The following is a 57671-nucleotide window of genomic DNA, read 5'->3' as shown; positions in this document are numbered from 1 at the left end:
AGGAAGTCGCTGCAGGCCGTGCCATTATTCCTGCCAATATTAATCACCCTGAGCTGGAACCGATGATCATTGGTCGTAATTTCCTAGTGAAAATTAATGCCAATATCGGGAACTCTGCGCTGGGTTCAAGTATTGAAGAAGAAGTGTCAAAAATGACCTGGGCAACCCGCTGGGGTGCCGATACGATTATGGATCTGTCGACTGGTCAGAATATTCATGAAACCCGTGAATGGATTATCCGTAACTCTCCAGTGCCAATCGGTACCGTACCAATTTATCAGGCACTAGAAAAAGTCAACGGTGTAGCTGAAGACCTGACCTGGGAAATCTTTAAAGATACCTTGATTGAACAGGCTGAACAGGGCGTGGATTACTTCACGATTCATGCCGGTGTGTTACTTCGTTATGTACCACTGACCGCGAATCGTTTGACTGGCATCGTATCGCGTGGTGGTTCGATCATGGCACAGTGGTGTCTGGCACATCATCAGGAAAACTTCCTCTATACTCATTTCGATGAAATTTGTGAAATCATGAAAGCCTATGATGTGTCTTTCAGCCTTGGGGATGGCTTACGTCCGGGCTGTATTCAGGATGCCAATGACGAAGCGCAATTTGCCGAGCTACGGACTTTAGGTGAACTAACGCATCGTGCCTGGGAACATGATGTACAGGTGATGATCGAAGGTCCTGGCCATGTACCGATGCATATGATTAAGGAAAATATGGATCTGCAGCTGGAAGTCTGTAAGGAAGCGCCTTTTTATACTCTTGGGCCGTTAACCACAGATATCGCACCGGGTTATGACCATATTACCTCGGCCATTGGTGCCGCGATGATTGGCTGGTACGGTACGGCAATGCTTTGCTACGTGACACCGAAAGAACATTTAGGCTTGCCGAACAAGAAAGATGTCAAAGATGGCATCATTACCTACAAGATTGCTGCACATGCTGCTGATCTGGCCAAAGGCCATCCGGGAGCACAAGCGCGTGACAATGCCCTGTCCAAAGCCCGCTTTGAATTCCGTTGGGAAGATCAGTTTAACTTGAGTCTAGATCCGGACACAGCACGCAGCATGCATGATGAAACCATGCCCAAAGCGGCACATAAATCGGCTCACTTCTGCTCAATGTGCGGACCAAAGTTCTGTTCAATGAAAATCACCCAGAATGTGCGGGATTATGCCAGCCAGTTATCTGCTGATGAAACCCCGGCTGTAACGCAGGCAGAGATTGAAGCCGGCCTCAACCAGATGAAAAACGATTTCCACAGCTCTGGTCAAAAATTGTACCACAAGGTGTAAAACCGTAAAAAAAACAGTTGTTTTCATAAAAATCTCAGATAGGATGAAAAAAATAAGTTATTTCATCCTTTTCTGAGTTATGAATATTATTAAACAAGCCTCTTATAATAAAAAAGATTTTAGGATAGAGGCCCGTGAGTTTTTATATCGGGGATTTATTCAGGTGGAAAAAGTCACGTTAAGTCATCGTGTCTTCCATCAGGAATCTTATACACCTGCATTGCAGCGTGAGCTCATCCATCGTCCTGAAGCCGCTGGGGTACTGCTGTATAACGATCAACAGCAAAAATTCGGCTTGATTGAACAGTTCCGTATTGGCGGGCTGGATGATCAGGATACGCCATGGCAACTAGAAGTCATTGCCGGTGTACTGGATGGCGATGAAACGCCTGAGACCTGTATTCGCCGCGAAGCTTTCGAAGAGTCAGGCTGCACTGTTGATTCCTTACAGCATCTTTTCAGTTTCTACCCTTCTGCCGGTGCCTGCTCGGAACTGTTTCATCTTTATGTCGCCCAGACTGAACTGCCTGAAAAAGGCGGTATTTTTGGTATGCCGGATGAAGGGGAAAATATCCAGCTGCACATTCTGGATTATGCCGATATTCCGACCTTGCTGAGTAATGGTCGCCTTAGAAATGCACCTGTGATTATGGCCTTACAATGGCTACAACAACATCAACAGGCTGTCCCGTCAGGTTTAAGGGGGCAGACATGACATCGGAAAAATTCAATCCTGCATCGACACAAGAATGGACCATTATCCAGATTTCTGACACCCATTTGATGGATCAGCCCAATCTGGAATTCGCGAATATGAATCCCGAGCAGAGCTTCCATGAAGTCATGCAGCATATTCAGCACAATTTTCCAGAAATGGATGCACTCGTACATACGGGTGATCTGGCACAGGTGCCGGTCGCAGAAACCTATACACGTTATTTAAAATATATCCAGTCTTGCCAGGTGCCCTATTACCAGATTCCGGGCAATCATGATGACATCAAGGTCTTTCCTTTTTATCAGGATCGAGATCAGGCTCATGCGATTCATTTTGGCAACTGGACCCTGATTTTACTAAATAGTGCAGTCCAGGATCGGATAGATGGTTGGGTAGAGCAGGCTCAACTGGAACAGCTAGACCAATTATTGCTTGAATATCGTAATCAGCATGTGGTTGTGGCTTGCCATCATCATCCTTTTGCGATGAAGTCGCACTGGATTGACCAGCACCGGCTAAAGAATGCCGAAGATCTAAAAGATGTACTGGCCCGGCACCAGAATGTGAAGCTGGTTCTGTTTGGTCATGTGCATCAGGATTCCTGCAATGAATGGCACGGTATCCAGTTTTTATCGACGCCATCGACCAGCGTACAGTTCAAACCCAAGAGTGATGAATTCGCGCTAGACCAGGCGGCACCTGGCTATCGTGTATTACATTTGAAACAAAATGGGGAGTTCGATACACATATCGAACGTGTGACCTTAAGCCAGCAAAATATTAATACCGAAATTTCAGGTTATTAACTTTGCATTTTATTTTTTTTGAATTACTTTATTGCAACCAAAGGAAATGTGATATCTATAATCCAGACATCAAAGACTATCAAAAAGCATAAAAAGTCTATATGATGACGACCCCCGTAGGAGGATAATCTTTCTACAGGGTGGATAAAAATTGCATATCACCATATTTTTTGCGTATTAACATACGCATATGATGAGGAATGCCCTAAATGGCGAATGACAACCAAAATCAAGTCTTAGACGAACAAACTGATGTTGTAGAAGAAAAACCTACAAAACGTGTGCGCAAATCTAAGCCGAAAACGACTGAGGGTGGTTCTACTGCTAGCTTATTTGGTATTGAACCTTATCAACCTAAAAAAAATGAAGAATACATGTCTGAAGGGCAGCTTGAACACTTCCGCCAAATCTTGATGGCATGGAAAGCTGAACTGATGTCAGAAGTTGATCGTACTTTAAATACGATGCAAGACGAAAACACTGCACTCCCTGATGTAAACGACCGTGCGACTCAGGAAGAAGAATTTGCCATCGAACTTCGTACTCGTGACCGTGAACGTAAACTGATCCGCAAAATCGAGCAATCTATCGAAGCGATTAAAAACGATGACTACGGTTTCTGTGAAACTTGTGGTATCGAAATTGGTCTGCGCCGTCTAGAAGCACGTCCAACTGCAACTTTATGTATCGACTGCAAAACTTTGGCAGAGATCAAAGAGAAGCAAAATAACGGTTAAGCATGTCTTTAAGTAATCCCTCCCTGACCCTCCCTTTATCAAAGGGAGGGAAAGCTGAAGAGAATTACGTGGGCCGGTTCGCGCCATCGCCAACCGGCCCTTTGCATTTTGGTTCACTCATTACCGCAGTCGCTAGCTACTGTGATGCCAAAGCCCATCAGGGGCGCTGGCTAGTCCGCATTGAAGATACCGACATCCCGCGAATTTATCCCGGCAGCGAAGAACATATTTTGCGTGCCATGGATGCTTTTGAATTCGAGCCAGATGGAGAAATCATTTACCAGAAAGACCGTCTGGATATTTACGAAAATGTGATCCAACAACTGCGTCAGCAGGGTCTGGTCTATGCCTGCCAATGTACCCGCAAAATGCTGGGTTCTAATCATATTTATCAGGACACCTGTCGTGACTTAGGTTTGTCTTTTGAACATCAGGCGATTCGGGTCAAGGTTGAAGATGTTGAAATCTGTTTTGAAGACCGTCTGCAAGGCCGACACTGCTCACAACTGAAAAAGGAGTTGGGTGACTTTGTACTGAAACGTCGTGATAGCATTATAAATTATCAGCTGGCAGTCGTAGTCGATGACTATCTGCAAGGCATGACCCATGTAGTCCGTGGCGCAGACCTTTTGGACAACACTGAACGTCAGATTTACCTAGGTCAATTGTTGGGTTATCCGCGTTTAAGCTATATGCATTTACCACTGGCAATGAATGATCAGGGCCAGAAACTGTCCAAGCAAAATCTGGCGCAAGCACTGGATCTTGATCAAGCTCCCCTGCTCTTGCAACAGGCACTTCAAGCCCTCTGTCAGGCGCCCGTAGAACTGGATCGCCCTGCTCGTATGCTCGAACAAGCCGTCGCACAATGGGATATCTCCCGAATCCCGCATACAACTGAGCTACAAGGTCACTATTTATAAAAACGGGTTTTCACTTAAGCTAAAAGCAATAACACAGGCGAGTGAGGGTCATAAAAATGTTTTTTATTTTTGGTGTAGGACCGAAAACCAAGGTCATTGAGAAAAGTCAGTTTCTTTGTCCAGTCTGCCGAACCCGTTCTGGGTATGAACTCAAACAGCAGCGTAATTATTTTTCTTTATTTTTTATTCCGCTAGTTCCACTTTCTAAGGCAAAAAGTACTTTTGTGCGTTGCCTGAACTGTGGAACTGTCATGCCGAGCACAGTGCTTAACCATGCTCAGCCCGATCCACAGCGTCCGTCTAATCTAGAAGCTTGATTCTTCCCGACTTGGATTAACTTGTTGAGTAGTTGAGTCAATTTTCAGAATCAAACTGATCATCACTGCACAGACAATGAGTGATGAACCACCATAACTAATAAATGGCAGGGTCAAACCTTTGGTTGGCAATAGACCCATATTCATCCCGGCGTTTACCAGAATCTGTAACAGGAAAATGATACTGATCCCATAAGCCAGATAACCTGCGCGCAAGTATTGATGCTGCAAGGCACGATGTCCAATCCGGATACAGCAAACCATCACGGTAAAGGACAGAATCAGAATGGTAGAAATACCCAAGAAACCAAATTCTTCCCCTAAGATCGCCAACATAAAGTCAGTATGCGCTTCCGGCAGATATGACATTTTCTGGATACTATGGCCTAGCCCTACTCCGGTCCATTCACCACGACCAAACGCCATCAAGGCATTAGAAAGCTGATAACCGGTACCGAGCGGATCTTCCCAAGGATTCGAGAAAGACAATAAACGTTGTAAACGATAAGGTTCCAGAGCAATCGCAGCAGCAAATGCACCCAATAAAGTAATAAAAGCGACACCGAACTGAATCCAGGGTGCACCAGCCAGGAAGAATACACCGAGCATGGTCAGGGTGATTACCACTGTTGCCCCTAAGTCAGGCTCAAGAATAATCAGGCCAACGGTTGCACCCATGATGGCACTTAATCGTACCAAGCCTTTGATATTATTACGAACCTCTTCAGCACGACGGACTACATAGTCAGCGGTAAAAATCGCCATCATGACCTTAGCGACTTCGGAAGCCTGCAAGGTAAAACCGGCTACCCGAATCCAGCGCTTGGAGCCGTTTACTTCAGTCCCGACAAAGAGTACGGCGACCAGCAAAACAATGGTAATAATCCATAAAAAGAAAGTGTTATTGAACCAGACTTTTAATGGAACTTTATAGGCTAAAAAGGCTGCACCCGCCGCAACCAGAATCGAGATCGCATGTCGGGTCACATAATGGAAAGCATTCTCATGCATCCGTTCCGCATAAGGCATCGAAGCCGATGCCACCATGATCGAACCGATGCACAGCAAAGCCAGCACACAAAAAATCAGCACATTACGCGGATTAACTTCAGCGGGTAACTTAGGTACCCACTGCTGATAAAATTGATTAATTTTATTGATCGCAGTCTGAGCAAACTCAGCCATATCACGAATCCTTGTTATTCTTAATTGAGTTCATTCACATAGGCCACAAACTTGCGACCACGTTCCGGATAACCGGAGAACATGTCAAAACTTGCACATGCAGGAGACAATAACACGACATCATGTGCCTGAGTGCGCTTCTGACAAATTTCTACTGCTTCCTGCAGGCTTTCTGCATGCACCAGCTCAGTTGTACCCGCAATGGCTTTTTCAATAATTGGACGGTCCACACCAATTAATACAGCTATTTTTGCATACTTAGATAATGAGTCACGTAAAGCAGTAAAGTCCTGACCTTTACCCTGACCGCCAAGAATAATGGCAACTTTACCACCTTGAGCTTCGATTGCCATGCCCAAGCCATCAAGTGCTGCCAGTGTTGCACCAATATTGGTTCCTTTGGAGTCATTATAATAACGTACCCCATTGACTTCTTTAACAAATTCGCAGCGATGTTCCAAACCTTTGAAGGTTTTTAACGTATCCAGCATAACGTCCATTGGCAGGCCAATTGCTTCACCTAGAGCCAGACAAGCCAAGGCATTCGCCACATTATGGGTACCTTGAATGTACATGTCAGAACTTTTGAGCAGACGTTCACGACCACGTGCCAGCCAGATCGTGCCATCCTTATCTTTGAGAATACCGTACTGGTTGATGTCCGGTGCATTCAAACCAAAGCTCTGCATCGGTGTTGCATCTGGAACCAGTGGACGGGTCAGTGAATCATCACGGTTAAACACCACTTTTTTCACGCCTTGGAAAATACGGTGTTTGGCGGTGTGATAACCCATCATGTCGCCATGACGATCCAGATGGTCTTCACTCATATTCAGAACAACAGCCACTTCAGCCTGCAAGTTTGATGTGGTTTCTAACTGGAAGCTCGACAACTCCAAAATATACAGTTCAGGATCATCTTTGGTCAGATCCAGTGCTGGACGACCAAGATTCCCCCCAACCGCCACTTTTTTACCCGCATTCGCTGCCATCAGACCGATTAAAGTAGTTACGGTACTTTTGGCATTGGAACCGGTAATCGCCACAATCGGCTTATCAGTCGCACGACGTAAAATCTGGATTTCACTTACCACAGGAATACCTTGATCTAGTGCTGCCTGGATTTCAGGCAGTTTTGGATCGAGTCCCGGGCTGATGATAATTTCTTCGGCAGAGAGCAACAGATTCTGGTCAAACTTGCCAAAACTGGTCTGTACTTCCGCAGGAATCTGGTCATGTCCCGGAGGGGTGGCTCTTGAGTCCGTTACTGCAACGCGGTAGCCCTGGTCATGTAAGAAGTTGACCGCTGCAACACCTGAAATCCCAAGTCCTGCAACGACTTTTAATCCACCACGTTGTATTAACATTTTCGCCCCATTTTCTGGTCTATTTTAAAACTGACGAAATGGTAGCACTTTGCTGTTTTGAATGCTTTTTCTGTTTTGACTTTCTCTGGCATTTTTTGTGTCAGGGCGTAAAAAAATATCGTTAAATCTTCATCTTTAATCGGTTTAATAATTAATAAATTTTTATTGGAGCCATCATGGGAATAAAAGTTAAGACTATGCTATCCATAACTTGAAAGGAAAATCAGATAACGCTTCCATTCATAATATAGAAAAATAGTGGATTCTTTTCACCTAGATAAATTAATAAGTTTTTAAAAAATAAAAAATTAGGGAGCTTATTTCTAAGCTCCCTACTCATTTGCATGCTCAGTTTTTATTCTCAAACAGAATGAAAGTTTACTTCCATTTCACTGCCTGAGCTTTAGGTTTTGTACTTGAGCTTTGTTCCGATGCCGGACAGGCACAGTTACCACCACAGCCACTGGCCATAGCCGGTTTTAACCATTTCGCCAGCGTATGCCAGTCCTTGGCTGCACAGGCATCAGACAACTTCTGGAAGACTGAGCGTGAAGTATTCGGAAATACCTTTTTAAATACCACGAGCGCACTCCAGACAACCAGTACCGCTACAATCAGAATTTCAATCATCTCAATCTCCCATTCACATGATCATTCAGATCTAGCCAAGGTTTCCCTTCAGCCAGTTTAACCCAAATAATGTGATGCAATTTGATAAGTCAGGAATGACATGAAATATGCCAAACCAAACAGGTAGAAGGTCATAAAGCTGACCGTTTTCCATGAACCGGTTTCACGCTTCACAGTGGCTAAGGTCGCCAGACAATGTGGTGCATAAATAAACCATACCAGTAGAGACAAGCCGGTCGCGATCGACCAGCCCAAATCACCGCCGCCACTAATCAGTGCCGCCAGACCCTCAGACATGGCATCTTCATCGACTGCAGACAAGGCATAAACCGTACCCAGTGCTGCCACGACAACTTCACGCGCTGCCATCGCCGGAATCAGTGCAATACAGATCTGCCAGTTAAAGCCCAATGGTGCAAAAATAGGTTGCATCACATGGCCCAGCATCCCGGCAAAGGAATAATCGATATCCGGTAAAGTTGCACCTTCTGGTGGTTGCGGGAACGTACACAGGAACCAAAGCAGGATGGATAGCGCAAAGATGATGCCGCCGACACGCTTCAAGAAAATTTTGCCGCGATCCAGTAGGCCAATCCAGACGTTTTTCACATCCGGGAAACGGTAACTTGGCAGCTCCATCAACAGCATATGCTGTGACTTGTCCTTATGGAAAAATTTCAGGATAAAGGAAACAATCAGTGCACTTAGAATACCGGCCATATACAGACCAAATAACACCAAACCTTGCAGATTCATGAAGCCCCACACGGTTTGCTCAGGAATGAAGGCTGCAATCAGCAAAGCATATACTGGCAGACGTGCCGAACAGGTCATCAGTGGCGCCACAAAAATCGTGGTCAGACGGTCACGTGGGTCACTAATCGTTCTTGAAGCCATAATTCCCGGTACGGCACAGGCAAAGCTGGACAATAATGGAATAAAGGCTCGGCCCGAAAGACCCGCTTTAAACATCAATTTATCCAGCAGGAAGGCGGCACGTGGTAAATAGCCGGACTCTTCTAGTACCAGAATAAAGAAGAACAGAATCAGAATCTGCGGCAGAAAGACCACGACCCCACCCGCGCCGGCAATAATCCCGTCAACCACCAAGCTGTTTAATAAAGGATGAGCGATCAGTCCACCCATGTACTCGCCCAACCAGCCGAAGAAAGTTTCAATCCCATCCATGAATGGCGCAGCCCAAGCAAAGACCGCCTGAAACACCACAAACATCATAATGGCTAAGCTAAGCAGGCCCAATACCGGATGCAGGAATATCTTGTCCAGAAAATCAGTACGTTTATCTTCCTGATCGGCATAATTCACCACATCTTTCAGAATGCTGGTAATCTGATGATGGTGATCGCCACTCAAACCGCTGAGTTCAGTTTGCGGGGCAGAAAATTTGTTTTTATCCAGTGCATTTTTCAGGTTTTCAATGCCTGAAGTACGCACGGCAACGGTCTCAACCACTGGCACACCCAGACGTTCAGACAGTTTCTGGGTATTAATCTGCATGCCACGACGGCGTGCTTCATCCATCATGTTCAGCACCACCAGCATTGGACGACCCAGCTGAATCATTTCCAGTACCAGTCCCAGATGCAGTTTTAGGTTGGTTGCATCTACAACGCACAGGAAAGTATCCTGCTGGCCTTCTTCTGCAATTTTACCCTGAACCACATTACGGGTAATTTCTTCGTCCGGGCTAGTCGCATCCAGACTATAAGTACCTGGCAGATCCAGTACACGTACCGGTTTGCCTGAAGGAAGCGTAAAATTCCCGACTTTACGTTCAACCGTAACCCCGGCATAGTTGCCGACTTTTTGACGAGATCCGGTTAAATGGTTAAATAAAGAAGTTTTACCGCAGTTTGGGTTACCGACAAGGGCAATACGTAAGGTATCACTCATGCCGCGGCTCCCTGTTCAATTTCAATCTTGGCCGCTTCCGATTTTCGTAAAGCAAAACGCGTAAACCCTACCTGAATAAGAATCGGATCCCCACCAAAAATACCTTTGGTAATGACTTGTACCTGAGTCCCTGGTACAAAACCTAAAGTTTCCAAGCGACTGGCCACAACATCGTGGGAAGCGCCTTTACCATCAGTAGTTCGATTAACTTTTCGAATGATGGCAGTTTGTTTTGCTTTCAAATCAGACAAACGCACCGTGAAAATTCCTAAGACTTTTGTACAGTATACAAACAAATGAGAATAATTAACAAATAAGTATTAATTACATTTCTTCTTAGCTGTATAGCACATCGACATGTTCGTAAAATTAAACTAGAGTGGAGATGAGCAATCAGGCTTCTCGCTTTTAAAATTATCTTCATTAAACATCATGCTGAATAAAAAACCTCGCATTCCTAGTCCAGTTCAGATTCCTGAAGCTTTCAGTTACTTACAGGGTTTTCGTGATTATCTGATTGCCCAGACAGTGAGCCCTCATACCCGAAATGCCTATTTGTCTGATCTGATCCAGTGTGCTGAATGTCTGGTTAAACCTTTACCAGAATGGAACCATGATGATATTTCCGATGTGCTGATTGAACTAACCAAACAGCAAAAAAGTCCACGTTCAATTGCACGATGTTTGTCCGCCTTACGTTCTTTTTATAAATTCCTGCGGGAACAAAAACTGCGGAGTGACAATCCGGTCGCTGCCCATAAAACACCAAAACTGGGCCGTGCCCTGCCCAAAGACCTGTCTGAAGCTGATGTCGAAGCGCTGATTCATGCACCTGATATTAATACTGCCCTTGGTTTACGTGATCGTGCCATGTTTGAAGTGCTTTATGCGTGCGGTTTACGGGTGACGGAACTGATTAATCTGCGTCTGGATCTGATTAATTTAAAACAGGGCTATTTGCGTATTGTCGGTAAAGGCAATAAAGAACGTCTAGTGCCGATGGGACAGATGGCCTGTGAATGGGTAGAAAAATATTTACAGGAAGCACGTCCGCAATTGTATAAGACAGCGACTGATTATCTGTTTCTCACCCAGCATGGTGGGATCATGAGCCGGCAGAATTTCTGGTATGCCATTAAACGCTACGCACTACAAGCCGGAATTCAGGCTGAACTGTCTCCACATACTTTGCGCCATGCCTTCGCCACGCATTTACTTAATCATGGCGCTGACTTACGGGTAGTACAAATGTTGCTAGGTCATAGTGATTTATCCACCACACAGATCTATACCCATGTGGCACAAGTTAGAATGCAGCAACTGCATGCAACCCATCATCCACGGGCTTAAGAGCTGATTTGAATAGAATAAACTGAGAAGTTTGACGTAGCTCTATCTTTTTTTGCTATGCTAATGCTCTGTTTTTAGTCCAAGAAAAAAAAGGGTTATTATGACATTTGCCCGCACCAAAATTTTTATCGCTTGTCTGCTTGCTACCGGTCTGGGACTGAGCGCATGTTCCAATTCCAATAATTCAGATAAAAAGCAAGATACGCTTACAGCAAGTGCACCGGCGACGGGTGAAGCCTCTAACCTTAGCGAACGTAATGCACAGCAACGCCTGATTTCAACGCTCGAAGGTCATTTCAAAAAAGCGGGGATTAACGCAAAAATCACCGGCATTAAAACCACTGAAGTACCCAACATGTCTTGGGTCAGCCTGGAAGGTATGGCACCCGTCTATGTGACAAATGACGGTAAATATCTGATTCAGGGCGATGTCATTCGTCTTGGTGATAAAGAGCTGCACAATGTCAGTGAAACCCTGCAATCTGACGTGAACAAGAAACTCTTTGCAAATCTTAAAGCTGAAGACCTGTTGATCTATCCAGCCAAAGGTAAAACCAAGCACGTGATCTATGTCTTTACCGATGTCAGCTGTCCATATTGTCACAAATTCCATGAACAAATGGATGAAATGAACAGCAAAGGTATCGAAGTGCTTTATATTGCTTGGCCACGTGGCGAGCAGCATATGCCTGCTATGGAAGCCATTTGGTGTAATTCCGATCGTCGCGCAGCCTTCGATCAGGCCATTGCCGGTGGATCTATCACCCCTACCACTTGTAAAAATCCTGTGAAAGATCAATATCAAATGGGTCTTAATATTGGTGTCAATGGCACCCCGGGTATATACAGTTCTGAAGGACTTTATCTCGGTGGCTATATGAGCACATCAGAATTATTGGATCGACTTAAATAACTCATTTTAATTAGTTATTTAACTTTATTTTATAGATGAAGATATTCTGAAATGACCCTAGAGTCAGGCCGCTTTTTTAGCTATGATCTAGGCTCTCGTAAAAACTGTTTATATTTGGAGTGTGACGTGAAACCAGTTCGTCTGGCAATCCTCGGTCTTGGTACTGTGGGTGGTGGTGCCCTTAAACTATTAAAAGAAAATGCTGCTGAGATTAAACGTCGCACCGGTCGTGAAATTCAAATTACCCATGTTGGTACGCGTCGCCCGCGTCCTGATCTGGATCTACCTGAATCAGTCAAACAAAGTGCAGATCTGCTCGACATCGTACGTCAACCTGATGTAGATGTGGTGGTTGAAGTCATGGGCGGTATTCACCCTGCTTATGAAGTGATTAAAGAAGCCATTCTGCATGGTAAACAGGTCGTAACTGCGAACAAAGCTTTGCTCGCTGAACACGGGAATGAACTGTTCAAACTTGCCGATGACAACGCTGTGCAAATTGCTTACGAGGCAGCGGTGGCTGGCGGCATTCCAATTATTAAAGTGATGCGTGAAGGTCTGGCAGCCAACAAGATTGACTGGCTGGCTGGCATCATCAACGGTACAGGCAATTTTATCCTGACTGAAATGCGAGATAAAGGCCGTGCCTTTGCTGATGTACTGAAAGAAGCACAAGAACTGGGTTATGCAGAAGCTGATCCAACCTTTGACGTTGAAGGCATCGATGCAGCACACAAACTGACATTACTGGCCTCTATTGCTTTTGGTATTCCGTTGCAGTTTGATAAAGTCTTTACTGAAGGCATTAGCAAAATTACTGCACAAGACGTGAAATATGCTGAAGACTTGGGCTTCCGTATCAAACACCTCGGTATTGCCCGTCGTGCTGAAACTGGTATCGAACTCCGTGTACACCCTACCCTGATTCCTGAAGAGCAATTGATCGCTAATGTGAATGGTGTAAAAAATGCAGTTCTGGTTCAAGCCAATGCGGTTGGTCCTACACTGTATTACGGTGCAGGTGCGGGTGCTGGTCCTACAGCTTCTGCAGTAGTCGCAGATGTCGTGGATATCGTACGTGATATTTCTTATACTGAAGATGGTGCTGGTACAATTCCACAACTGGCTTTTGAAAGCTTAAGTGACCTGCCAATCCTGCCACGTGAAGAAATGACGACTGGATACTACATCCGGATCAATGCTGAAGATCAAACCGGAGTACTGGCTGAAGTAACCTCTATTCTAAGCCGCGAAGGCATCAGTATTGATGCAATTCTGCAGCAGTCACGTCTGAAAGATCTTATTCCTATCGTGATCCTGACTGATCCAGTCAAGGAAGCGAAAATGGATGAAGCGTTAAAACAAATTCAAGCTCTTCCTGTCATTCATGGCGAAATTGTACGAATTCGTTTAGAATCGCTTGATAATTAATCGGGTCGAGGGGACACTCTCCCCTTGCCAAGCTCTACACACAATTGGAACATCATCATGTCGAATGCCAATCGTTATACTGGTTTAGTTGACCGCTATCGCGACCGTTTACCAGTGTCTGCAACTACTAAAGCCGTTTCTCTGGGTGAAGGTAACACGCCACTGATTAAGCTTGCGAATATTCCGCGCATTATTGGCAAAAATGTTGAAATTTATGTGAAGTACGAGGGCTTAAACCCGACTGGTTCATTTAAAGACCGTGGTATGACCATGGCGGTAACAAAAGCGGTTGAAGAAGGCTCTAAAGCGATTATCTGTGCTTCTACAGGTAATACTTCAGCAGCTGCAGCAGCTTATGCAGCGCGTGCAGGTATCAAGGCGTTTGTTTTAATCCCAGAAGGCAAAATTGCGATGGGTAAAATGGCGCAAGCGATGATGTATGGTGCGATCACCATGCAAATCCGCGGTAACTTCGATGACGGTATGCGTCTGGTAAAAGAAATCGCTGACAAAGCACCTGTCACTATCGTGAACTCAATCAACCCATACCGTCTGCAAGGTCAAAAAACCATTGCTTACGAAATCGTGGATGAATTGGGCCGTGCACCAGATTACCACTGCCTGCCTGTAGGTAATGCGGGTAACATTACTGCGCACTGGATGGGTTATACCGAAGCGGTTGCAAATCAGCCTGCTGGCGAGTTTGAGCAAGTGGTTTACGACGCTGCTACTGATGCCTTCACTGGTCCTAAACCTGAAGGTCTGCCAACAATGGTAGGTTACCAGGCTTCTGGTGCTGCACCTTTCCTTCGTGGTGCACCTGTTGAAAATCCTGAGACTGTTGCAACTGCAATCCGTATCGGTAATCCACAAAGCTGGAACCATGCGAAAGCGGTTGTTCGTGATTCTAAAGGCTGGTTCGATGAACTGACTGATGCCGAGATTCTGGAAGCGCAACGTCTTCTTTCTATGTATGAAGGCGTATTCGTAGAACCTGCATCTGCAGCTTCAATCGGTGGCGCAATCCGTGACATTAAAGCAGGTAAAATTGCTGAAGGTTCTGTGATCGTGTGTACTGTAACTGGTAACGGTCTGAAAGATCCGGATACTGCGATCAAACAATGTTCTGATGCCGTAATGCTTTCAATTGACGCAACTTTAGAACAGGTTCGTGAATCAATTCTTTCTAATATGTAATTTAGATTGAAATAAAAGGCCCTGCAATTGCAGGGCTTTTTATATGCGCTTAAAAAAGATTAAACACGTTGTTTAGGCAGGCTAGATACCCAAGTCATCAGACGAGTCGCATCATTGGTACGTGCAGCAGTTGAATCCGCACCTAATACCACGACCACCACAGGACGGTTATTCAAGGTGGTGTGCATGACGACACAACGTCCTGCTTCATTAATATAACCGGTTTTAGACAGATTGATATTCCAACCACCATTACGCACCAGTGAATTGGTGTTGTTGGATTTCAATACACGGTAACCCAGGTTGAAATCATAGCTGGCAGTGGTAGAGAATTGACGGATCAGGCCATACTGTGAAGCGGTATTGACCAGAATCCCCAAATCACGTGCAGAAGACACATTGCCAGGATGCAGGCCAGTAGATTCCATATAATGGGTTGAATTCATGCCCAGCTCTTTAGCTTTGGCATTCATCTTCGCAATGAAGGCTGCACGACCGCCTGGATAAGTACGCGCCAATGCAGCTGCAGCCGGGTTCTCAGACTTCATCAAAGCAAATAATAAGGCTTCAGCACGATTCATGCTGTCCCCGGCTCTTAAGGTAGAACTTGAGCTCTTACAGCCTGCACAGGAAAAATCAGCCTGTTGCAGGGTAATTTTTTCAGACATATTCAAACGCGCATCTGAAATCACTACTGCAGTCATCAATTTGGTAATCGACGCAATCGGGTAAGCATTATTGGTATTTTTACTGAATAACACTTCACCTGTCTGTGAATCCATCACCAGAGCTGCACGCGCACTTACAGCAGGTTGATTAATAAAATGACTATTATCAATAATCTGCAAAGGTTTTGTCGGTACTGGCGCTGGTGCACTGCCCTGACGAATCGTCGTCGTAACAGTTGCTGAACCTGGTGGTGAAGGTTCTGCAGCAGATACGCTCAAATTATCATTCATGAGCTGATTGACTTCATCAGAAGACCAGCTGATGCTGGATCCGCCCTCTGTTGTGCCAGAATTCATAATGATTTCAGCAAAACTTGTCGTGCTCATGCTGATTAACACGGACAGGCCGAGTAGATGCCTTAAAGACTTGTTTATTTTCTTCACTATTCCTTCACTCAACTAACAGAGGTAAGATTGATTTGCGTATTACCTCTAATATGCCTTACATTTAAACACAATGCCGAACATTTTTTGTTCTTGACACTATGTGATAAGTTTCAGATTTAATCTGCGAATAGGATTGCTAATTTTGTAGTTTCATTGCAAGCTTATTTTGCTTTATGTAACAAAAAAATGATTTTTTAATGAGGGAGAGTCTAGGTGATCACAGTTTTAGTTGTCGACGACCATGAATTAGTTCGTACTGGAATTTGCAGAATGCTGGAAGACCATGCGGATGTTCAGGTGATTGGACAGGCTGAATCTGGTGAAGAAGCAATTACCCTCGTCCGTCAGCATCATCCCAATGTGGTTCTGTTAGATGTCAACATGCCAGGTATCGGTGGTGTAGAAACCACACGCCGTTTGCTACAGACTGCTCCTGAAACCAAAGTTCTTGCGGTCAGTGGCCTGGCTGAAGAACCTTATCCTTCACTATTATTGAAAGCAGGTGCCAAAGGTTATATCACCAAAGGTGCACCTGTATCAGAGATGGTCCGTGCCATCAATAAAGTCATGCAGGGCGGTAAATATTTCAGTGCCGACATTGCTGAACAGCTGGCGAGTTCTTACCTGTCCGATACCCAGCAATCTCCTTTTGACGCACTGTCTGAACGTGAAATGCAGGTAGCCATGATGGTAGTGAACTGTATCAGCGCGCAGGAAATTGCCGACAAGCTGTTTGTAAGTGTTAAAACAGTTAATACTTACCGTTACCGGATCTTCGAAAAACTGAATATCGATAGTGATGTTAAACTAACCCATCTTGCAATGCGCTATGGCCTGATTAAACCTTAATTTAACCCTCTGCTTAATGCGGTTCCTATGGCGCAAACATCCAGTTATTCTGAACTGAATCAATATCATCTGGGCCTATGGTATAGCGCCTACCGCCTGATTATCAGCACGGGTCTGTTGCTGATTTTTCTGCTGACTTATCCTGATATGACTACAGATTATCAGTATCCTAAACTCTATCACTATGCCTTAATGATTAGCGTCGCCGTCAATACTGTGCAGCTGTTTACGCTGAGATGGGTAAAGCGCCTGATTCAGCCGCAGTTCATTCTGATTTTTGCCAGCGATGTCTTTTTTCTCAGTTTATTGACCTTGGCCAGTCAGGGTCCAAACGTGCATCTCGGACTGATTTTTGTTATTACCATTTTTTCAGCCTCATTATTGCTCGATGCCAAGAAGGCCCTGATCATCACCCTGATTGCGGTGATTAGTATCATCTACCAGCATTTTATCGGCAGTATTTTTGCCTTTTCCTCGCTTACCAATATCGGGAATAGTGCCCTGCTGGCCTTTTTGTTTTTTGTCGTCTATGGCTCAGGACAAATTGCGGTACGGCGCTTTCAGATTCTGGAAAACCTGAATTTTTCTCAATCGCTGGAACTATATCGCTTACAGAATATTAACCGCTATATTCTGGAACAGATTGAAACCGGCTATCTGGTTTTAGATGAGAATTACCATGTGGTGCTCAGTAATCCGGCTGCCTGTCATCTGCTCGGCATTGAGCCAATGTATGCCCATGAAAGATTTTCGTTATACCAATCTCAAAATGACCTGTTTGAACTGATCCGTTTTGAAAATCTGGAAAATGGCGAGCGGTTTCAATTTGAATCCCAGCAGAGTCGTTATAATATTCACGTGCAGGTACAAAAGCTGATTGTGCCGCACCAGACTCTGACTCTCCTCGTGCTGCAAGATGCCCGTAAACTTAATCAGCAGGTGCAACAGTTAAAGCTTGCTGCTCTAGGCCAGCTTTCCGCCAGTATTGCCCATGAAATTCGCAATCCTCTGGCTGCCATTGTACAGGCCAATGATCTTTATCTCGATTCTGAACCTGAACAGCAACAAGTTCTGCATCAGATGATTAGCCGACAGGCCACCCGGATTGACCGGATTATTCAGGACACCCTGAATATGGTGAAGAATAAAGAAACCCATCCAGTCGTAATTCAGCTGAATGAATTTATACCACTGTTTATTCAGGAAGATTTAGCAGATGTGGCGGACCAGATTCAATTTAATATTGATGTACCACTGGCAATTCAGTTCGATGAAGCCCAGTTACGTCAGATTCTAATTAACCTGATTCGTAATGCCATCCGGCATAATTCACCGGATTCGTCCCATATTCAATTGAATATTCACCCATATGAACATAAGGTATGGATAGATGTCCGGGATTTTGGCTCTGGTGTTGCCACCCATGATCAGGAATTATTATTTAAACCTTTTTTCAGCACGTCTATCCATGGAACGGGACTCGGACTATATTTATCACACAGTTTTTGTGAAGCCAATCAGGCACAACTCAACTACATTTCACAAGAACAGGGCGCATGCTTTCGGATTAGCTGTCAACGTGTGACAGCATAAAAGGAATAAGGGGAAATATTGTGGAACAACAACCACTGGTTTTATTGGTGGATGATGAGGAAGATCTATGTACCCTCATGCAAATGTCATTGATGCGCATGGGAATCCGTACGCATATTGCTCATCGTCTGGAAGATGCAAAAAAATGTCTTAGGGATCATCAATATGATGCCTGTCTGACAGATCTAAATCTTCCTGATGGCAATGGTCTGCAATTACTGGACTGGATTAACCAGCATTCCCCTCACCTTCCGGTAGCTGTTCTAACGGCCTATGGTAATATGGAAATTGCCATTGCTGCACTCAAGGCAGGTGCATTTGACTTTGTCAGCAAACCGATTAATCAAAAGCATCTGGAACAACTGCTGCAAAAAGCGCTAAATAAACCAGTAGACTATTATCAGAATAATTCCAATGACTCATTAGAGCATAAGCTGCTAATTGGACAATCCCTGCCTATTCAGCAATTACGTGTCACCTTGAAAAAAATTGCCCGCTCTCAGGCCCCGGTATTTATTACTGGCGAATCAGGTACCGGGAAGGAAGTGGTGGCCAATCTGGTTCATCGTCTTAGTAACCGCAATGAAGGGCCTTTTATCGCGATTAACTGCGGTGCAATCCCGACTGAATTAATGGAAAGTGAACTGTTTGGCCACAAGAAAGGCAGCTTTACTGGCGCGACTCAGGACAAGCAGGGACTGATTCAGTCTGCCCATGGAGGCAGTTTGTTCTTAGATGAAATCGCCGAATTACCGCTATCTATGCAGGTTAAACTGTTACGTGCCGTCCAGGAAAAACGCATTCGTCCAGTCGGTTCTGATACTGAAATTGATGTCGATTTCCGTGTTATTAGCGCCAGCCACCAGGATCTCGATGCGCTGGTACAACAAGGCAAATTCCGTCAGGATTTGTTCTTCCGTATTCACGTGATGGATCTGGTCTTACCACCACTGCGTGAGCGCGGCCAAGATATTCTGCTCCTCGCTGAGCATTTTGTTCAAAAGATCTGTCAGGAATGGGAGATTCCTGCGAAAAAACTGACAGAACGGAGCAAGGAATTTTTACTGGAGCAATACTATCCGGGCAATGTACGCGAACTGCGTAACATTATTGAACGAGCTATTACTTTGAGTGATGAAGACAAGATTGATCTTCAGCATCTGCAAACTGCTCCACTGCGTCATACGGTATCCGTCCAATCAGAAACGGCAAATCTGGCAGAGCCGACCTCATCTACGGATCAGATCATTATTCCCAAGAAACTCCCCGAGGAAGGTCTGGAACTGTATTTAGAAAAGATTGAAAAAGAAATTCTGCTGAATGCTTTGAATCTGACGCATTGGAATCGTACATTGGCCGCCAAAAAACTCGGTATGTCGTTTCGCTCTTTACGTTATCGTCTGAAAAAATTCGGACTGGATACCGAAGAAGAGGAATAATTATTTCTGCAGGAGCAGCAAGTCTGTGACGTGATCCAGATAGCTCTCCTCACGCGCATCCTGACCGAGAGGATAGGTGAAATGTGGCTGAATCCCCTGTCCTTCAATCATATTGCCGCTCGGGCTAAAGTATTGCGACACCGTCATCTGCAAAGCAGAGCCATTGCTCAAAGGAAACAGTTTCTGCACCACCCCTTTGCCATAGCTCTTTTCCCCTACCACCCAGGCACGATTATGTTCTTTCAGAGCAGCAGTAAATACTTCTGCAGCGGAAGCCGAACGGTTATTGATTAGAATCCCGACTTTCAGATTTTGAAATTCAATTCCTGGAAGTGCCTGAAATTGCTGATTACCTTCAGAACGGCTCTTGGTCGAGACAATAATGCCCTGATTCAGGAACAAATCTGCTGATTCAACAGCCGCAGACAATAAACCACCCGGATTATTACGTAAGTCAAACAGCACTGCTTTCAGGCGATTGGTTGAATAACTTTCAATAATTCGCTTGATTTCATTAGCAGTATCTTGCTGGAAAACTTTGACCTGCAGCACCAGAACCTGATTACTGTGCAGCGTCGATTTAATCTCGGTATCCACTTTGGTATTGCGGACCAGTGTAATCGGTACACTTTGCGCAGAAAGCTGAAGCGTTAAAGTAGAGCCAATGGCACCAGTCAATAAATCTCGCACCTGCTCACGTTTCAGCGCACTCAAGACCTGATCATCAATCTTATAAACTGTGACACCATTGCGAAGGCCTTGTTTGGCAGAGTCAGCATCCGGACTTAGGCCTTGTACCATCCATTGTTTTAGCTGTGGATTAAAATGCAGATCAAAATCAATACTGGCCAGATCACCTTCAGTATATTCACGCAGCTGTTTATAGTCTTCAGGAGATAAATAGCGGGAATAACGGTCCAGGCCGCTCACCAAACCTTGAATGGCTTGCTGGAAAAGCACATCGTCATTTTTGTCTTGAATATAATTATCTTTGACGATGCCATAAATCTGAACAAATTCCTGGATGGATGTAACAGGAATTTCATTATAGACCTGTTCATCCATTTCCAGTTCATCGAGTGCCATCTCGGTCGAAACAGCACTCCAGGCGGAATGACTCAAACACATCAGTAAGCAGGATAAGACTACAGACTTGCCATGTGTTTTTATCATTCTTAGACCTGTTTTATAAAAGATTAAGCATGCAGCTCAATAAGATTGCGACCCTGCATTTCAGCTGGTACCGGAATTTGCATCAAGTTCAGCAGGGTTGGTGCAACATCAGCCAGTACGCCACCTTCTGCGATTGTTGCAGAGCTTGGACCCACATAGATAAATGGAACCAGTTCAGTGGTATGCTGGGTATGCACTTGACCGCTCTGATAATCCTGCATCTGCTCCACATTACCATGGTCTGCAGTAATAATCATATGACCTTTTTTCGCCATCACAGCTTCATAAACTCGGCCTAAGCAAGTATCCACGGCTTCAACGGCTTTCACTGCTGCATCAAATACACCAGTATGGCCGACCATATCACCATTGGCATAGTTCACAACCAGTAGGTCAAACTCGCCTGAATTGATCGCTGCCACCAGTTCATCTGTTACTTCATAGGCACTCATTTCCGGTTTCAGGTCATAAGTCGCAACATTTGGAGATGGGATCAGGATACGTTTTTCACCTGGATATTCATCTTCACGGCCACCGCTAAAGAAGAAGGTTACATGCGCATATTTCTCAGTTTCTGCAATACGTAGCTGAGTTTTGCCCAGGTTCGACAGATACTCACCTAAAGAATTTACCAGCGCTTCTGGCATATAGGCTACTGGCGCATCAATGGTCGCCTGATAACGGGTCAACATCACGAATTTCGCCAGATTCGGTACAACCTTACGTTCAAAACCGGCAAAATCTTTTTCAACAAAGGCACGAGTCAATTCACGGGCACGGTCAGCACGGAAGTTCATGAATACAACGCTGTCGCCATCCTGAATCTTCACAGTGTCGCCAATGCGAGTCGCTTTTACGAATTCGTCTGATTCCTCTGCAGCATAAGCCTGTTCCAGACCTTCAACTGCAGTAGCTGCAGTACGCACTGCTTCACCTTCAGTCAGCAGACGATACGCTTGCTCTACACGATCCCAACGGTTGTCACGGTCCATGGCAAAATAACGACCGATCATGCTGACAATACGACCCTGGCCCGGATATTGAGCAAATAATGCATCCAGTTTTTCTAAAGAGGGTTGCGCACTTTTTGGTGGTGTATCACGGCCATCGAGAAACGCATGCAGATAAACCTGAGCACCGCGTTTTAAAGCCAGTTCAGCCATCGCCACGATATGATCTTCGTGTGAGTGCACACCGCCTTCAGACAACAGACCCATAATGTGGACTGCGCCATTTGCTGCTTTGGCTTTCTCAACCGCATCTACCAGCACTTCATGTTCGAAGAAAGCACCAGTACGGATATCTTTGGTAATACGGGTAAAGTCCTGATACAGCACACGGCCAGCACCGAGATTCATATGACCAACTTCAGAGTTCCCCATTTGACCATCAGGCAGGCCGACATCTTCACCTGAACCTGAGATCAAACCATGCGGATGCTTTTCCTGCATAGCAGTTAAATTTGGTCGTTTAGCCGCTAAAAACGCATTGTCTTCGACCGCTTCGCGATGACCCACACCATCCATAATCACCAAAACGTGAGGGATTTTGCCAGCAGTTGCATCCGTCATAATGAAATACTCTTTTCGTCTACGAATTAATCGCTCTAGTTTACCGAATTTTGCAAAAAGAGGCCATGACCAGACGATGGTTTAAGCCTCTTGTTGCGATTGATTTCTTCTATTTTCCTGTAGTTTAGCGGGCCCGATGGAGCAAGTAGCCGCCAATAGCAAACATCAGCAAAATAGGAATAAATACAAACCATGCCGGTGACGGCGCATAGACCAGACTGGCATAACCGAGAAAATCCTGCAGATAGAAGAAGCCTAACCCTGCGAATAACGCAATCACCAAACGGAAGCCCATCGATTGCTGACGCAATGGCCCAAAGATAAATGAACAGGCAATCACTACCAGCGCAATCAGGGCAAATGGCGAACCGACTTTCTGCCAGAAAGCCAGCTGATAGGTTTTAGGTACCTGACTATATTCATGCATATAGCTCATAAAGCTCACCAGCTGGCTTGGCGATAAATCTTCCGGATCAATCGTCACCATATGCACATATTTCGGCTGCAAGGCCAAAGCCAGTGGTTGCTCATCATGCTGTACCAGTGTCGCATTGCCGTTTTGTAAAATATCAAACTGTTCTGTGCTATCTAGTTTCCAAGCCCCATCTTTGACGAATTCACCCTGCTTGGCATCCAGAGTACCCCGCAGTCGGTAATTGTCATCAAAGTCCAGCATCTGTACATTTTTCAGCTGGCCCTTGGCGTTGGCATAATCAATATAGATAAAGCGATTACCCTCACGCGTCCAGTAACCTTTCACTTCACCAATTTTGACTGGCTTGTTATAGCTTTTGACTGCTTTGGCCTGTTCATTGGTATATGGAATCACCCACTCGCTCAGGGCAAACGATAATACGACCAATAGCAATGCTGAACGGATCACCCAGCCGACAATCCGCCACAGACTGACTCCGACTGAACGCATTATGATCAGTTCACTATTGGAAGCCAATGTACCTAAACCGAGTACCGCGCCAATCAGTGCCGAAATTGGCAGGATTTCATAAAGATAATTCGGTGCCCCCCAGAGTACATATTTCAAGGCATCCCAGGCACCATAGCCTTCTTTCAGGGAACCCAATTCACCTAAATACGTAAATAAGACCTGCAGACCTGAAAGAACAGCGGTTGCCCCAAGCATCGCCAGCGCGGTGGTTCCGGTCACATGTTTGGCAACTATACGACGTGCTAACATTGTTAAGACCTCACTCGCTGAATCCGTTTTTTAATTTTTGGCGCCAAATTCTGTTTACGTGAGAACAATGCACCGGCTATGGCATATATGATCAGGACCAATGGATAAGCCCAAATGCCCATTTCCGCCTTGCTGACCCGGGTTTTGATCGCCATCAGGGCGACGATCAGGCTGGCAAAGATCATCAGTGCCGGGAATAATTTGAGATAGCGACCTTGACGTGGGCTCACTTCAGACAGGGCTACAGACAAAATCAGGGCAATTACAATGGCAAATGGTACAAAGACACGCCAGCCAAGCTCACTGGCTACGACAGGATCCTGACGATTTTTCCAAAGCTGTCCGGTCGGCAAGGCTTCAACTTCATCACTGGCCAGTTCTGCTTCTTTATCACTTTCGATCCGTAAACGATAGCTTTCAAATTCAGCCTGGGTATATTGCGGCGTGCCTGGATAAATTTCATAGCGGCGGCCATTGACGAGATCGACCACATTGGCCGCATCATTCGGCATTTCAATTCGGGTCGCTTCCTGCGCCAGAATCATCACATCTGGCTTGCCTTCTTTTTCCGCACGCTGATAGAAGAAGATATCTTTCAGGTTTTTGCGATCTTCGGATAGATCTCCGGCATAAATGGTATAAGGTCCGGAAGAGATAAATTCTTTGGGCCGAACCAGATCAAAGCCGGTTCGTACTGCCTGCTCACTGGTCAAGGCTTCGAACTGTCGAATCCCCCACGGTGAAGCCCACAACATGAGAAAGCCTTGTGCAAGGAGATAGACCAAAGTCATCGGAATCAAAAGACGTGCCAGCTGATGCCGGCTAATTCCGCTACCATTTAAGACCGCCATCTCATGATCAACATAGAGACGACCAAAGACCAGCATTAAGCCAATAAAGAACCCAAGTGGAAGAATCAAGGTCAGGAATTCAGGCAAACGATAACCAATGATGCTGAACAGGATTCCAGCATCCAGACGCCCCTGTGCGGCCACACCAAAATACTTGATCAAACGACCGCCCATCATGATAAGGGTCAGTAAGGCAAACACCACCAAGGAGGTCGATACCACTTGCTTGACCAGATAACGCCGAATAATCAAATTAGTTCTTCCAAAATGAGCTCCATAAAACGAGTGCTAGTTTACCCGAATAGCAAAAATATAAAACCTAGGTGGCTCTGCCCATTGAAAATCTATTCGGATAAATGTTTCAATGCTTGAATGATTTGCAAATCTAAACAGGCGTGAAAACAAGATATGAACCTTACAATTAATACGTCATTCCCAGAGAATGGATCAAGTCAATCTTTGTTGATTTTAGTCGACTCAGAACAGATTCAGAGCGCTGCATCAACATACCAAATCAACAGCCTAGATACATTAATTAAAGCATCTCAATTCAAGGCTGGTCTGGCAGAAAGTTTAAGCCTGATTGGACAGGTCAGCCAGTCTCAGCATGCGGCCCTGATCGGCCTCGGCAAGACTGCCGAATTACAAGCGGGAAAACTGGCGAAAATTGCCCAAGCCATTATTAAAGGCTCTCAAAAAAAATTCAAACAGATTTCTGTTGATCTGACACAACTTCCACAAGAATTGCACTATCTGTTTGCATTGGCTTTAACTCAAGCCAGCTACGGCTATGACGAATACAAGTCAAAAAAGAACGAATTTATTCTGCAGCAGATTGATTTCATCGCTGCCGAAACTCCGCTAACAGCTGAACAGTTGCAATTGATTCAGGCCGTTCAGACTGGTCAGAATCTGGCGCGTGATCTGGGTAATCGTCCTGGCAATATTTGTTTCCCAGAATATCTGGCAGAACAGGCGCAAGCGCTGGCGGCTCAATATCCGGACCTGCTTAAAGTAACTGTACTTAATGAACAGCAAATGGCTGACCTTGGTATGGGTGCCTTCCTTGCAGTTAGCAAAGGTTCAGACCGTCCAGGCCGTATTATTACAATTGAATATCTGGCTCATCGTGAAGAAGCACCAGTTGTATTACTGGGTAAAGGCATTACTTTTGATACCGGCGGTATTTCATTAAAACCAGGCGCTGGCATGGATGAAATGAAATACGATATGTGCGGTGCAGCTTCAGTTCTGGGCACGCTTCGTGCACTATGCGAATCTCGTTTACCAATTCATGTGGTAGGTGCGATTGCTGCAGCGGAAAATATGCCATCGGGCAAAGCCACCCGTCCAGGTGACATCGTAACCACCATGAGTGGTCAAACTGTTGAAATTTTAAATACTGATGCTGAAGGCCGTCTGGTTCTCTGTGATGCGCTAACTTATGTGAAACGCTTCAACCCTGCCCTGGTGATTGATATTGCAACTCTAACCGGTGCTTGTGTAGTGGCCTTAGGTTCAGTCTTGACCGGTATGTTTACGCCAGACAATGAGCTGGCTGCAGAGCTTGAAACCGCCGGCCAAAATGCATTTGACCGTGTATGGCGCATGCCAGTACTGGACGACTATCAGGAACAACTGGATTCACCATTTGCTGATATTGCCAATATTGGTGGCCCTAAAGCCGGTTCTGTAACAGCTGCATGCTTCCTGCAACGTTTTACGCGTGAATATCGCTGGGCTCACTTGGATATTGCAGGTACTGCATGGAATTCAGGTCCAAATAAAGGCGCAACTGGCCGTCCAGTACCTCTATTAATGCAATTCCTGGCTAATCGCGTTCAAAAGCATGGCTAAGGTCAGCTTTTATTTATTTGAAAAAAGCCCTGAACGACAAGTGGACAGCACTTGTCGTTTATGCCGTAAAATTTTGCGTCAGCCAGAGCGTATCTGGCTGCTGTGTGCCGATCCTGCCTTACAGCAGGAACTGGATGAAAAGCTATGGAACTTTGATCCTGCCAGCTTTATTCCGCATGGAATCGATCAGCCAGATGCGACCGTTTGTATATCGGCTCAATTACCAGAGCAGCCTGGCTGGATTATTTTTAATTTTAATCCGGAAGCACTTGAACCTGATGCGAAATTTAGTCACATTATTGAGATTATTGAAAACAATGAACCAGCCAAACAGCTGGGACGTGAAAAATATAAACAATATCGTCGCTTTGACATTCAGCCAAATACCTTTAAGCTCTAAGTAATCACGTGAACAAGGAGATGCAAGTGGCATTAAATGTAGGTCCAGATTTTAAACAGCGCTGGTTAAACACGCCTGAGGCTGTACGTCAGACCTTTATCGATGACCTCTCGCGCATCTGTGAAGTACTTAAGCCTGAAACCGCTGTAGAAGAATGGCTCGTTCGCGACCAACAGTTACAGAAAGAGTCTGAGCGTAAAATTGAAGCAGCGTATGCACAGCGCAAGGCCGAACTGATTGAAGAAGCACGTATTCGCAGACAACGGGCACTCGAAAAAGCCTTAGCCGAAAAACGTGCTGAAGAGCAAGCCTATGCCGAACAGCTACGCCGTGATGAAGAGCGAAAATTTGCCGAGCAGACCCGGAAGCTGGCTGAAATGCGTCATATGCTAGATACTGAGGTTCAGGATTATGCCGCACGTTATCAGAAAAATCCGGATCAGGTGCTCGACTTTGCCAAAGGTCGCCTAAATATCGACGATACCCAGATTTTATCTGAGCTGGAAAGCTTACGGTTACGTCTGGAACTCGAAGCAGAAACTGTGATTGAACAAACCGTCAATGCACTGCGTGAGAAATTACGCGCTGCAGCCAAAGAAGAAATTGACTATATTCTGAAAAATTCTGATCTGGCTGAGTAAAGTTGATCGTCAGTTGGCTGAAAAGATTCTTTTTATTTTTCAGCCTAATCCATCCCCTGTCTTGGTTAGTTTATTCCATCAAACTATAAAATCTGCTTTAAAATTAAAACAAGTCAGCCAGTAAAAATGCGGTATTGCCAAGCAGATAGCCCGCCCCTAGCAGAGTGCTAATCCAGAGAATTCCCCCAGTCACATTATAAAAACTGAAAGTTGCAAAGCTCATATGGCCAGAACCTGCCGCAAAAGGACCGAAGGAACGTACAAAGGGAATAAAACGCGCAATTAAGATCGTCTTGCCGCCATGTTTCATAAAATAATGATTGGTTTTGACCATATATTCGGGTTTGAAAAACCGTGAATGCTCATTGAAATATTTTAATCCGAGCACCCTGCCTGAATAATAATTCACGGTATAACCCAGAATCGAAGCAATCAGCAGCAATAAACCCATGGAGTGTAAGGTAATCAGGTCAGAGCTGGAACACAGCGCACCGACGGCAATCAACAGACTGTCACCGGGCAAAAAGAAAAAAAATGGCGAACCTGTTTCCGCAAAAATCACCAGGAACAAAATTGCATAGATCCATACCCCATACTGCTCCAGCAATAAGGGTAAAGACTGTTCAAGATGAAGTAAAAAATCGAGCATTCGACCTGTCCACTGGGGCTAAAATCGCGAGTTGAGCTACGTATTATCCCGAAAAATAAAAAAACAGTCTAATTTTTCAATTAGATTGTCTGGTAATTGCGCAGCTAATTTATTTCAAAAAGCCATTTTCGGCTAAGAATTCCATGCTGATTTTAGACTGTTCTGTAGTTTCTGCGGCCTTGTCACCAAGCAATAAACGCTCGATATAACGTGCCAGTACATCCACTTCCAGATTGACTTTAGTGCCTAACTTCCAGGTACCAATATTGGTCCGTTCTGCCGTATGCGGAATTAGATTCAGACTAAGGATATTTCCACGCAAGTGATTGATGGTCAGGCTGATGCCATCTACTGTTATAGAGCCCTTCTCTGCCAGATATTTGGCAATTTCTTTTGGTGCAGTCACTTCAAAATAAATGGAACGGGCATCGGAACGTACCACCGTAATTTCACCTACAGCATCGACATGACCAGAAACAATATGTCCACCAAAGCGTGTAGTTGGTAGCATCGCCTTTTCGACATTTACAGGTTGGCCGACTTTCCAGTTAGCCAGTGTAGTCCGGTCCAGGCTTTCACGTGATACGTCTGCAGCATACCAGTTCTCACCCCAGTCAATTACGGTCAGACAGATACCATTGGTGGCAATTGAATCGCCTAGATGTACATCGGACATATCTAGATCCGTCTGGATGCGTAAACGCACATCACCGCCAACGCTTTGCAGGCTCTCGACCTTGCCCAGACTTTCAATAATACCTGTAAACATCTTTATTTCCTTTTTCTCTGCACTTACCACAAGGCCAATTGGGTACTCACCCCGGTCGTATCCACACCGCCCAGCTCGGCATAATGATGCAACTGGCTCAGTAACTGACGGATTGGCGGACCTGACTTGGCATGTGTGTCGGTAATTACAATAAATTCTAGTACACGTGCACGTTCAGACTGGCGCTGTTTGCTGACACGATAACGTGGCACATCCTGAGTGAGCAAGGTTACACGGCCACGTTTCAGGTTGGCCTGCAGCAAATCTGTGGCACTGATATTACCATCGGTTGAATAACTGGTCAGGATAAAACGCGCATTAATGGTCGCCAACAAAGTTTCATAGGCTTCTTTGGCATGCTTGGATGAGTTGTACTGACTTGGACGTTCTTTACGCCATGCACGGTCAATCCCGCTCTTGAAGCCTTTAGTGTCTGGAGTCGGTAAATCCACCTGATCCCACAGCGTTAAAGCATTGAGTACATGATAGTTACTACTATAGGCATGCTGGTTATACGGTGGATCCAGATAAGCCACATCGACTTCAAAACCACTCATCTGATTGGCCAGATGTTGGGCATCTACACACCACATTTCTGCAGCAGGTCCTTGATGCTTGGCATCTTCACAGAAACGGCTTGGCGTTAACCAAAGTAAAGATTCAATACGTTCTAGTGCAGTCTGGGTTTTTCCACCCCAACCATGATGAAAACTTTTAAATACACCAGAAGTATTGCTGACAAAACTGGCTGAATAGAGCAGCGGTGCTAACAAAGCACTCATCTCGACATCATCGATTGCACCTTGCGCCTGCCAGGTCGCAATCTGCTGACGAATGGCATCAATACGCATGCCATTACGGCGCTTGAAGAACAAACGGTCACGGGTCGGATCATAGATTTCGTCATTGCGTGGACACAGGTTATGCGTCACCCAGCCTTTGACTTCAGGCAGACGGTTTAGATAGTCGATCGCTTTCTGATAGCCACCCAGTTCTTTAAATGCAGGTGCATCAGTGCATGCCAGAACTGCATGATTCAGCGCATGGCTATACGGTTCCCAGTCATTGGCAATGACACGATAGCCATTTTGACGTGCCAAACGTGATACCACACCAGAACCGGCAAAGAAATCGGCAAATATCGGCGCACGGCCATCTTCACGTTTTAGGGTTCCCGTGCTCTCAAGTGCTTCCAGAATTAAGTGTAGTAAACGGCGTTTGTTCCCCAGATAAGGAACCAGCTGATGGAAAAGATATTCATCTGTGGTACGTGCCGCATGGCGACGTTTGTGGTAAACCGTAGACTCTGAATTCATAGTGTCTCTTGAGAGGGAATTAACCTGAAGCGCACGTCATCACCCAAACGGGTCACGTCCTGCAACTTGAATCGAAGTTGTTCTGCCATTCGGCTGAATTCTGCATTGAACATACTACGCGCAGTTTGCCCCAATAAAGTCGGTGCAACATAACTGATGAGTTCATCCACCAGCCCTGCCTGTAAAAATGCAGTAGATAAAGTCGCACCTGCTTCAACCAGCACATCATATATCTGATGCTGCTGAACCAGTTGCTGTAATAATTCTTTTAAAGGCTGAATTTCGAATTGGATCACACCCAGATCAGCCAGCTCCTGACGATAAGGCCCCATCACCATCACCGTTTCTGGAGTCTCCAAAATCTTGGTAGTGAGGGGTAAACGCCCCTGGCGATCCAGAATAATCCGTTTGGGCTGAACTACCGTGCTGATGTCATTCATACCTTTCAGGCTACGGACATTGAGCTGACAGTCATCAGCCAATACAGTTTCAATCCCGGTAATCACTGCGCCAGAAATGGCACGCCAGTGCTGGACATCCTGACGGGCTTCAGGACCGGTAATCCATTTCGATTCACCCGATGCCATTGCCGTACGGCCATCCAGACTCGATGCAATTTTCAAACGGACATAAGGCATCCCAGTCGCCATCGCTTTTAGAAAGCCATCATTCAGTGGATGTGCTTCATCTTCACAAATGCCGACTTCAACGTCGATTCCGGCATCTTTCAGGATTTGCACACCTTTGCCAGCGACCAGTGGATTCGGATCAGGACAAGCCACAATCACTTTAGCTACGCCTGCTTCAACCAATCCTTTAGCACATGGTGGTGTACGGCCATAATGGGCACAAGGTTCCAAAGTCACATATGCTGTTGCGCCACGTGCCTGCTCTCCGGCCTGACGCATGGCAAAGACTTCCGCATGAGGCTGACCCGCTTTGGGATGAAAACCTTCACCCACGACTATGCCATCTTTGACAATGACACAGCCGACATTCGGGTTGGGTTTAGTAGAGTACTGTCCCTGACGTGCCAGCTCAATGGCACGACGCATCCAGATTTGATCTTGAGTGAGTTCAGTCATGCTTATTCTTGAAACTCACCGCGTTGCTGCATCTGTTCAATCTGACGACGAAAGGCTTCGACATCCTGGAAATCCTGATAGACCGAAGCAAAACGGACATAAGCGACATGATCAAGTGCAAATAGAGATTGCATGACAATTTCACCAATCGTGCGTGATTTCACATCACGCTCACCCAGACGGCGAATCTGCAACTGGATATCACTGAGCACCGTTTCAATCTGTTCTTGCGTCACAGGACGTTTCTGCAAGGCATGCATCAGGGAACGGCGTAATTTGGCTTCATCAAAGGGTTCATTCTTGCCATCAGATTTGATGACACGCGGCATCACCACTTCATAACTTTCAAAGGTGGTAAAGCGTTCATTACAACTGACGCATTCACGACGGCGGCGAATCTGGCAACCTTCAGCGGCCAGGCGTGAATCAATCACTTTACTGTCTGGTGTATTGCAAAATGGGCAATGCATAGCGGTTTAATTGAACAAATCCTGATGATTTCCGAGTGTAGCAAAAATTCCAAACTTTGTAGAGTTTTACGCAACATATAGAAAAAAAACAGCCCAGATGGGCTGTTTTACACAATATATTGATTATTGTTTTAGCAGATTATTCTACGCGTTCGCCATGTTGACTTAAGTCCAGACCCATGCGTTCATCATCAGAAGAAACACGGATACCGATGATCAGATCAATTGCTTTAAGAATCACGAAAGTTAATACTGCAGAGTAAGCGATGGTTGCCAGTACACCTTCAACTTGAACCCAAAGTTGGCTCATTACATTTGCTGGAGCAGCATCACCCATGATGAATTCGCTTGCGAAGAATGCTGTCAGAATCGCACCAACGATACCACCCACACCGTGCAAACCAAAGGCATCTAGAGAATCGTCGGCTTTTAGTGCGCGTTTCAGAGCAGTAATACCCCAGAAACATACCACACCACCGATCAGACCCATTGCCAGCGCACCACCGACAGTCACGAAACCAGCTGCTGGAGTAATCACCACCAGACCTGCTACCGCACCAGAAGCCCCACCTAATACAGATGCTTTACCACGTACTACTTTTTCAGTAATTAACCAAGAGATCGCTGCTGCCGCTGCTGCAACTTGAGTTACGATCAGCGCATAACCTGCAGAACCATTTGCACCCAATGCTGAACCACCGTTGAAGCCGAACCAGCCTACCCAAAGTAAGCTTGCACCGACTACAGTTAAAGTCAGGTTATGTGGCGCCATTGATTCACGGCCAAGACCCATACGTTTACCAAGCATGTAGGCTGCAACCAGACCCGCTACACCTGAGTTGATGTGAACGACTGTACCACCAGCAAAGTCAAGCGCACCGTCGTTACCTAACCAGCCGCCGCCCCAGACCCAGTGAGTAATTGGTGCATACACCAGAATCACCCAGAGTGCAATGAATGCCACAAAAGCACCAAACTTCATACGCTCAGCAATCGAACCGCTGATGATGGCAACCGTAATAATGGCAAACGTCATTTGGAAGATCACGAACAGGATTTCAGGAATTGTGCCTGAAAGCGCATCGGTGGTTATTCCAGCCAGCATGAGCTTGTCCAGACTGCCGATAAAGGCATTTCCTTCACCAAAGGCCAATGTATAGCCAATCACGACCCAGGCAATACTGACTACGGCTGCGGCAACAAAGCTGTGTGCCATTGTTGCCAGCACATTTTTCTTACGGACCATACCGCCATAGAACAGGGCTAAACCTGGAATGGTCATCAGTAATACAAGGGCTGTTGAAGTGAGAATCCAGGCTGTATCGCCAGTATCGAGAGTAGCTTCTTCTTCTGCAGGCGCTGCTGGTTCAGCTGGCGCCACTTCAGCAATCTCTGCTGTAGTTGTGTCTGTTGTTGTAAGTGAAGTATCACCAGTCTCTGCAACGAGTGCGACTTCTTCAGTAGGTGTTGGTGCTGTTACGGCCTCTTCAGCCCACGCAACAGAACCACCTAAAAGAGCGCTGGACAAGCCGAACGCCATTAGCATTTTTTTCATTCGTATCCCCCAACCATGTTTTTTGTGAGTTATTAGGTACTCAGCAAACTTCGTGCCAAATTAAACAGCGTCTGCACCTGTTTCACCGGTACGAATACGGATGACTTGTTCTAAGTTAGTTACGAAAATTTTTCCGTCACCGATTTTGCCAGTGCTTGCAACACGAGTAATTGATTCAATTACCGAATCAACCATTTCATCGCTGATTGCGATTTCGATTTTGACTTTCGGTAGGAAATCTACAACGTATTCAGCACCACGATAAAGTTCAGTATGGCCTTTTTGACGACCAAAGCCTTTGACTTCAGTCACAGTGATGCCTTGAACACCAATTTCAGATAATGCTTCACGCACATCATCCAATTTGAAAGGTTTTACAATTGCAGTTACGAGCTTCATGTTTGTTTTCCTTCGGCTTATTTCACCAGTAAGGTTTTATGTTCAAATTTCATGCCAAGATTCCTAAGGTCGGGGGAAATTAGAAAGCCCGGCACGATGTTTCTTGCTCTTTTATTTTATACTTATAACGTATTGGAATCTGCATAAATTGGATATTTTTTATGTGGATTTTTACAATATTACTAATCGAAGCAGCCTATATTTTATCTGAAATACTGTCAGTCACTCTTGCAGCAATGCTACACTGTCCGCGCATTTATATGGCGATGGATCGGATTATGATTGAAACCCTGTTACAAGCAATTTTGCAGCAAGTTGAACAGCCTAAAAAGGACCTGGAGCACAATCTGCGTGCCCTGCTCAATGAAGCCGTCAGTAAAATGGATTTAGTGTCTAAAGAAGAGCTCGAACGTCAACGCACTGCCCTAAATAATGCCAATCAGCGTTTAAATGTTTTACTAAAACAAGTCGAAGAGCTAGAAGAAAAAGTCTCGATTAAAAAATAAGCACAACTACAGTGCACAAAAGACACGAGAACAATAAAAATAATGCACTATATTGGAACAACAATATGTCTTTTGCCAAAATTTATACGCGAGGCCTGTTAGGCCTGCATGCACCTTTAATTGAAGTCGAAGTTCATGTCAGTTCTGGCATGCCTTCCCTCACCATTGTGGGGCTTCCTGAAGCCGCAGTCAGGGAAAGTAAGGATCGGGTTCGATCAGCTATTCTGAATAGCGGCTTTCAGTTTCCGACCAAACGCCTGACCATTAATCTGGCACCTGCCGATCTACCTAAAGATGGCTCACGTTTGGACTTGCCGATTGCGCTAGGAATTTTAGTGGCCTCAGGGCAGCTTCCAGAAAATTGCACAGATGACCTTGAATTTATTGGTGAACTGGCCCTAGATGGTCAATTGCGGCCTGTAACAGGAATCCTGAGTATTGCAATCGCCTGCCAGCAGGCACAGCATCAACTGATCTTGCCTAGTCCGAATGCTCAGGAAGCCTCTCAGCTTCCGGATTTTCAGGTATTTGCTGCCAATCATTTACAGGAAGTCTGTGCACATCTGGCTCAAGCAGAAACCTTGCCCCCGTTTAAGACCAGCCCATTAGATCAGCACTCTTTTTATAAATTTGATCTTGCGGATGTGAAAGGACAATTGCGACCACGACGTGCCTTGGAAATTGCAGCTGCAGGTGGCCATTCCCTGCTGTTCCGCGGCCCACCTGGTACAGGTAAAACCTTATTAGCATCGCGCCTCGCCAGTATTTTACCTCCCTTAAATACTCAGGAAAATCTGGAAGTTGCTAGTATCTATTCAATTGCCAATGCCAATCATCCCTTTGGCCAGCGGCCATTTCGGGCACCGCATCATACTGCGTCTGCCATTGCACTGGTCGGCGGTGGCTCACATCCTAAACCTGGAGAGATCACACTGGCACATTTGGGCGTTTTATTTCTAGACGAACTGCCTGAGTTTGACCGCAAGGTTTTAGAAGTATTACGTCAGCCGCTTGAGTCCAAAGAAATTGTAATCTCACGTGCTTCCCGGCAAATTACTTTTCCAGCCAACTTTCAGTTGGTGGCAGCCATGAATCCCTGTCCATGCGGTTATGCATTTAATCAGGACAGCCGCTGTCAATGTTCACCTGAAAGCATCAAGCGTTATCAGAACCGGATTTCTGGTCCATTACTGGATCGGATTGACCTGCATATTGACGTACCACCTTTACAGGCACAGGAGTTACAGGACAATAAACCCGTCGAAAACTCTGAAACGGTCAGACAGCGCGTGATCACCGCCTATAATATTCAGATCGAACGGCAAAATGCCTTGAACATGAGTCTTAGTCCAAAGCAACTAGAACAATACGCCCCTCTCGATCCACCAGCTCAGAAAATGATTGAACTGGCTCAGCAGAAACTGAATTTGTCAGCACGAGGCTATCATCGGATTTTGCGTGTTGCCCGAACCATTGCCGATCTTAACCAAAGTCCAGATATTCAGACTGGGCACTTATCGGAAGCCTTGTCTTATCGCGGGCAGCAGCAGATTTAGAATATTAAAAAAGGCGACCTGAGATCGCCTTTTTTAAACCCCAAAGATTAGAAGCTGTAGCCTAGTCCTAATACCACTTTATTTTTCTGTTTATCTTCAAAACGGTTATAACCACCAAAAATATAATTCATGCTGGCGGTGATGCCTGTATCAGCAAGTGGCTTGCTTAGACCGATATCGAAATGACGGAAACCGAAACTGTTTTCTGTTCCTTTTATGTCGCCATCTTTGGCATAAATATATAGGCCAAGTGCAGTATCCAGACTAAAATCTTTTGGCAGTGCATAGCTATAGGTGCCTTTTAGATAGGTATCCCCTGCATTACCCCAATCAAGATCTTCAAGCAATGTTTGAGCAGTCACACCAAAATCTTTGTACGTCAGACCCAGCATGGTTTCAAAACCATTTGAGCCTGTATTGCCAATATCATAATAGTAATAATAAGTTAAACCCGCTGTATAACCCCAGTCTTCATTGATTGAACCGTTATAGCCCGCATAAAAATCATTTTCAAAGGCATTGGGCAAATCATCACCATAGTCTAATGTCGAACCCCACCAGCCTGCATAGAAACCAGAAGCATGATTGTAGTCCAGCCCCCCCTGTAAAGTAGCGCCCTTATTTTCTGGCGTATTGGTAATACCACGCAGGTTATAGCTTGAAAGTACGCTGATATTTCCAGATACCGTATGTTCAGCAGCCGGTTCCTCAGCAAAAGTAAAAGAAGATGCAGCGCCCAATAAAGCAAGAGATAATACTTTTAATGTTGATTTCATTGTGTGACTCCCCCAGATCGTCTGAGACGTTTTTTATGGTCATTGATTAAACTCAAGCTCGAAACTGCAAGAGCTATGCCAATCTGGAATAAAACAACTAAAATCTGATGAATAAAAATAAAATAAAGCACTAGGTGTTTGTTTTTAAATTATATTTAAATTTTTAAAAAAAGCACTTTAATAGATTCTTTTTAACCTTGGTCCTTTTTCAAGGATTTATTTTCTTTTTTCGGTCTTATACATAATCATTTACAAGTTGCGCCATTTTGAGTCTATTTTCGCTTTGATTAAATTTTGTGCTAAAAAAAGGTGCAGAAATAAAAAGTAAAGAAACACATTGCTCTATTCGAGTTTTCGATTCTTGCTCAAACTCAGAAAATTTCTGGATTAAAAAGTTCAAAATAGTGCTAAGCAAGAAAAAGTGATGCTCATGGAATGACTTTTTATTATTCAGAAATCTATGCGCATTTTTGGATTTATAAATATTTAAATTAAATATTTATATATTAAAATTCAATAATTTATAATCAATTCTCACTTTTAAGAAATTATTAATGAAGAGTCTGATACAGAAAATGAAGATTTTGAACACTCAACTTTTTCATTCTAAGAATTTTAATTTTAAATATTATTGATGCACTCATGAGTCATACCCTTCAGAGAATTTATATTTAAAAAATATCTTTGTTTTTATTTGTTTTTTTACTATATGGTCAGGATTTAGACTGTTAGATCTCTTACCATTGTTCACTTTAGATTAAAAAAAATCCATCGACTTTAGTGGAATATCGTAAATAAAAATGACATTTATTCAGCGAATCTTATACAATTCCTAAAAATTTCCATCAATTTGTATAAGGCTCTCTCCCAATGCAAAACACAAAAAAATTAACATTGGCAGTTTTGATTCAGGCTGCATTGATCTCAACCGCTTTTGCTAGCGAGCAAAGTGAGTCTAAAGGTTTTGTAGAAGATGCAGAAGGATCTGTACTTTTCCGTACTGGTTATTTATCTCGTGATAAGAAAAATGGCGTAGCAGATACAAGTTCAGCTGCACAGACTGCAATTGTGAAACTGGATTCTGGCTTTACTCAAGGTGTAGTCGGCTTTGGTGCCGGGATCATCGGTGATGCTTCTTTCAAACTAGGAAACAACAAAAATGCCGGTAATGGCATGATTCCTCGTGAAAACGGTTTCAATGCTAAAGGTGAGTACGTTAAAGGTGCTGGCGATACTTATGATCATTGGGCTCGTGGCGGCGCTTATGTGAAAGCTCGTGTATCTAATACCACTGCTGTATATGGTACCCAAGTTTTAGATCTTCCTGTATTGGCATCAAATACTGCACGTCTCGTTCCTGAATACTTTGAAGGCGTATTAGTGACTAGCAATGAAATTGATAACCTGTCATTAACAGCTGGTAAATTTACTAAAAACCAATATTCAGACCAAATCGACTCTGATGGTAACGAGCTTGATCGTGCTGTTGTTTGGGGCGCGAAATATAAATTTAGTGATGCTCTAAACGCTTCTTACTACGGTACAGATATTAAAGACCGTTTAGACCGTCATTATGTGAATGCGAACTATAGCTATGCAGTAGCCAATGGCGGCACTTTAACTCACGATTTCAGTGGCTATCATACTGAGTGGGATAAAAAAGCTGACGGTGGTGCATATACTTATTCTCATACCACAAATGACTTAAGTAACTTAAGCAACAATATTTGGGCTATTTCTACCACTTACAATACTGGTCCGCACAATATCATGGTGGCTTACCAACAAAATACTGGTAACACAGGCTATGACTATGGTTTGGGTCGCGGTGTAGGTGATGGTCATCAAACGATTTATCTACCAAACTCATACCTGTCTGACTTCATTGGCAATAATGAAAAATCAGCACAACTTCAATACACATTTGACTTCGGTGCTGTAAATGTTCCTGGTCTATCTTGGACTTCCGCATTTGTATATGGTTGGGATATTGATGTAGCAGGTAGTCCAGATCGTTCTCAGTTAGTAACTAGCGATGCACAAGAACGTGAATTCTTTAACCAGGTGAAATATACTGTTCAATCTGGTTTTGCTAAAGATGCGAGCTTGCGTTTACGTCACTCTTACTACCGTGCAAGCGATGATTATCAAGCTGATCGATACATTGGTGACACCAACGAATGGCGTATCTGGTTAGATATTCCTGTGAAATTATTCTAATTCACCCGAATTTCAAGCCATAATAAAAAACCTGCACAATGTGCAGGTTTTTTTGTTTAAGTTTTAAAAAGTTAAAGACTTAAACTGAAAAGCAAATGAATTATTTATTTGCTTCTGCATAAGCTGCAATTGAGCTGAGTACTTCCTTTTTAGCAACATCAGCACCTTCCCAACCACTTAACTTAACCCATTTACCTGGTTCCAAGTCTTTGTAGTGCTGGAAGAAGTGTTCGATTTGGCTGATCAGCAACGGAGGAAGATCAGTATATTCTTGAACATCTTTGTAGATCGGAGTCAGTTTGTCGTGTGGAACTGCAACCAGTTTCGCATCAACACCACCATCATCTTCCATGTTCAGTTTACCTACAGGACGGCAACGAATGACTGAACCTGGCTCTACTGGATGTGGAGTTACGACCAATACGTCTAGAGGATCGCCATCTAGAGAAAGTGTATTTGGTACATAACCATAGTTTGCTGGGTAGAACATTGCTGTACCCATGAAACGGTCTACAAATAATGCATCAGAATCTTTATCGATTTCATATTTGATTGGTGCTGCATTTGCAGGAATTTCGATAATGACATAGATGTCGTTTGGCGCATCTTTACCCGCTGGGATATTGCTGTAGCTCATAGCATCACTCTTTAACAAGTTATATCTTTTAAAAACCGCGACAATTATAACGGTTTTTACAGATTTTTTTTGATTTTAAAATATCGAACTGTAAATATCTCGACCTGCTTTATTTTAAGCTTAAGAGATTTTGATAATTAACAGCAGTAAGGTTATTGGACATAATAAAGATAACAGCCAGACAATTGAACGTAAGGTCGACCAGTTCGCCAGATAACAGATCCCATAGATGACCCGAAAAACCAGATAGGCAATCCCAAAGGTCATCACCAGACTTTGCGGCACGACCATATATTCTGCCATCAGAATCGAGGCGATAAAGAGCGGTAAGCTTTCAAAGCTATTTTGCTGAGCGGCATTGGCGCGACTGGCCAGGCCTGTAGACTTTTCTAAAAATGCCCGCGGATTCTGATTGTCTTTTGCACGAAACCCTGCCGATTTTTTCGCAATCAAGGTAAAAACATAAGGTAAAAGACAAGCTGCCAAAATGAGATAGATAACCCCACTAATGCTATGCATCTGATTTTTCTCTTGAGAATTTTTATGTCTATCATAGCATGGCGTTTCGTGAATAAATTTTGTTAAATAGAGTGTTTTTATAAATGATTAAGGATTCACTATGGTCAGCCCTGATCAAAATGAAATGTTCGATGTCCTCGAGAAACAGCGCCAGCATCAACGTCAAGTGGATCGCGTATTAAAAATCGTATTGCCGATTGTTGCATTTCTGATAGCGGTCATTTGTGCCAATATGAATATCTGGTCTCCCCTCTTTACCTTTGCCATCTTATGGATTGCCTTCTATGCCGTGGGCATCAAACGCATGCCGATCTGGCACTGGGTGGTCGCAATCATCATTTATTGCCTGATAGATAATATTCTCAGTTATGGCAGTTTTAATTTGAGAGGATTTAACCGCCAGTTTGGTACCATGTTTATTTTTTTGGGTGTGATCGGGGTAGGACGTCCTTACTTCGACCGCTGGCTAATGAAAAAAGAGAATTAAAAAAAGCGCCCTCAGGCGCTTTTTTTATTGCAGGATTTATGCAGTCTTACGTAGATCTTTACGCAGGATTTTGCCTACGTTAGATTTTGGTAATTCATCCATAAATTCAACATAACGTGGGCGTTTATAACCGGTCAGATTTTCTTTTGCAAATGCCAGAACTTCTTCAGTCGTCAATGAAGGGTCTTTCTTCACCACAAACAGTTTTGGCACTTCACCTGATTTTTCATCTGGTACACCAATTGCAGCCACTTCCAGTACTTTTGGATGTTTTGCAACGACTTCTTCAATTTCAGAAGGATAAACGTTGAAGCCAGAGACCAGAATCATGTCTTTCTTACGGTCAACGATTTTGATGTAACCACGTGAATCCATAACACCGATATCACCGGTACGGAAGAAGCCATTTACCATCACTTTATCGGTTTCATCCGGACGGTTCCAATAGCCTTTCATCACCTGTGGACCACGGATTGAGATTTCACCCTGCTCACCGAGTGCAACTTCATTACCGTCATCATCCAGAATTGCAACTTCAGTCAAAGGTAACGGAATACCAATCGTACCGCTAAATGCTTCAGATGCCGGTGGGTTCGCAGTTGCTACTGGAGAAGTTTCAGACAGGCCATAACCTTCAATGATGTTAGTGCCAGTAATTTTCTTCCAGGCTTCTGCAGTAGAAGGCAGAACAGCCATACCACCGCCCATCGCCATTTTTAAACGGCTATGATCCAGTTGCTTGAACTCTTCGTTGTTTACAAGCGCATTAAACAGCGTGTTCACAGCAGGGAAGAATGTTGGCTGGTATTTACGTAATTCTTTCATCACCGCAGGCAGGTCACGCGGGTTAGGAATCAGAACGTTCGCCTGACCTTTATACATGCCGTAAAGTGCACAGACCATGAAAGCAAAGATGTGATAAAGCGGTAAAGCACAGAAAATACGGTCATCTGGCTGGCCATCTTGCGCACCGAATTTGCTCTGGAAGATACCGTCACACTGCAACAGGTTAGCAACCAAGTTACGATGGGTCAGTTCAGCACCTTTAGAAACACCAGTAGTACCACCTGTGTACTGAAGTACAGCAGTATCACTTAAAGTCAATTCAGGGCGTTTATAGTTGCTTGGGTTAACTTTATTCAGGGCTGCATTGAACTTGATGTGGCCTGGAATATCCCATGCCGGAATCTGCTTACGTACTGAACGCAATACAAAGTTCACCAAAGTACCTTTTAAAGCACCCAGCATGTCACCCACAGAAGCAACCACGACGTGCTTCACAGGCGTTTTGCCAATAATTGACTGATAAACGCTGGCAAAGTTCTCAATAATGACGAGAACTTCAGCACCAGAATCTTTTAACTGATGCTCAAGCTCACGTGATGTATACAGTGGATTTACATTCACCAGTACTAAACCAGCGCGGAACACCCCCAATGCTACGACCGGATACTGAAGAACGTTTGGCATCATTACGGCAACACGTGTGCCTTTTGCCAGACCCAAACTTTGTAAATATGCTGCGAATTTACGACTAGCTTCTTCCAACTCATTGAACGTTAAAGTCTTATCCATAAAGATAAAGGCATCACGTGAGCCAAATTTTTGGAAATTGCGTTCAAAAATATCAACCAGAGATGTATTTTCTGCTGGTAATTCTACAGTTTCTGGAATCCCTGTTTTTTGGTATTCAGCGAACCAAATTTTTTCCATAATGCCAATCTCTCCAATCATAATCCTTAGTAGTTCAACTGTTTTTTTCAATGCTGCACGTCATTTTTTAGACTTGTATATGTGCAACATTGCATCCATTTGTCGAATCGTTACTCATATATAACGTATTTCGATTCATGGATGCTAGTATTATCTTTGAATCAACAGTTTATTTGCTTTTTGATATCCACGTGGTAACAGGGTTCCTTTAGAGCCTCGTTTCCCAATATATTTTTGCAGGTCATCCCCTTTAAGTTTTAATTGTTGCTGTCCTGCAAGCACTTGAATTATTTCATCAAGTTTTAATATTGTCATGGATAAAATTTGATCTTTATCTTCAAGTTGTATCAATTTATTACCTTTACCTTTATTCAATACAGGTAATTCCGACAGATCAACAATCAGCAGACGACCAGCTGAACTGAGTAGTGCAACATGAGTTGCATCTTCCAGCGGTTGCAGGTTCATGACCTGTGCACCTTCAGATAGATTCAGGAAAGCCTTACCAGCTTTGGCATTGGTATCCAACTGCTTGGCTTGGGTTTTAAATCCATAACCTTTGCTGCTGACTGCCAGGATTTCTGCATCATCTTCAGCCACCAATACCTGCTTGAAACCAACTCCACTTGCCGGAGAAAGTTTTGAACTCAACGGTTCACCGAGTCCTCGTGCCGATGGCAGGCTATTGATTGGCAAGCCATAGCTACGGCCACTATCATCTAATACATAGACGCGTTGATTAGACTTACCTTGGGCATGACTGAGATACTGATCGCCCGCACGGAAATTCAGATTTTCAGCATCCACTTCATGCCCTTTAGCACAGCGAATCCAGCCCGCTTCAGACAATACTACCGTTACAGGATCCGCTGGCAGCATTTCAGTTTCATCAATAGCAGCGGCTTCGGCACGTTGCACGATTGGAGAACGACGATCATCCCCAAATTTCTTGGCATCTTCTTTTAGTTCATTGATGATCAAAGTTTTTAAAGACTCAGGATTCGCCAGCTGTTCACGAATCACGGCAGCTTTAGCTTCCAGCTCTTCCTGTTCGCGGCGCAGTTCCATTTCTTCAAGCTTGGCCAGATGACGTAGCTTGAGTTCTAAAATGGCTTCGGCCTGAATCTCATCAATACCAAAACGTTCCATCAACACTGGTTTAGGCTGATCTTCCTCACGAATAATCCGAATCACTTCATCAATATTCAGGTAGGCAATGATCAAACCGCCGAGAATATGCAGGCGTTTTTCGATCTTATTCAGATGATATTGCAGACGGCGAGTGACTGTAGTTTTACGGATTTCGATCCATTCCAGCAGAATACGACGAATCGATTTCACCTGTGGACGGCCATCCGCGCCAATCATGTTCATATTGACACGATAGCTGGATTCCAGATCTGTAGTCGCGAACAGATGGCTCATTACCGCTTCAGCATCAATACGGTTCGAACGCAATACCACCACTAAACGTGTTGGATTTTCATGGTCAGATTCATCACGAACATCAGTGACCAATGGCAGCTTTTTCGCCTGCATCTGGTCCGCGATCTGACTGATAATTTTTGAACCGGATACCTGATATGGCAATTCGGTAATCACAATTTCATTTTTATCAATAGTGTATACCGCACGCATGCGATAGCTGCCACGACCTGTCGTCTGGATTTTAAGCAGCTCTGATGGTGGCGTAATGATTTCCGCTTTGGTCGGTAAATCCGGTCCCGGAATGTATTCTGCCATTTTGGCATCGGTCAGGTTCGGATTACGGATCAGGGCGATAGTACCTTTCACCACTTCGCGCAAGTTGTGAGGCGGAATATCGGTCGCCATCCCTACAGCAATTCCGGTGGTACCATTTAGCAGGATATTGGGAACACGTGCCGGCAAGTTAATCGGTTCTTTCATCGAACCATCAAAGTTATCCTGCCAGTCACAGGTGCCTTGTCCTAGTTCGGATAAAAGCAGTTCGCTATATTGCGACAGTTTGGCTTCGGTATAACGCATCGCCGCGAAAGACTTCGGATCATCAGGTGAACCCCAGTTGCCCTGTCCTTCAATAAACGGATAGCGATAACTGAATGGTTGTGCCATCAGGACCATGGCTTCATAACAGGCCGAGTCACCATGTGGATGGTATTTACCCAGTACATCCCCGACAGTACGCGCCGATTTTTTCGGTTTACTGGTCCATTTCAGACCCAGCTCACTCATGGCATAGACAATACGGCGCTGTACCGGTTTCAAACCGTCACTAATATGTGGCAATGCACGATCCATAATCACGTACATGGCATAATTTAAATAAGCTTGTTCGGTAAATTCGGCTACGGAACGGTTTTCTGTCGCATGATGCGCAAGGCTTGTCATAACAACCTATAATCCTAAAATTCGTTTTTGTATCAATGTTTCTTATGCTAAGTCGCGGCTGTGTGCTGCACAAGGGCAGTAAACTACACAGCGCGACAAATCGTGTCTTATGGGCTAAAAATATCCACTTTATAGCAGCTGAGCAACTAAAAAATCACCAACCTTATAAACCCATGGATTCTAGCGTCTTGCCTTTGGTCTCTTCACCCAGGACTAAAATGACCACAGCCACTGCAATCAGCACCGCAGTAAACATGGTAAAGACATAACTGAAACCGTTTGGCATCCCCATCAAATGCGTTACGGCAAAAGGTGCAGCAATCCCGCCAATACGACCAATTGCACCGGCCCAGCCTGAACCAAAAGCACGGATATTGGTTGGATACTGTTCTGGCGTATAAGTATAGAGAACACCCCATGCTCCCAGATTAAAGAAGGACATCAGACAGCCCCAGATCACAATTTCAGTGACACTACCGGACTGACCAAAGAAATAGGCTGAAATCGCACACATACCGATAAAGCCAGCTAAAGTTGCCTTACGACCGAGTTTTTCGACTAGCCATGCTGCCGCAATATAACCCGGCAATTGCGCCAGAATCATGACCAAGACATATTCAAAAGACTGCACGATGGTATAGCCTTCCTTGACCAGAAGGCTTGGTAACCAGGTAAAAATACCATAGTAGGAGAAAACGATTCCAAACCAGATCAGCCACAGCATCAAGGTTCGGCGGGCAAAAATACCACTCCAGAGCTGGGTAAACGAGATATTCTGCTTGGCAGCCACAGGTTTAACTTCAAAGATTTCCATGACTTCGACGCCGCATTTGCGCTCAATCTTTTTAACCAGAGCCTGTGCTTCATCTACCCGGCCACGATTGATCAGATACGGTACCGACTCAGGCACCAGTTTCCAGATTACGATGGCATACAGTGCCGGTATCCCGCCAATCATGAATGCAGCTTGCCAGCCAAAATCAGGAATCACAAAACGTGACACCAGTGCAGCCACCAGCCAGCCCAAGCCCCAGAAACTTTCCAGCAGCACAATGAAACGACCACGCACCCGTGCCGGGATATATTCACTGACCAGTGTCACCGCAACCGGCAACTGACCCCCTAATCCCAGACCGACAATAAAACGGAATACCAGTAACCAAGTCAGATTAGGTGCAAAGGCACAGGCAGCGGTTGCCAGACTATAAACCACCAGCGTACTGGCAAATACCGTTTTACGTCCCCAGCGATCTGCCAGTCCACCTGAGAAAATTGCCCCGATCGCCATACCGATAAAACCGATCGAAACCACCCAGCTTTTCTGGTCAGCGGTCATCTGCCAGTCTTCAGCCATTTTCGCCAGAATAAAGGAAATCAATCCTGTATCCATGGCATCAAACATCCAGCCAAGACCAATCACCCATAAAAGAGTGTAGTGGAACTTGCCGATCGGCAAGCGCTGTATCCGAGAAACTAAATCCATAACAAAAATCTCTGATCAGGTGAAACGGGAGGTGCTGCTGTCCCAACAGGAGGTTTGATTTTTTATTTTTTTATACTACGAATACGTACGCCTGCGGGAAGTTTTCCCTCCCGCAGTTACCATAATTCATATCAAGATTCGTCTTTGGATGAAGCGGACTGTTCGTCATCATCCTTATAGATAAACTTCGGCATTTCCAGACCGAAATAGATCGCAATCAAACGCAAACTAAAGCCAAAAATCAGGGTGGAAATAATGGTCAGTTCGAGTGACAGACCGAAATTGCTGCAGAGCCAATAGAAGATGACTGCAACAAAGGAAATACTGGCATACAGTTCACGGCGGAAGACTAAAGGCACATCATTACATAAAATGTCACGTAAAATACCGCCCGACACTCCGGTCAGAACCCCAGCAACCGCACTGACTACAAAGCCGTGCCCCATCTCTAGCGCAATCTGGCAGCCAATGATAGTAAAGCCGATGAGGCCCAAGGCATCCAGTACCAGGAAGATATTGCGTAAATGGCGCATCCATTTGGCAATCAGGATGGTGACAAAGGCGGCACAGCAAGTCAGCACCAGATATTCCGGGTGTTTGACCCAGGTCAAAGGATAATGGCCAAGTAGTACATCACGTACCGAACCACCACCGAGCGCCGTAACACAGGCAATAATCGTGACCCCAAACCAGTCCATACTACGCCGACCGGCAGACAAGGCTCCGGTCATGGCTTCAGCGGTAATTGCAATAATATAGATGACGGTCAGTAACATCGCCCTGCTTCCACCTGAGGCTATGAGATAGCGGCTATTCTAAGCTAAATCTATGTGAAAATTATAAAAAATGCGCACAACATTGCTTAAATTTTTTCCCGGAGCCACAGATGCACGGCTGTTTCATTGTAAACTGTTGATCTGTCGTTGGATCTAGAAAGTACCAGCGATTCTCGAACTTTACAAAATGTGAAATTTCATGATGAATCTGGGCCTGCTTGCCATCGTGATAATGTGCTTTGAACTCGACCAGCGCATGGGTCTTGTCCAGTTTTTCATTCGCCTGCACGATTTCCAACTTCAGCCATTGATTGGTTCTACTCCATTCAGCAATGGCTGGCATGTCCAAAGCCTGCTGCTGTCCACGGGCAGTAGTCTGCTGGATATAATCAATTTCATGCTTGGCAAAGGCACTATACCGCGAGCGCATTAATTGCTCGGCGTTTTGAGCCAATTGCTGGCCCTGATGTAGTGGCTGGCAACAGCTTGCGTATTCACCTCGTCCACATGGACATGCTTCTGACATCTCAATTCCATAAAAAATAGCCCGACAGTGCGGGCTATTTTAGCAAACTTTTAGCTTCGTCCTTCGGGCGCTGAACTAGTCTTTCCGGTTCGCTGGGGCAATGATATGCACCTTATCAATCTTGTGGCCGTCCATCGTGACCACCTCAAAGATATAATCATCTGCTTCGAGCTTTTCGCCATTTTCTGGCAAGCGCCCCAGATGGAACAGAATATAACCCGACAATGTCGAATATTCTTCCGTTTCATTGACCAGATCGCGATCCAGAAGCAGTGACACATGGCGAATATCAGTTGAACCATCCAGAATCAGGCTGCCATCTTCTAGACTCTCTACGGCTGCTTCCAACTGGTCTTCATCCGGGAATTCACCGGCAATGGCTTCCAGCACATCAATCGGTGTCGCCACCCCTTCAATGGAACCATATTCGTTCAATACCAGTGCCATTTGTAGCGGTGCCTGACGTAGCTGATCCATGACCATCAAGACCTGAGCATTTTCATGCACAATCACAGGTTCACGCAGATGTTTTTCGAAGTCCAGAATACCTGTTTCGATGTATTCATTCAGGACTTTATGGGTTAGCACGACCCCAGCAATATTGTCCAGTTCACCACGCGCCACAATCAGGCGTGAATGGCTCATATGCAATAACTGCTCTTTGATACTGGCATGATCATTTTCCAGATCAATCCATTCCAGTTCAGGACGCGGTGTCATCACCGATTTCACCGGACGTTCTGACAGGCCAAGTACGCCCTGCACCATAACGCTATGGTAGACTCCACTTTCGTCGTCATCAAAGACTTCATCAGCAAAGGCACGAGTCGCCAGTACATCTTCCGGTTCAGAAGAATCATTGTCCTGAGCCGGTTTACCGCCCAGCATACGCATTACGGCAGACGCAGTACGGTAACGCATATCAGTTGTCGTCACCATTTTTTCCTGATTGCGTTTCATGGTCTGGTTAATGAACTCGACAATCACCGAGAAACCAATCGCGGCATACAGATAGCCTTTTGGAATATGGAAACCGAAGCCTTCAACCACCAGCGAGAAACCAATCATCATCAGGAAGCCCAGACAGAGAATCACTACTGTCGGGTGCTTGTTGACGAAATCCATGAGGGCTTTAGAGGCCCACAACATGATACCGACCGCAATAATCACGGCGATCATCATCACAGACAGATCTTTGACCATACCAACCGCAGTAATCACGCTGTCGAGCGAGAACACGGCGTCCAGTACCACGATCTGCACAATCACCATCCAGAACACCGCCTGAACCGGATTTTCTTCCTTGGTCACAGGTTTGGCTTCCAGACGCTCATGCAGCTCCATAGTGCCTTTAAACAGCAGGAATACACCACCGAATAATAAGATCAGGTCGCGTCCTGAAAATGGATGCTCAAAGATATGGAATAGCGGTTCAGTAAGCGTTACGACCCAGGCAATCGATGCCAGCAACACCAGTCGCATTAACAGCGCCAAGCCCAGACCGGTAATACGCGCTGCATTACGCTGTTCGGGTGGAAGCTTTTCCGCCAGAATTGCAATAAAGACCAGGTTATCGATCCCGAGTACAATTTCAAGAACAATCAGTGTGAGTAAGCCAATCCAGGCAGAGGGATCTGACATCCATTCAAAAATCATTGCATCTGCTCCTCTAACCGAGGAGAAAAGCAAGTATTTGCATGATGAGATACAGGTTGATACCCGACTTGAATTAAAGACTTGATAATGTGACGTTTTACTGAATTAAAGCGCCAACTTCGACTACCCATGTGAGTTCTATTGTAGTAAGACAGACTTTCAGTATATCAAGAACAGCATGAAATTCACCTGTTTTCATCCGGGATTATGGATGAATTTGAATGAAAGATTTTGTCCTAAAATGAGGTCTGCTCATGGAATTGTCATATTTGTTAACTAAGTTATAGTAAGTAGATAAAAAAATGATAAGGTGAAAAAAATAAATGCAAAGTGTAATGGAAATGACCGATTATTTTAATGATAACTCCCCAAAAACAACACGCCCGCTAGTAGCTTTATATTGTGGCTCTCGTGCCGGCAACAAACCGATTTATCTGGAAAAAGCGATTCAACTGTCACAAGGTCTGGCCGAACATGGTTTTGGTCTGGTCTATGGCGGCGCCAGTATTGGTCTGATGGGCCAGGTGGCAGACACCATGATTCAGCATGGTGGTGAAGCGGTGGGCGTGATTCCGGAATTTATGCTGGATTATGAGATTGCCCATCCTCAACTCACAGAACTGCATATCGTCACCAGCATGCATCAGCGTAAGGCCATGATGGCAGATCGTGCCTGTGCCTTTGTCGCCTTGCCGGGTGGATTGGGAACCTTTGAAGAAATTCTGGAAATTGCGACCTGGGGTCAGCTGAACCAGCATCAAAAACCGATGATGCTGTATAACGTCAATGGCTTTTATAATCCCCTGATTGCCCAGCTTGATCTTGCGGTGCAGGAAGGCTTCTTGCCGCCCCAACATCGGGCTAAACTGATTATCTGTGAACATGCAGATCAGATTTATACCACCTTGCTGAATCTGGATGCTCCGCAACGTTTCGTCGTTTAAATTTTCTTGTCTGCTTTAAATAGCAATGATTTAAAGCCATAAAAAAGCGAGCTTGATGCTCGCTTTTTTCATTTATACATGCCAAGACATTAACCGGAAATCGTGTGATAGAACCAAGGCAAAGTCGTCGCCAGAAACACACTAATGGCTAGACCAAACATCAGTTTCATGGCATCTTTGCTGACATTCCGTGAAGTACGGTGCTTGTTGACTTCGGTCACCAGCATCGAAATCGCAAATTCACGACCGGCCAGTAACCCCAGGAATACCCAAGTGGTACTCATCGGGATGTTACTCCACTCTTTGAACACCAGCAGAATCAATGCATAAATAAAGTCGATAATCGTAGCAGAACGGACATCCGTCACCCCGGTCTTGGTATCAACAATATTCTGGATAGCTCCACCACGCTGGTAAAGAATCATGCCCAGCAGGATGACAAAGACAGAAATGGCAAAGATCAGGAACTCAAACGGCACCTGACGCGGCACATAAACAAAGATATTAGCCAGATCCTGGATCAGCCACTGGCTCCACAGAAATGCCGTAGATAGCCATTGCAAGGCCATCCACATTGGGGAGTGTTGCTGATCACGGGTTTCACTGAAATAGACCGCGAGTTTTTTCATGACCAGACGATAGATCACAATCGCCACAAAGAAAGCGACGGCGTAACCCATCATTGACTTGGTCAGCATGGAACCCAGACTGCTCGGGGAGAAAATCGTGAGCACCAAGAAAGTAGTACTGACCGGAATGCCATATTTGGTCAAAATGATCAGTAAAAGAGGCGGTACCACATATAGCCAGGTGACCCCATCTTCAGGGAAAGGAATGGTTTCCAGACGTCCATAAGAGGCATCCCCTACCCCAGAAGCAAACCAGCCATACATTAACACCACAACCAGAATAGTACTGATGTAAATCCAGAGTACCCACCATGGGCGATGTGAGTTCGATGAAATAAATGTTCCTAATGTTTGCGGAACATCATTCCCCACGATGGAATAGGCGGCCAGACAGAAGCCAACTACCATCAGAATCTCGATGGTCATAAGTACAAAACCTTTTACTAGACAGTTCCCAGTACAGCAGTTCTGGAAGTTTGCCCCAGATTATGACGGTTTTATTTCATTTTCATGACATTTCCGTCATATTTTTTTGTAGCCTGCTCCTTAAAAAGAAGCTTGAAGTGTTCCAAAAATGACATATTTATGAATCTGTATCAATTTGAGAGGTTCGCAGTATAGAAATATATCTTTTACCCTTTCCTCTTCAATAACTGAAATCAGGCTGTGAATTCATTAGCATTTTGTCTACACGACTCCTATTCACAATCGTTTTTATTTCAGTCACACTGCTGCATAGATTTCTTTAAACTATTCAAAATAGATGATTTTTTAAATCCATGAATGTCACTCCTACGCATCAATCCCTACAACCTGAATTCAGACTGCTGGTCTTGCTGGTATCGATTGGCTTTTTCATGCAAGGCCTGGATACCACGATTATCAATACCGCCTTGCCTGCGATTGCCAGTAACCTGCAGGAAGATCCGTTACGGATGCATAGTGTGGTGGTGGCCTATGTGCTTTCTGTGGCAGCCTGCATTCCCTTAAGTGGCTGGCTGGCAGATCGCTTTGGGGTTCGGAATATCTATTTTGCAGCGATCATTATTTTTGCTCTGGCCTCACTCGGCTGTGCCTGGTCTGAGAATCTGAATGAACTACTGGTTTATCGGGTATTTCAGGGCATTGGAGGTGCTTTGCTGCTTCCAGTCGGACGACTGGCCATGCTGAAAATTATTCCTCGTACCCAGTTTCTATCCGCTATGAGTCTGATGAGTCTGGCAGGACTAATGGGTCCTTTAATCGGTCCAACCTTAGGTGGCTGGATGGTGGAATACCTGTCCTGGCACTGGATTTTCCTGATCAATCTGCCGATTGGTCTGCTGGGTGCATTGATTACCTTTAAAGCTATGCCGAATATCACTGAACCGACGGTACAGCGTTTTGATTTTGGCGGTTTTATTCTACTGGTCATCGCAATGATCGGCTTGTGTCTAGGGATTGAAAACTTTGCCAATCCACAATATCCACTCTGGTGGAGCTTAAGTCTGGTCGGAAGTGGTCTGATTGCCTCACTCATCTATGCCTATCACTCACATACTCATCTGAATGCGCTTTTTCGCAGTAAATTATTTAAAAATAAGATTTATTCGATTGGTATTCTGGGTAATTTCTTTGCCCGGCTCGGCGGCAACTCGATTCCGTTTTTGCTGCCTTTAATGTTGCAGGTCGCTTTTGGTTTTGAACCTTTTATTACCGGTTTACTGATGATTCCAACGGTACTCGGTTCTTTAGCATCTAAACCGATTATCCGCAAAATCATTCAACGTTTTGGTTATCGTAGAGTCTTGTTGATCAACACCTTGCTGGTCGGTCTATGTATTGCCAGTTTTGCCTTGACTACGGCGGAAACCCCTATCTGGCTAAGAGCCATTCATTTCTTTGTGTTCGGGATTCTGAATTCGCTGCAATTTGTCTCAATGAATACGCTGACTTTAAAAGATTTAAGCCAGCAGGATGCCAGCAGTGGTAACAGTTTTCTGTCGATGATCATGATGCTGTCAATGAGTATCGGGGTGGCACTGGCAGGTACGCTAGTGAATATGTTTAGTGCCTACTTCGGCCCTGAGCAGCTGGATAATGCCTTCCACGTTTCGCTGCTCTGTCTAGGCTGTATTAACATTATTGCTGCCTATATTTTCTGGCATATCCCCAAAAACACACCAGTCTAGGGCAGAATATAAACTCGATATGAATATCTCTAGATTAGGCCACCGTGCACATGAAAGCAGCTCCCACTTCTAGCAACTGGAAAAAACACTCAGTGATTGCAGTCGGGCTGCTGATTACGCTTGTGGTAACCACTGTGCTTTATCTGCTGGTTTTCAAACAGCCTTCAGCGCATGCAGCAGATTATCCGATTCATGGTTTTGATGTTTCCCATCATCAGAAAGAAATAGACTGGAAGAAAATCCCAAAACAGAAATATAAATTTGTCTATTTAAAATCCACAGAAGGTGGTGATTTTAAAGATACCAAGTTTCAGGAATACTGGCTGCAGGCCCGCGAACAGGGCTTTCTGGTCGGTGCTTATCATTTTTATCGGCTTTGCCGTGATGGCAGTATTCAGGCTCAGAATTTTATAGAGTCTGTTCCGCGTAAAATGGATGCCCTGCCACCCGTAATGGATCTGGAATATGACAGCAAATGCATCAATCACTATTCCAAAGAGCAGATGCTCAAGGAAATCCGGATCATGCATGATGCCTTAAAACACCATTATGGCAAGCAGCCGATCTTCTATGTGTCGAAATCTTTTTATAACATCGTGCTGGCGGGAGAGTTTACTGACGTACCGCTCTGGGTACGTGAGTACCAAGGTTTACCAGATTTAAAGGGTCAGCCTAAATGGACCTTCTGGCAACATACCAGTCAAGGTGAAATTCCTGGCATTGCCCGTACTGTGGATCTCAACGTGTTTTATGGCTCAGAGCAGGACTGGATCAAATTTTTACAGCAGAACAGTATTCCCACCCAGGATCAGCCCAAGCCTCCGGCCAAGAAATAAACCTAATTTCTCCCTGATTCAACCATGAAATGGATATTGAATTATTTAGACAGGATATGCTTCGTCTTGAATAATACTTTAGCCTGTTTACTTGTCAATCCGGTCTCTTCCCAATCCAGCTAAAGCCACTTAAGATACTGGATATGCGCAAAATTATTCATATCGATATGGATGCCTTCTACGCCTCAGTCGAGCTGCGTGAGCGTCCGGAGCTGAACGCTCTGCCTGTGGTGATTGCCTCGCATCATCCGCGGGCAGTGGTCGCGGCTGCCTCCTATCCGGCCCGCGAATTCGGACTGCGCTCTGCCATGCCGATGACTCAAGCACGTAAGCTCTGCCCTCAGGTCATCGTGATTGAACCAGATTTTGCCAAATACCGTCAGGTCTCTGGTCAGATTCATCAAATATTTCAAACTTATACCAAGGTCATCGAACCGTTGTCTCTGGATGAAGCTTATCTGGATGTCACCGAAAATTTGCAGCAGATTCCAAGTGCCACTGAAGTGGCAATGCGCATTCGTGAAGATATTTTTCAAACTACTGGACTAACCGCTTCTGCCGGCGTGGCCCCGAATAAATTTCTCGCCAAGATTGCCTCCGACTGGCATAAGCCGAATGGAATCTGTGTTATCAAACCTTCACAAGTACAGCGTTTTATTCAGGATCTTCCACTGAAGAAAATTCCCGGTGTGGGCAAAGTCACCCAAGAAAAACTAAAAAGTCTGAATCTGGAAACCTTGGGAGATTTACAGCAGATTGAAGAAGCGATCCTGATTCAGCATTTTGGCAAATATGGACGGCGCCTGTTTCTCTATGCTCAAGGCATTGATGATCGGCCAGTCGAAGCTGAACGGGAACGCCAACAGATTTCCAAGGAAACGACTTTCGATGATGATCTGTATTTACCGCAATGCCAGCCTTACTGGCAGCCATTAATTGCCCAGCTCTGGCAGAGTCTGGAAAAAAAACAGCTCTCTGCCCGCGGGGTTACTGTAAAACTGAGAATGAAAAATTTTCAGACCATGCAGCATAGTAAAAGCTTCAGCCAGCTGCTGCGTAGCCCGCAAGAACTGGAGCAGGCTTTATACTTATTGCTTCAAGAGATGCATATTACTCCTCAACTGCAGTTTCGGCTGATTGGGCTTGGCGTCTATCAGCTCGCTGCACGTGAAACAGAAACGCAATTGCTGCTGCTTTAGGCCTATTTTGTACAAGTATTAGACGTTAGTTTAAAAATACGGCAACTTTGTTTTTACATTTTGAATTTTTGGAGTACTCTATCTGCGCAATGCATTATCCATGTATGTGCTGAGATGCTGAAAATCACCTTTACTTTCAGCATACTGTCCTGTGATTGGCGTGACGATCAAATCCGAATATTACAGGGCAACTCTGATGTATCTCATGGAATCCCTCCCTGCATGTCCTCTGTAAATTCTTCTGTTATTCAAGAACGACGCGCGCGTAAAGCGGCGTTATCCAGTTTTGTTGGTGCTGTTGTCGATTGGTATGATTTTCTCCTTTACGGCATTGTTGCGGCCTTAATTTTTAAAGACCAGTTTTTCCCAAGCATTGGTGCCAATATGGGTACCTTGGCGGCTTTAGCCACCTTTGGGGTAGGCTTCCTGTTTCGTCCTCTAGGCGGTGTGGTATTTGGTCATTTCGGCGACAAGCTCGGCCGCAAGAAAATGCTGGTTCTGACTGTGGTCCTGATGGGGATTTCCACCGTCGGGATTGGTTTTTTACCTAATTTCGAAGCCATTGGCTGGTGGGCACCGGTTTTACTGGTGACCCTGCGTGCCATTCAAGGCTTTGCAGTCGGTGGTGAATGGGGTGGTGCTGCCCTGATGGCGGTGGAAAATGCCCCTAAAGGCAAAAAAGCCTTTTATAGCAGTGGTGTTCAGGTCGGCTATGGCGTAGGTCTGGTACTGGCAACGGGTGCGGTATCCGTTATTATTGCCACACTGGGTGAAGAGGCTTTTGCTGAATGGGCTTGGCGCATTCCGTTTATTGCCAGTATCGTGCTGATCGGGATTGCGATGTGGATTCGCCGTGATCAGGATGAATCTCAAGAATTCGTAGAGAAAGTGATTAAGGCAGATCATCATCCAGAAAAACTGCCAATCTTGCAGGCCATCAGCAAACATCCTAAAGCTTTCTTTTATATTATTGCCTTACGTTTGACCGAACTGCTGACCATGTATCTGGTCACCAACTTTGCCCTAAACTATTCCACCAATAATCTGGGCATGGACAAACAGTTCTTCCTGAATATCACCCTGATGGTCGGTGCGATCAGCTGTTTCAGTATTCCTTTCTTTGCCTGGCTATCGGATAAAATCCAGCATAAAACCATGTGCGTCTGGGGTGGTCTGATCGGTGCACTGTCTGCCTTTCCGTTTTTTATGGCACTGGATGCACAAAATACCTGGATGATTATTGTTGGCGCCATTCTACTGGCCAATGTCGCGCATGACATGGTGGTCAGCGTGCATCAACCGATTTTTACCTCGCTATTTGGTACGGAATATCGCTATAGCGGTGCCGGAGTCGGTTATCAGGTCGCCAGTATTATTGGTGGTGGTTTTACCCCAATGATTGCAGCCTCCTTAGTGATTTGGGGTGATGGTTCATGGCATTATGTAGCCATCTATCTTGCGATAGGCTGCCTATTGACTGCATTAGTCGCAGCCTTGATGCCAAAAACCAAGGATTAAGCTGATGTCTGTTCAACGTTTGCATGTTTCACAACGCTTTTCTGAGATCGCCATTGCCGGCAATCTGGTTCATCTCGCCGGTCAGTTGGCGACAGACCTGGATCTGGATATCAAAGGTCAAACCCAGCAGACACTGGATATTATCGACCAGTTCCTGGCGGATGCCGGTACCGATAAAAGCCAGATCATGTCTGTGACGATTTATCTCAAAGATATTGAAAAAGATTATGCAGCGTTTAATGAAGTCTGGGATGCCTGGGTATCGGATATTCAAGCCCTACCCCGCACCTGTGTCGAAGCTAAACTGTATGATCCACGCGTGTTAGTGGAACTGACTGTCGTAGCCGTCAAACCTGAATAGACTTCTATTCAGGCCTAATTGCTACTCATCTAAAATAGAAAAAAGTATGCACTTGGCATACTTTTTTCGTTTAGGTTCTATCAGTTTAATGCTTTGACTTTACGTCGTTCCAGATCTGAATAGAGATGATATTTTTTGAGATCATTCACAGCGGTAAATCTCTGGTCTTTACTGGAATGCTCCTGCTCACGCAGGAAATCTCCTCGTAACTGATAATATTCCGGTACATCTTCATAGCGAATGACCCGATAACCGGCCATAGTCAACAAGGCATCCTGAAATTGCGCCTGCTGTGGACGTTTTAAAATCACCGGATCATCGACGGCTACAATGGCAACAATCTGATATTGCTGATCCAGAATCACAAAATCTGCAATCAGATCACGATACTTGTGCCGGGTACGACCAAATTTGGTAGTAAGTAGTGCATCATAAGAAACATGGGCCAGTACAATATAATCAGGCAATACTTCTTTCAGGCGTGTAAACGTCAGTTGTTCATTTGGATTAAAAATAGCGCGCTGTTTTAAGGCGCTGTCTTGTGGTTTTGGGCTATTCCTTAGCTGCTTCCATGCCATGAGCACGACACAGAACACCAAGAAACTCCCTATAATCATATAGGTGGTCATGACTCAATCCTTGCATTCTTATAATCATTCTTGTTTTATTGTTATCCAGTATAAACCCATACTATTTTTAAAATTGCCCTGCTACCATTCTGTGTAGAGACCAATACAATTCGTAGCAAAACTTGATTGCCAGTTACTTAAAAACCGCTTTTTACTATTTCAATAGAAATTAGGGTTAAATCCTTATACGCGACTGTAAAATAGTCTCCTGATAGATCGCAATATAAATCGGTTGAACTGTAAGACAATTCCGACAAAGTGTTATTTTTATATCATTTTTCAAAAATTCAAATCGACTAAAAATAAAATAGGCTCTAGACTAGCAGATTTACACTTAATTTTACCTAATGAGGTTCCACAGCTCAGTTGCTAACTCATTAGGTTCCCTCATCCAACGCCATTCAGTTTCTTTAAGATGATAATCAAAGTACTCTTTT

Annotated in this window: 54 protein-coding genes and 1 pseudogene (1 of these 55 running past the window's edge); 26 read left to right on the top strand and 29 right to left on the bottom strand. The window is 44.8% G+C overall.

Going from position 1 to position 57671, the window contains the following annotated elements; translation table 11 throughout:
• From thiC to FTU01_RS02185, 6 genes are all read left to right on the top strand, one after another.
• Nucleotides 1-1307: the 3' portion of a phosphomethylpyrimidine synthase ThiC gene (gene thiC, locus FTU01_RS02210; RefSeq protein WP_180138003.1), read on the top strand. 589 nt of this gene lie to the left of the window's left edge; the window shows 1307 of its 1896 coding nt (coding positions 590-1896); the start codon falls outside the window, past its left edge; its stop codon occupies nt 1305-1307.
• 79 nt (nt 1308-1386) lie between these two features.
• Nucleotides 1387-2022, top strand: coding sequence for an NUDIX domain-containing protein (locus FTU01_RS02205; protein WP_179992202.1), 636 nt, complete (start codon nt 1387-1389; stop codon nt 2020-2022).
• Nucleotides 2019-2831: a 3',5'-cyclic-AMP phosphodiesterase gene (cpdA, locus tag FTU01_RS02200; RefSeq protein ID WP_180025463.1), complete on the top strand. Its 813-nt coding sequence runs from the start codon at nt 2019-2021 to the stop codon at nt 2829-2831. The genes FTU01_RS02205 and cpdA overlap by 4 nt, the downstream gene beginning before the upstream one ends.
• Before the next feature lie 209 nt (nt 2832-3040).
• Complete coding sequence (gene dksA, locus FTU01_RS02195; protein ID WP_004787252.1) at nt 3041-3568, top strand: RNA polymerase-binding protein DksA; 528 nt, start codon at nt 3041-3043, stop codon at nt 3566-3568.
• A 2-nt stretch (nt 3569-3570) separates the two neighbouring features.
• On the top strand, nt 3571-4491 hold the full coding sequence (gluQRS, locus tag FTU01_RS02190) for a tRNA glutamyl-Q(34) synthetase GluQRS (protein ID WP_257233471.1): 921 nt from the start codon (nt 3571-3573) through the stop codon (nt 4489-4491).
• A 56-nt stretch (nt 4492-4547) separates the two neighbouring features.
• Entirely contained in the window at nt 4548-4808 is a 261-nt protein-coding gene (locus tag FTU01_RS02185) for a zinc ribbon domain-containing protein (protein ID WP_034705366.1), read from the top strand.
• On the opposite strand, the gene ftsW is transcribed toward FTU01_RS02185, so the two are convergent.
• From ftsW to FTU01_RS02160, 5 genes are all read right to left on the bottom strand, one after another.
• Nucleotides 4797-5993, bottom strand: coding sequence for a putative lipid II flippase FtsW (gene ftsW, locus FTU01_RS02180; protein WP_004787257.1), 1197 nt, complete (start codon nt 5991-5993; stop codon nt 4797-4799). The genes FTU01_RS02185 and ftsW overlap by 12 nt on opposite strands.
• Before the next feature lie 20 nt (nt 5994-6013).
• Nucleotides 6014-7360, bottom strand: a complete 1347-nt coding sequence (murD, locus tag FTU01_RS02175; protein ID WP_180016627.1) for a UDP-N-acetylmuramoyl-L-alanine--D-glutamate ligase — start codon at nt 7358-7360, stop codon at nt 6014-6016.
• A 378-nt stretch (nt 7361-7738) separates the two neighbouring features.
• Entirely contained in the window at nt 7739-7990 is a 252-nt protein-coding gene (locus tag FTU01_RS02170) for a DUF6587 family protein (protein WP_180031560.1), read from the bottom strand.
• Nucleotides 7991-8047: 57 nt separating this feature from the next.
• Nucleotides 8048-9904 carry a ferrous iron transporter B gene (locus FTU01_RS02165; protein WP_180003813.1) on the bottom strand — a complete coding sequence of 619 codons (1857 nt, stop codon included), beginning with the start codon at nt 9902-9904 and terminating at the stop codon, nt 8048-8050.
• Nucleotides 9901-10161, bottom strand: coding sequence for a FeoA family protein (locus FTU01_RS02160; protein ID WP_004787267.1), 261 nt, complete (start codon nt 10159-10161; stop codon nt 9901-9903). The genes FTU01_RS02165 and FTU01_RS02160 overlap by 4 nt, the downstream gene beginning before the upstream one ends.
• Before the next feature lie 175 nt (nt 10162-10336).
• Between FTU01_RS02160 and xerD the strand changes: the two genes are divergently transcribed.
• The 4 genes from xerD (at nt 10337) to thrC (ending at nt 14795) form a co-directional block, all read left to right on the top strand.
• Entirely contained in the window at nt 10337-11254 is a 918-nt protein-coding gene (gene xerD / locus FTU01_RS02155; protein WP_159124366.1) for a site-specific tyrosine recombinase XerD, read from the top strand.
• Nucleotides 11255-11354: 100 nt separating this feature from the next.
• Entirely contained in the window at nt 11355-12167 is an 813-nt protein-coding gene (locus tag FTU01_RS02150) for a DsbC family protein (RefSeq protein WP_180138001.1), read from the top strand.
• A 126-nt stretch (nt 12168-12293) separates the two neighbouring features.
• Nucleotides 12294-13598 carry a homoserine dehydrogenase gene (locus FTU01_RS02145; RefSeq protein WP_005233480.1) on the top strand — a complete coding sequence of 435 codons (1305 nt, stop codon included), beginning with the start codon at nt 12294-12296 and terminating at the stop codon, nt 13596-13598.
• 57 nt (nt 13599-13655) lie between these two features.
• A complete protein-coding gene (gene thrC / locus FTU01_RS02140) occupies nt 13656-14795 on the top strand; it encodes a threonine synthase (protein ID WP_104426956.1) in 1140 nt (379 codons plus the stop codon).
• A 59-nt stretch (nt 14796-14854) separates the two neighbouring features.
• Here thrC and FTU01_RS02135 read toward each other — a convergent pair whose 3' ends face one another.
• Nucleotides 14855-15907: a serine hydrolase gene (locus FTU01_RS02135; RefSeq protein WP_180137998.1), complete on the bottom strand. Its 1053-nt coding sequence runs from the start codon at nt 15905-15907 to the stop codon at nt 14855-14857.
• Nucleotides 15908-16123: 216 nt separating this feature from the next.
• Here FTU01_RS02135 and FTU01_RS02130 point away from each other — a divergent pair, with 216 nt between their 5' ends.
• Genes FTU01_RS02130 through FTU01_RS02120 form a run of 3 tightly spaced genes read left to right on the top strand, consistent with a single transcriptional unit; the run spans nt 16124 to nt 19791 of the window.
• Nucleotides 16124-16759, top strand: a complete 636-nt coding sequence (locus FTU01_RS02130) for a response regulator (RefSeq protein ID WP_005233474.1) — start codon at nt 16124-16126, stop codon at nt 16757-16759.
• Nucleotides 16760-16786: 27 nt separating this feature from the next.
• Nucleotides 16787-18352 (top strand): PAS domain-containing sensor histidine kinase, encoded by a 1566-nt coding sequence (locus FTU01_RS02125; RefSeq protein ID WP_180011332.1) that lies wholly within the window; start codon nt 16787-16789, stop codon nt 18350-18352.
• A 17-nt stretch (nt 18353-18369) separates the two neighbouring features.
• Nucleotides 18370-19791, top strand: coding sequence for a sigma-54 dependent transcriptional regulator (locus tag FTU01_RS02120; protein WP_180016639.1), 1422 nt, complete (start codon nt 18370-18372; stop codon nt 19789-19791).
• Here FTU01_RS02120 and FTU01_RS02115 read toward each other — a convergent pair whose 3' ends face one another.
• The 4 genes from FTU01_RS02115 to lptF all read right to left on the bottom strand — a co-directional run bounded on the left by FTU01_RS02115 (nt 19792) and on the right by lptF (nt 24833).
• Complete coding sequence (locus FTU01_RS02115; protein ID WP_034703419.1) at nt 19792-20964, bottom strand: S41 family peptidase; 1173 nt, start codon at nt 20962-20964, stop codon at nt 19792-19794.
• Between the two features lie 23 nt (nt 20965-20987).
• Nucleotides 20988-22535 (bottom strand): 2,3-bisphosphoglycerate-independent phosphoglycerate mutase, encoded by a 1548-nt coding sequence (gene gpmI / locus FTU01_RS02110; RefSeq protein WP_180130060.1) that lies wholly within the window; start codon nt 22533-22535, stop codon nt 20988-20990.
• A 124-nt stretch (nt 22536-22659) separates the two neighbouring features.
• A complete protein-coding gene (gene lptG / locus FTU01_RS02105) occupies nt 22660-23730 on the bottom strand; it encodes an LPS export ABC transporter permease LptG (RefSeq protein WP_180003801.1) in 1071 nt (356 codons plus the stop codon).
• Nucleotides 23731-23732: 2 nt separating this feature from the next.
• Nucleotides 23733-24833 carry an LPS export ABC transporter permease LptF gene (lptF, locus tag FTU01_RS02100; RefSeq protein WP_180137996.1) on the bottom strand — a complete coding sequence of 367 codons (1101 nt, stop codon included), beginning with the start codon at nt 24831-24833 and terminating at the stop codon, nt 23733-23735.
• 156 nt (nt 24834-24989) lie between these two features.
• Between lptF and FTU01_RS02095 the strand changes: the two genes are divergently transcribed.
• Genes FTU01_RS02095 through FTU01_RS02085 form a run of 3 tightly spaced genes read left to right on the top strand, consistent with a single transcriptional unit; the run spans nt 24990 to nt 27479 of the window.
• Nucleotides 24990-26438 (top strand): leucyl aminopeptidase, encoded by a 1449-nt coding sequence (locus FTU01_RS02095; protein WP_179992211.1) that lies wholly within the window; start codon nt 24990-24992, stop codon nt 26436-26438.
• Nucleotides 26431-26838 (top strand): DNA polymerase III subunit chi, encoded by a 408-nt coding sequence (locus FTU01_RS02090; RefSeq protein WP_180137994.1) that lies wholly within the window; start codon nt 26431-26433, stop codon nt 26836-26838. The genes FTU01_RS02095 and FTU01_RS02090 overlap by 8 nt, the downstream gene beginning before the upstream one ends.
• A 26-nt stretch (nt 26839-26864) precedes the next feature.
• Complete coding sequence (locus FTU01_RS02085) at nt 26865-27479, top strand: hypothetical protein (protein WP_159123955.1); 615 nt, start codon at nt 26865-26867, stop codon at nt 27477-27479.
• Between the two features lie 103 nt (nt 27480-27582).
• On the opposite strand, the gene FTU01_RS02080 is transcribed toward FTU01_RS02085, so the two are convergent.
• The 7 genes from FTU01_RS02080 to glnK form a co-directional block, all read right to left on the bottom strand.
• Nucleotides 27583-28128 (bottom strand): VTT domain-containing protein, encoded by a 546-nt coding sequence (locus FTU01_RS02080; protein ID WP_004787301.1) that lies wholly within the window; start codon nt 28126-28128, stop codon nt 27583-27585.
• A gap of 109 nt (nt 28129-28237) precedes the next feature.
• A complete protein-coding gene (locus tag FTU01_RS02075; protein WP_034703431.1) occupies nt 28238-28897 on the bottom strand; it encodes a riboflavin synthase in 660 nt (219 codons plus the stop codon).
• Between the two features lie 23 nt (nt 28898-28920).
• On the bottom strand, nt 28921-30213 hold the full coding sequence (locus tag FTU01_RS02070) for a DNA adenine methylase (RefSeq protein WP_004787305.1): 1293 nt from the start codon (nt 30211-30213) through the stop codon (nt 28921-28923).
• Complete coding sequence (gene ribD / locus FTU01_RS02065; RefSeq protein WP_179992215.1) at nt 30210-31298, bottom strand: bifunctional diaminohydroxyphosphoribosylaminopyrimidine deaminase/5-amino-6-(5-phosphoribosylamino)uracil reductase RibD; 1089 nt, start codon at nt 31296-31298, stop codon at nt 30210-30212. Before ribD ends, FTU01_RS02070 begins: the two co-directional genes overlap by 4 nt.
• A 2-nt stretch (nt 31299-31300) precedes the next feature.
• On the bottom strand, nt 31301-31768 hold the full coding sequence (gene nrdR / locus FTU01_RS02060) for a transcriptional regulator NrdR (protein WP_004787309.1): 468 nt from the start codon (nt 31766-31768) through the stop codon (nt 31301-31303).
• A 139-nt stretch (nt 31769-31907) separates the two neighbouring features.
• The gene (locus tag FTU01_RS02055; protein WP_180137992.1) at nt 31908-33323 is read right to left on the bottom strand and encodes an ammonium transporter; all 1416 of its coding nucleotides are present in this window, start codon (nt 33321-33323) and stop codon (nt 31908-31910) included.
• Nucleotides 33324-33383: 60 nt separating this feature from the next.
• Nucleotides 33384-33722 carry a P-II family nitrogen regulator gene (gene glnK / locus FTU01_RS02050; protein WP_004650081.1) on the bottom strand — a complete coding sequence of 113 codons (339 nt, stop codon included), beginning with the start codon at nt 33720-33722 and terminating at the stop codon, nt 33384-33386.
• 278 nt (nt 33723-34000) lie between these two features.
• On the opposite strand from glnK, the gene FTU01_RS02045 reads away from it, so the two are divergent.
• The gene (locus FTU01_RS02045) at nt 34001-34228 is read left to right on the top strand and encodes an accessory factor UbiK family protein (protein WP_180025476.1); all 228 of its coding nucleotides are present in this window, start codon (nt 34001-34003) and stop codon (nt 34226-34228) included.
• A gap of 65 nt (nt 34229-34293) precedes the next feature.
• Nucleotides 34294-35784 (top strand): YifB family Mg chelatase-like AAA ATPase, encoded by a 1491-nt coding sequence (locus FTU01_RS02040; protein ID WP_180034050.1) that lies wholly within the window; start codon nt 34294-34296, stop codon nt 35782-35784.
• 47 nt (nt 35785-35831) lie between these two features.
• Here FTU01_RS02040 and FTU01_RS02035 read toward each other — a convergent pair whose 3' ends face one another.
• Complete coding sequence (locus FTU01_RS02035; RefSeq protein ID WP_144723540.1) at nt 35832-36560, bottom strand: TorF family putative porin; 729 nt, start codon at nt 36558-36560, stop codon at nt 35832-35834.
• An 870-nt stretch (nt 36561-37430) separates the two neighbouring features.
• On the opposite strand from FTU01_RS02035, the gene FTU01_RS02030 reads away from it, so the two are divergent.
• Nucleotides 37431-38780: an OprD family outer membrane porin gene (locus tag FTU01_RS02030; RefSeq protein WP_180025468.1), complete on the top strand. Its 1350-nt coding sequence runs from the start codon at nt 37431-37433 to the stop codon at nt 38778-38780.
• A gap of 100 nt (nt 38781-38880) precedes the next feature.
• On the opposite strand, the gene ppa is transcribed toward FTU01_RS02030, so the two are convergent.
• A complete protein-coding gene (ppa, locus tag FTU01_RS02025; RefSeq protein WP_034703878.1) occupies nt 38881-39417 on the bottom strand; it encodes an inorganic diphosphatase in 537 nt (178 codons plus the stop codon).
• A 120-nt stretch (nt 39418-39537) separates the two neighbouring features.
• Nucleotides 39538-39936, bottom strand: a complete 399-nt coding sequence (locus FTU01_RS02020) for an MAPEG family protein (RefSeq protein WP_166136510.1) — start codon at nt 39934-39936, stop codon at nt 39538-39540.
• A gap of 100 nt (nt 39937-40036) precedes the next feature.
• Between FTU01_RS02020 and FTU01_RS02015 the strand changes: the two genes are divergently transcribed.
• Entirely contained in the window at nt 40037-40423 is a 387-nt protein-coding gene (locus FTU01_RS02015) for a hypothetical protein (protein WP_034703874.1), read from the top strand.
• A gap of 36 nt (nt 40424-40459) precedes the next feature.
• Here FTU01_RS02015 and FTU01_RS02010 read toward each other — a convergent pair whose 3' ends face one another.
• The 6 genes from FTU01_RS02010 to FTU01_RS01985 form a co-directional block, all read right to left on the bottom strand.
• Nucleotides 40460-42136 (bottom strand): AMP-binding protein, encoded by a 1677-nt coding sequence (locus FTU01_RS02010; RefSeq protein WP_180025469.1) that lies wholly within the window; start codon nt 42134-42136, stop codon nt 40460-40462.
• A gap of 150 nt (nt 42137-42286) precedes the next feature.
• Nucleotides 42287-44506, bottom strand: a complete 2220-nt coding sequence (gene parC, locus FTU01_RS02005; protein ID WP_179992219.1) for a DNA topoisomerase IV subunit A — start codon at nt 44504-44506, stop codon at nt 42287-42289.
• A gap of 163 nt (nt 44507-44669) precedes the next feature.
• Complete coding sequence (locus tag FTU01_RS02000; RefSeq protein ID WP_005233444.1) at nt 44670-45989, bottom strand: MFS transporter; 1320 nt, start codon at nt 45987-45989, stop codon at nt 44670-44672.
• A 131-nt stretch (nt 45990-46120) separates the two neighbouring features.
• Nucleotides 46121-46765 carry a trimeric intracellular cation channel family protein gene (locus FTU01_RS01995; RefSeq protein WP_034169794.1) on the bottom strand — a complete coding sequence of 215 codons (645 nt, stop codon included), beginning with the start codon at nt 46763-46765 and terminating at the stop codon, nt 46121-46123.
• Nucleotides 46766-46826: 61 nt separating this feature from the next.
• Nucleotides 46827-47291, bottom strand: a complete 465-nt coding sequence (locus FTU01_RS01990) for a YchJ family protein (protein WP_034169795.1) — start codon at nt 47289-47291, stop codon at nt 46827-46829.
• A 75-nt stretch (nt 47292-47366) separates the two neighbouring features.
• Entirely contained in the window at nt 47367-48947 is a 1581-nt protein-coding gene (locus FTU01_RS01985) for a TerC family protein (protein WP_159123942.1), read from the bottom strand.
• 323 nt (nt 48948-49270) lie between these two features.
• Here FTU01_RS01985 and FTU01_RS01980 point away from each other — a divergent pair, with 323 nt between their 5' ends.
• Nucleotides 49271-49891: a TIGR00730 family Rossman fold protein gene (locus FTU01_RS01980; protein WP_034703864.1), complete on the top strand. Its 621-nt coding sequence runs from the start codon at nt 49271-49273 to the stop codon at nt 49889-49891.
• An 89-nt stretch (nt 49892-49980) separates the two neighbouring features.
• On the opposite strand, the gene FTU01_RS01975 is transcribed toward FTU01_RS01980, so the two are convergent.
• Nucleotides 49981-50946, bottom strand: coding sequence for a hypothetical protein (locus FTU01_RS01975; protein ID WP_159123941.1), 966 nt, complete (start codon nt 50944-50946; stop codon nt 49981-49983).
• 353 nt (nt 50947-51299) lie between these two features.
• Here FTU01_RS01975 and mdtD point away from each other — a divergent pair, with 353 nt between their 5' ends.
• The 5 genes from mdtD (at nt 51300) to FTU01_RS01950 (ending at nt 56605) form a co-directional block, all read left to right on the top strand.
• Nucleotides 51300-52691, top strand: a complete 1392-nt coding sequence (gene mdtD, locus FTU01_RS01970) for a multidrug transporter subunit MdtD (protein ID WP_179992221.1) — start codon at nt 51300-51302, stop codon at nt 52689-52691.
• A gap of 50 nt (nt 52692-52741) precedes the next feature.
• Complete coding sequence (locus FTU01_RS01965) at nt 52742-53527, top strand: GH25 family lysozyme (protein ID WP_180131705.1); 786 nt, start codon at nt 52742-52744, stop codon at nt 53525-53527.
• A gap of 143 nt (nt 53528-53670) precedes the next feature.
• Nucleotides 53671-54726 carry a DNA polymerase IV gene (dinB, locus tag FTU01_RS01960; protein ID WP_180137990.1) on the top strand — a complete coding sequence of 352 codons (1056 nt, stop codon included), beginning with the start codon at nt 53671-53673 and terminating at the stop codon, nt 54724-54726.
• 222 nt (nt 54727-54948) lie between these two features.
• Nucleotides 54949-56244: a shikimate transporter gene (shiA, locus tag FTU01_RS01955; RefSeq protein WP_179992224.1), complete on the top strand. Its 1296-nt coding sequence runs from the start codon at nt 54949-54951 to the stop codon at nt 56242-56244.
• Between the two features lie 4 nt (nt 56245-56248).
• Entirely contained in the window at nt 56249-56605 is a 357-nt protein-coding gene (locus tag FTU01_RS01950) for a RidA family protein (protein WP_005233436.1), read from the top strand.
• Between the two features lie 80 nt (nt 56606-56685).
• On the opposite strand, the gene FTU01_RS01945 is transcribed toward FTU01_RS01950, so the two are convergent.
• Both FTU01_RS01945 and FTU01_RS01940 read right to left on the bottom strand, forming a co-directional pair.
• Entirely contained in the window at nt 56686-57234 is a 549-nt protein-coding gene (locus FTU01_RS01945; protein WP_166136543.1) for a DUF2726 domain-containing protein, read from the bottom strand.
• 340 nt (nt 57235-57574) lie between these two features.
• A pseudogene (locus FTU01_RS01940) lies at nt 57575-57671 on the bottom strand (IS1595 family transposase); the annotation flags it as partial.

The organism is Acinetobacter sp. YH12043 (assembly GCF_013419915.1).
Taxonomy (GTDB): Bacteria; Pseudomonadota; Gammaproteobacteria; order Pseudomonadales; family Moraxellaceae; genus Acinetobacter.
Note: the sequence above shows the minus strand (reverse complement) of the source record. Positions and strands in the feature narration are given on the sequence as shown.

Coding starts and splice junctions, on each gene's coding strand:
- FTU01_RS02205 (WP_179992202.1), top strand. CDS start 1,387: ATGAATATTATTAAACAAGCCTCTTATAATAAAAAAGATTTTAGGATA.
- cpdA (WP_180025463.1), top strand. CDS start 2,019: ATGACATCGGAAAAATTCAATCCTGCATCGACACAAGAATGGACCATT.
- dksA (WP_004787252.1), top strand. CDS start 3,041: ATGGCGAATGACAACCAAAATCAAGTCTTAGACGAACAAACTGATGTT.
- gluQRS (WP_257233471.1), top strand. CDS start 3,571: ATGTCTTTAAGTAATCCCTCCCTGACCCTCCCTTTATCAAAGGGAGGG.
- FTU01_RS02185 (WP_034705366.1), top strand. CDS start 4,548: ATGTTTTTTATTTTTGGTGTAGGACCGAAAACCAAGGTCATTGAGAAA.
- ftsW (WP_004787257.1), bottom strand. CDS start 5,993: ATGGCTGAGTTTGCTCAGACTGCGATCAATAAAATTAATCAATTTTAT.
- murD (WP_180016627.1), bottom strand. CDS start 7,360: ATGTTAATACAACGTGGTGGATTAAAAGTCGTTGCAGGACTTGGGATT.
- FTU01_RS02170 (WP_180031560.1), bottom strand. CDS start 7,990: ATGATTGAAATTCTGATTGTAGCGGTACTGGTTGTCTGGAGTGCGCTC.
- FTU01_RS02165 (WP_180003813.1), bottom strand. CDS start 9,904: ATGAGTGATACCTTACGTATTGCCCTTGTCGGTAACCCAAACTGCGGT.
- xerD (WP_159124366.1), top strand. CDS start 10,337: ATGCTGAATAAAAAACCTCGCATTCCTAGTCCAGTTCAGATTCCTGAA.
- FTU01_RS02150 (WP_180138001.1), top strand. CDS start 11,355: ATGACATTTGCCCGCACCAAAATTTTTATCGCTTGTCTGCTTGCTACC.
- thrC (WP_104426956.1), top strand. CDS start 13,656: ATGTCGAATGCCAATCGTTATACTGGTTTAGTTGACCGCTATCGCGAC.
- FTU01_RS02125 (WP_180011332.1), top strand. CDS start 16,787: ATGGCGCAAACATCCAGTTATTCTGAACTGAATCAATATCATCTGGGC.
- FTU01_RS02115 (WP_034703419.1), bottom strand. CDS start 20,964: ATGATAAAAACACATGGCAAGTCTGTAGTCTTATCCTGCTTACTGATG.
- gpmI (WP_180130060.1), bottom strand. CDS start 22,535: ATGACGGATGCAACTGCTGGCAAAATCCCTCACGTTTTGGTGATTATG.
- lptG (WP_180003801.1), bottom strand. CDS start 23,730: ATGTTAGCACGTCGTATAGTTGCCAAACATGTGACCGGAACCACCGCG.
- FTU01_RS02095 (WP_179992211.1), top strand. CDS start 24,990: ATGAACCTTACAATTAATACGTCATTCCCAGAGAATGGATCAAGTCAA.
- FTU01_RS02090 (WP_180137994.1), top strand. CDS start 26,431: ATGGCTAAGGTCAGCTTTTATTTATTTGAAAAAAGCCCTGAACGACAA.
- FTU01_RS02080 (WP_004787301.1), bottom strand. CDS start 28,128: ATGCTCGATTTTTTACTTCATCTTGAACAGTCTTTACCCTTATTGCTG.
- FTU01_RS02075 (WP_034703431.1), bottom strand. CDS start 28,897: ATGTTTACAGGTATTATTGAAAGTCTGGGCAAGGTCGAGAGCCTGCAA.
- FTU01_RS02070 (WP_004787305.1), bottom strand. CDS start 30,213: ATGAATTCAGAGTCTACGGTTTACCACAAACGTCGCCATGCGGCACGT.
- ribD (WP_179992215.1), bottom strand. CDS start 31,298: ATGACTGAACTCACTCAAGATCAAATCTGGATGCGTCGTGCCATTGAG.
- nrdR (WP_004787309.1), bottom strand. CDS start 31,768: ATGCATTGCCCATTTTGCAATACACCAGACAGTAAAGTGATTGATTCA.
- FTU01_RS02055 (WP_180137992.1), bottom strand. CDS start 33,323: ATGAAAAAAATGCTAATGGCGTTCGGCTTGTCCAGCGCTCTTTTAGGT.
- glnK (WP_004650081.1), bottom strand. CDS start 33,722: ATGAAGCTCGTAACTGCAATTGTAAAACCTTTCAAATTGGATGATGTG.
- FTU01_RS02045 (WP_180025476.1), top strand. CDS start 34,001: ATGATTGAAACCCTGTTACAAGCAATTTTGCAGCAAGTTGAACAGCCT.
- FTU01_RS02040 (WP_180034050.1), top strand. CDS start 34,294: ATGTCTTTTGCCAAAATTTATACGCGAGGCCTGTTAGGCCTGCATGCA.
- FTU01_RS02035 (WP_144723540.1), bottom strand. CDS start 36,560: ATGAAATCAACATTAAAAGTATTATCTCTTGCTTTATTGGGCGCTGCA.
- FTU01_RS02030 (WP_180025468.1), top strand. CDS start 37,431: ATGCAAAACACAAAAAAATTAACATTGGCAGTTTTGATTCAGGCTGCA.
- ppa (WP_034703878.1), bottom strand. CDS start 39,417: ATGAGCTACAGCAATATCCCAGCGGGTAAAGATGCGCCAAACGACATC.
- FTU01_RS02020 (WP_166136510.1), bottom strand. CDS start 39,936: ATGCATAGCATTAGTGGGGTTATCTATCTCATTTTGGCAGCTTGTCTT.
- FTU01_RS02015 (WP_034703874.1), top strand. CDS start 40,037: ATGGTCAGCCCTGATCAAAATGAAATGTTCGATGTCCTCGAGAAACAG.
- FTU01_RS02010 (WP_180025469.1), bottom strand. CDS start 42,136: ATGGAAAAAATTTGGTTCGCTGAATACCAAAAAACAGGGATTCCAGAA.
- parC (WP_179992219.1), bottom strand. CDS start 44,506: ATGACAAGCCTTGCGCATCATGCGACAGAAAACCGTTCCGTAGCCGAA.
- FTU01_RS02000 (WP_005233444.1), bottom strand. CDS start 45,989: ATGGATTTAGTTTCTCGGATACAGCGCTTGCCGATCGGCAAGTTCCAC.
- FTU01_RS01995 (WP_034169794.1), bottom strand. CDS start 46,765: ATGTTACTGACCGTCATCTATATTATTGCAATTACCGCTGAAGCCATG.
- FTU01_RS01990 (WP_034169795.1), bottom strand. CDS start 47,291: ATGTCAGAAGCATGTCCATGTGGACGAGGTGAATACGCAAGCTGTTGC.
- FTU01_RS01985 (WP_159123942.1), bottom strand. CDS start 48,947: ATGATTTTTGAATGGATGTCAGATCCCTCTGCCTGGATTGGCTTACTC.
- FTU01_RS01980 (WP_034703864.1), top strand. CDS start 49,271: ATGCAAAGTGTAATGGAAATGACCGATTATTTTAATGATAACTCCCCA.
- FTU01_RS01975 (WP_159123941.1), bottom strand. CDS start 50,946: ATGACCATCGAGATTCTGATGGTAGTTGGCTTCTGTCTGGCCGCCTAT.
- mdtD (WP_179992221.1), top strand. CDS start 51,300: ATGAATGTCACTCCTACGCATCAATCCCTACAACCTGAATTCAGACTG.
- FTU01_RS01965 (WP_180131705.1), top strand. CDS start 52,742: ATGAAAGCAGCTCCCACTTCTAGCAACTGGAAAAAACACTCAGTGATT.
- dinB (WP_180137990.1), top strand. CDS start 53,671: ATGCGCAAAATTATTCATATCGATATGGATGCCTTCTACGCCTCAGTC.
- shiA (WP_179992224.1), top strand. CDS start 54,949: ATGTCCTCTGTAAATTCTTCTGTTATTCAAGAACGACGCGCGCGTAAA.
- FTU01_RS01950 (WP_005233436.1), top strand. CDS start 56,249: ATGTCTGTTCAACGTTTGCATGTTTCACAACGCTTTTCTGAGATCGCC.
- FTU01_RS01945 (WP_166136543.1), bottom strand. CDS start 57,234: ATGACCACCTATATGATTATAGGGAGTTTCTTGGTGTTCTGTGTCGTG.